Here is a 57,671-nt window from a genome sequence, read left to right on the forward strand (position 1 = left end):
TAAAAAGTAGTTCTCAAACATTTGTTACAAGTGCTTTGGAAACTTCTTGGCGAAAACCAAAATTTATTTTGGTCCTTGTTGTACTTCAACAAGACGCGTTGTTTCGACGACACTTCTTGGGGTTGTATGGTTAAGTGACTAAGCGTACATGGTGGATGCCTTGGCAGTCAGAGGCGATGAAGGACGTACTAACCTGCGATAAGCTGTGAGAAGTCGGTAAGAGACGCTATTACTCACAGATTTCCGAATGGGGAAACCCACCCAGCATAAGCTGGGTATCTATTACTGAATACATAGGTAATAGAGGCGAACCGGGAGAACTGAAACATCTAAGTACCCCGAGGAAAAGAAATCAACCGAGATTCCCTCAGTAGCGGCGAGCGAACGGGGATTAGCCCTTAAGTTTCTTGGAAGTTAGTGGAATGGTCCTGGAAAGGCCAGCGATACAGGGTGATAGCCCCGTACATGAAAACGACCTTGAAGTGAAATCGAGTAGGGCGGGACACGTGACATCCTGTCTGAATATGGGGGGACCATCCTCCAAGGCTAAATACTCCTGACTGACCGATAGTGAACCAGTACCGTGAGGGAAAGGCGAAAAGAACCCCTGTGAGGGGAGTGAAATAGAACCTGAAACCGTGTACGTACAAGCAGTGGGAGCCCTTCGGGGTGACTGCGTACCTTTTGTATAATGGGTCAGCGACTTACATTTTGTAGCGAGGTTAACCGTATAGGGGAGCCGTAGGGAAACCGAGTCTTAACTGGGCGTCTAGTTGCAAGGTGTAGACCCGAAACCGGGTGATCTAGCCATGGGCAGGTTGAAGGTTGAGTAACATCAACTGGAGGACCGAACCCACTAACGTTGCAAAGTTAGGGGATGACCTGTGGCTGGGGGTGAAAGGCCAATCAAACTCGGAGATAGCTGGTTCTCCCCGAAAGCTATTTAGGTAGCGCCTCGGACGAATACTACTGGGGGTAGAGCACTGTTTGGACTAGGGGGTCATCCCGACTTACCAACTCCATGCAAACTCCGAATACCAGTAAGTAATATCCGGGAGACACACGGCGGGTGCTAACGTCCGTCGTGAAGAGGGAAACAACCCAGACCGCCGGCTAAGGTCCCAAAGTTCTGGTTAAGTGGGAAACGATGTGGGAAGGCTCAGACAGCTAGGATGTTGGCTTAGAAGCAGCCATCATTTAAAGAAAGCGTAATAGCTCACTAGTCGAGTCGGCCTGCGCGGAAGATGTAACGGGGCTCAAACCAGGCACCGAAGCCGCGGATTCACACTTATGTGTGAGTGGTAGGGGAGCGTTCTGTAAGTCTGCGAAGGTGTATCGAGAGGTATGCTGGAGATATCAGAAGTGCGAATGCTGACGTAAGTAACGATAAAGGGGGTGAAAAGCCTCCTCGCCGGAAGACCAAGGGTTCCTGTCCAACGTTAATCGGGGCAGGGTGAGTCGACCCCTAAGGTGAGGCCGAAAGGCGTAATCGATGGGAAGCAGGTTAATATTCCTGCACGACTTGTAATTGCGATGGGGGGACGGAGAAGGCTAGGTGGGCCAGGCGACGGTTGTCCTGGTGAAAGTGCGTAGGTGGTGTTTCTAGGCAAATCCGGAGACACAACACTGAGACACGAGACGAAGCCACTACGGTGGTGAAGCCATTGATGCCCTGCTTCCAGGAAAAGCCTCTAAGCTTCAGATTACAAGTCATCGTACCCCAAACCGACACAGGTGGTCGGGTAGAGAATACCAAGGCGCTTGAGAGAACTCGGGTGAAGGAACTAGGCAAAATAGAACCGTAACTTCGGGAGAAGGTTCGCTCCTGACAGTGAAGTCCCTTGCGGATGGAGCAGTTGGGAGTCGCAGTGACCAGATGGCTGGGACTGTTTATCAAAAACACAGCACTCTGCAAACACGAAAGTGGACGTATAGGGTGTGACACCTGCCCGGTGCCGGAAGGTTAATTGATGGGGTTAGCGCAAGCGAAGCTCTTGATCGAAGCCCCGGTAAACGGCGGCCGTAACTATAACGGTCCTAAGGTAGCGAAATTCCTTGTCGGGTAAGTTCCGACCTGCACGAATGGTGTAACCATGGCCATGCTGTCTCCACCCGAGACTCAGTGAAATCGAATTCGCCGTGAAGATGCGGTGTACCCGCGGCTAGACGGAAAGACCCCGTGAACCTTTACTACAGCTTGGCACTGAACATTGAACCTACATGTGTAGGATAGGTGGGAGGCTTTGAAGGCGTGACGCCAGTTGCGCTGGAGCCGTCCTTGAAATACCACCCTTGTATGTTTGATGTTCTAACGCAGGGCCCTGAATCGGGCTCGCGGACAGTGCCTGGTGGGTAGTTTGACTGGGGCGGTCTCCTCCCAAAGAGTAACGGAGGAGCACGAAGGTTGGCTAATCCTGGTCGGACATCAGGAGGTTAGTGCAATGGCATAAGCCAGCTTAACTGCGAGACGGACAGGTCGAGCAGGTACGAAAGTAGGTCATAGTGATCCGGTGGTTCTGAATGGAAGGGCCATCGCTCAACGGATAAAAGGTACTCCGGGGATAACAGGCTGATACCGCCCAAGAGTTCATATCGACGGCGGTGTTTGGCACCTCGATGTCGGCTCATCACATCCTGGGGCTGAAGTCGGTCCCAAGGGTATGGCTGTTCGCCATTTAAAGTGGTACGCGAGCTGGGTTCAGAACGTCGTGAGACAGTTCGGTCCCTATCTGCCGTGGGCGTTGGATGATTGAAGGGAGTTGCTCCTAGTACGAGAGGACCGGAGTGAACGAACCTCTGGTGTTCGGGTTGTCACGCCAGTGGCACTGCCCGGTAGCTAAGTTCGGAATCGATAACCGCTGAAAGCATCTAAGCGGGAAGCGAGCCCTGAGATGAGTCATCCCTGACCCCTTGAGGGTCCTAAAGGGCCGTTGGAGACCACAACGTTGATAGGTGGGGTGTGTAAGCGCAGTGATGTGTTGAGCTAACCCATACTAATTACCCGTGAGGCTTAACCATACAACACCCAAGAAGTGTTTCTGGCCTTGTAGCGAATGAACGAACTACTTACCTAATTCAGTGATAGTGATAAGCCAGGGGCAACATCATTACTCACGTCAGCTTTCTGGATTAAGAATTTGCCTGGCGGCCATAGCGCCGTGGAACCACCTGATCCCATGCCGAACTCAGAAGTGAAACGCGGTAGCGCCGATGGTAGTGTGGCATTCGCCATGCGAGAGTAGGACACTGCCAGGCACCCAATTAAACAGTGATGTGAAGAATCACGTCATTGGCCGAGAGGATGACACCTCTGATAATCGGCAGAAGATTTAGCGAAAAGCTAACCAAATAGCGGAGCGGTAGTTCAGTTGGTTAGAATACCGGCCTGTCACGCCGGGGGTCGCGGGTTCGAGTCCCGTCCGCTCCGCCACTATATAAGCCCAAGTGATTGAATCGCTTGGGCTTTTTTCTTGCCTGAAATTTGGGTATGCCACACAGTGTGCCACAGGGCCTTGGCTGCCCTTCTCCACGATAGCATCTCTTTGGACAGGTCATCGTCATTACTCCTTCAGTTTAACCAAAGCCAGAGAGGGCCTGTGGCCCTCTCTGGCTATCTATTTTGTTGGTCAGTGCAAACAGCAGTGCTTGTACTTCTTGCCGCTGCCACAGGGGCACGGCTCGTTGCGGCCAATCTTGATGGGTGCCACCACTGGTTGAGAACGTACCGCTCGCTCGCCACGTTGTGCCAGAAAGTAGGCATGTAGAATACGTGCGGCAAAGCGGGCCTTGGTGGCTTGCTCTTGCAGATGCTCATTGCTGAGAGCTTCCAGCGATGTAGGCATGGTCTCCAGCGGTTCACTTAGAGCTATTGTCAAATCTGGTGTATGGAGTCGGTCAGGCGGCATTCCTGTCTGACTCATCCAGCACCTGTACTCCGTCCTTGAATTTCACGTTGTTTACCACCAACGTCAGCAGCACAAATCCCTTGAGCCGCTTCCACTTCTTCTGTGCCACTTCAAGCAGCTTGTAAACCATCGCCAGCGTGGTCTCCCGAGACCCGCAGTTCCGCGCTCTTTTACTTCGTAGCCTGACTGTAGAAAACGTCGACTCTATCGGGTTCGTCGTCCGGATATGCACCCAGTGCTCCGCCGGAAAATCATAGAACGCCAGTAACTCCTCCCGGTCTTTCGTCAGCTTCTCCATCGCCTTCGGGTACTTCGCTTCAAAGCGTACCAAGATACGGTCAAACGCCGTGTGCGCCTCATCCCTTGTCTCGGCCATCCAGATTTCATGCAGCGCATCCTTTGCCTTGGCATGCACTGATTTAGGCAACGCGGCCAGCACGTTTGCGGTCTTGTGCACCCAGCACCGTTGATGGACCGTGTCCGGGTAGCACTTGGCCAGCGCTCGCCAAAAACCCAGGGCGCCATCACCGACGGCAAGCTTGGGGCCCTTGTCCAGCCCTCTGGCTCGCAGCCCCATCAAGAGCTCTGTCCAACTGGCCTCCGACTCCCTCAGGCCATCCTCGACCGCTTGTGGCCATGCTCTGTCACGCCGATGAGCACCAGCAAGCAGAGCCGGTCTCCCATGCGCACGTTGCTGTATATCCCGTCAGCCCAACAGTACACATACCGCTTCAGGCTCAGGTCCCGCTGGCTCCACTCCCGGTGCTCATCACCCCAGTGTTGTTTCAGGCGGCTGATGGTGTTGGCCGACAACCCCTTGGCCTGCTCACCGAGCAACGCGCCCAGCGCCTCTTGATAGTCCCCAGTGGAAATCCCCCGCAGGTACAACCATGGCAGCAGCTCTTCTATGCTGCTGGAGCGCTTGAGGTAGGGCGGTAGCAGCGAGCTGTTGAAGCAGATCCCTGAGCCACTTCTGTCGCGCACCTTGGGCACCTTGATCTCGACATCGCCGATCCCGGTTTGGATGGTGCGCTCAGGCAAAAAGCCGTTGCGCACCACAGCTTGGCGGCCATCGGGGAGCTTGAGCTGAGCGTGGTGCTCGAGCAGAGCCTGAAGCTCAGCGTCCACAGCTTGGGCAATCAGGTCTCTGGCTCCTGCACGCAGCAGGTCCGTGAGCGGGTCGGTTTACTCGGCCTCTGGTTGAGGCAGGGCTCTGAGGGTAGAATTGGTCATGGCGTATCACCTCTGTTGATTGAGATTCTTCGCGGGAATCAATCAGCAGGATACGCCACCTCTTCTATCCCTCCGTACACCAGAAATGACCATAGCTCGTTCACTTATCATCGCCAGTGCAGCAGCTTCTGGCGCCGGTAGCGTGGGCCATGGAGCCAGCTCAAGACCTCCCAGATAACCACCACACCAGTCATGGATCTGAGGAACCCACTCACCATGTCGGTCGTCGATATCCTGTCAAAAAATACTCGCCGAACACATCAAATCAATAAAAGCAGGACCTTGAATGACATTTTAATTAATGTCTTTGTTTAAGGTACTGTACATGATGTAACGCTAATTAAGATGCGGATTTATATAGTTTAGTAAAAGCTACTCCATTCTTGGAATAAACTTTTTTACCTCACTAATTAATTCATTTCTGTTTTGTATGTTTATATATTTAATTTGGTTGAGTGCCTCTGTTCTGCCTTTGTGAGTTATGTCTGATTTTTCAAGGTGTGTTTTTACTACTGCATTTGATTCATTAACGATTTTGCCTACTGAAGATGCCGCCCAAGCGACCTGGGCTACTATTATTGGTATAGTCGCTACAGGCATTAAAACCTTTGCCGCGGTCAGAACTGCATTACCTGCCAGACCAATAGACACGCCCACTGCCGCGGTGTCTTTGACCTCATCAATAATTATATTTTTAGTGTCCATTAACTCCTTGATCCCTTCTTTATCTACCGTAGTGACAGTGCGAAACCCCTTAACAGCCTGGAAAATACGTGTGGGGATATTGTTTTGTGCATCAGAAATTGATTTTTTTATTATGGGTTTAACGTCCAGTTGCGAGATGTTTCCTGTCTGAGAAAACTCGGCTAATGCAGTAATGTTTTCCTTCTGATTCTTGATGGATTCATGTGCAGGCAATTTACCTTGGCTAAGGTCACTAAGAACGCCCCCCCTGCCAGAGAGATTTTTACTAATCTTTTCCATCAGGGAAAACTTGTTTTGTTTTTCCGTGTGTTTGACATTTAGAGCATGAATTCGATCATTTCCAAAAGAGGAAGATGATGTCTGTTCAACTGATTTTGGCGGTGCCGAATGTTTATAGACCTCATAACCCATAGTTGCAGCTGCCACAGCACCTGAAGCAACTGCTTTCCACATCAACCCCTGAACATCGAATCCTGATGACGGATTATTTTTAACCATTCTGAACAGGTTTAGCCCGTCCACTGTGCCCGCCGGGTCCGCGCTCAGCCACCGTCCCACCCACGGCTGGTAGTAGCGGTAGCCGTAATAGTACAGCCCCGTCGCATCGCGTTCCTTGCCTGAGTACCGCACTGTCTTGTAGTTCGCTTCCACCGCGCTGCGGGCGGTCCACACTGCCGTACCACCGTACGGATAGTACTCCTCCATGCTGATGACGTTGCCAGTGCCATCCAGCTCAAGCTGACTGCTGCCGATGAGGTTGTCGTAGCTGTAACGCATCTGGTCATTGTGTGTTTCTGCCGGCTTTCCACTCTCCCAGTGGAGTACCCGCACCTGCGCTCGGCCGGCTTCGCCCACGGTAATGACCTGCAGACTTTCGGTTTCTGTTTTACCGCTTTTCGTGCTGCGCAGCTCTAGCCCCGGCAGGTACATTGCCTGCTGCGTCTGCATGCTGGCATTCGTTTTCTGCACGCTAACCTTCAGGAGTCGCTGGTTGCCCGAGTCATAGCGGTAGCTTTCACGGTCATCCTCACTGCCATTACGTACAACTGGCGTTACCTTCAGCAGCTCGCTACGTGGTGTCCAGACCAGACTCAGCCCCGGCAATAGCTGCATCTGCTGGCCGCCTGGTGTGAATAGCGCGTCCACGTCTGAAGGATTTTCCGTCAGCGTGCTCAGCACACCCCTGTTGCTGCGGTTGCTGACCGTGATGTCCATGGTGTAACTGTTGTTGGTGGCCGGGGCGCTGTGGCGTATTTGCGTCAGGTTGCCAGCTTCGTCGTAGGTGTACGTTCGGGTGTAGTTTGTGTATGTGGAGCTGTCAGTGGACAGGGGAACGGTAACAGGTGGTAAACCGCTGCCCTGCTGGCCGGCATTCGCCATCTCACGCCCGGTGGCGCTGACCAACTGGTATAGACTGTCGTAGGTATAAGTGTTCTTCGGCACCACTTTCTGGTTACGCCAGAAGCGCGCCTCTTCAGCATCGTTGCTGATTTTCAGTACGTTGCCCACCGGATCATACGTATAGCGCAGGTCCTGCAGCACCTTAGCTCCAGAGATATGCTCGGCAGGGCGCTCTGTTTTAATCCCAGTGTGGCGCTGCGTCTCAGCTTCATACGTGTATGTGGTGACCACGCCGTTACCGTGTACCTCACGCAACTTCTGCCCAGCGGCTGAATACGTCAGAGACTCCACGATAACTTTCTCTACACCATCTTTTTTCACCGTCAGCCAACTGCCCGACAGCAGGCCCGCCACGTCGTACGCCACCCGCTGCCTATTACCTTTTGCATCCGTGGTGGTCAGCACCGACCCGGTGGCGTCCGCAGTGGTCAGGGTGGTATATACCTCACCATTCAGCAGGCCATTCCAGGCGGACACATCTGCGCCCTGCCAATCGGCCACGACGTCGGGGCTATCCGCGTTCTTCAGCAGGCGGCGGGTGACAGATAGCGGCTCGCCGGTCAGTGCCACGCTGTCCATCTGGACCAGACCAGCGGTATCATAGTGACTGACGCATTGTCCGGCCAGGTTCATGATCTTCTCTGCATCAGTGTTGCCGGCATACACGAACCGCTCAGCAATCCGCGCGTCTTCATCGGTGACTTGCTCCGTGATGCTCAGCGGACGACCGGGTAGTGACGTTTCCTCATATTGCCAGGTGCGGGTCACGGCCTGACCGCTGTCCTGCGTGCCGTCATCCGCAGTGCGGATATTGCAGACCTCGATGAACGGCCGGCCAGCGGCATCGCTCAGGGCCAGGGTGGTCCCGTCATCGGCGCCCTGAGTACGCAAAGTGGTTCCGTAAAGGTCTGTAAGGTAGCTGAAGTTCACCCGCCCGGTATCGTGTAGGCGTGGGTCAGCGCTCTTCGTTAGGAAGCCTCGGGCATCGAACTGGTGGCGGGTGACACGATCATCCGTGACGCGCGGCGAGCTAGGATGGCGGTGGTACGCAATGTCACGGACGGTCAGGCCACGGTTGTCGAGGACCGTAACCGTCGGGGTGTTGCTGTAAAGCGATGTGTTCATTATTTTTTCCCATAACGTCATGATAAAAACCGGCAGGTGAACTGCCGGTATCCGGTTCACTCTTTGTTGCCGTCCGTCACGAGGGTGTCATTTTCATCCTCACTAACCACGAACCAGGGGGTGAATTGCGCTCGACGTAGCCAGCCTTTAGCGGTAATGACCTGCCATTCTCTCCCCAGCGGATCGTAACAGTGGGTGTCTGCATGCAGGTCCCGACGCGCACTGTCATCACTGACATAACGCCAGTCATTGAGGAAATAGGGTTGATAGGTCCGTATAGGTTGCCCTTTATTGTCGTACTCAGTCCGCCCGGTAACCGCCCAGCGAAAGTTGGTAGCGTCATTCAATAGGCCCCCCATCTCGTCCACATTTAGACTGCCATCTTCATTGCGCTGCCATGCATTTCCGGCCTCATGACGTACCGCCATCTGTAGAACCCGACCAAATCCATCGCTAAACGTCACTTGTTGACGGATTTGTTGTTGTGAGTCGCAGTCGTACCGGTCAGTCACCAACGCCAATCCATGGGGAGGTAAACGTGACGTCTCGGCAAGCAAGCGACGTAGCGGTGTTGACAGGGCGCTTGGTCCATTTCGGATGCCAGCCAGTGCCCGTAGTCGGCCATCCTCGGTCAGAATTCGCTGAGTCAGGGCATCCGTGTGCGTCAACCCGGCGCGCGTTAACTGTATCTGACTGACCACGGGCATCCAGCTGTCTGGCACGTAAACCTGACAGCTGGCCACGGGGAGCGGCGCGGTCAGTTGCAGTGCCTGGTCTATATTTTCCGGCAGCGTAATAGGGAGTTGACTGTAGCCGATGTCTCGTCCTGCTTCAGTGCCCCAAAAGCGGCTTGAGGTCACTCTTCCCAAGGCATCCAATGTCAGAACACTGACGTTATCATTCACATCTGTGAGTTGGTTTGGTATCAGAAAACGGTAGTCATAATGGGCAGAGGTGGTGAGCCCAGCGGCATCCTGATGTCCTGTCACCACACAGTGATGGAGGTCCCAGGTCAGGGTACTTGCCCCTGTCAAGGCCGTTTCACGAAAAGCCACAGGACGCCAGAAGTGCGCAGCCGAGTCATAAACAGTGTGACCTAGGCGAGCGGTCCATAGCAGAGACTCCCCGGGACGGGCAAACAGATAGTCAGACTGCTGATAGCCGGCCGCTGTCAGTTGGTCGGTGGTAATGCTGTCAGACAGGCTCAGCACGATATCTTCATCGAAGATGGCGATATCGGTAAAGGCGACCAGAGCCTGAGGCGTGGGACTTTCGGTGGTTGGGATCCCCTGAATGTCCTGATACCAGATCTGCTGTTGCCCAATAAACGCGTAAGGCTGCGAGCCTGCAATCAGGCCGCCGCTGTCCTGCAGGCTTTCCAGCGTCACACCGGCAACAGGGAGGAGTGCGTCAGCGTATGTAAAGGCATCCCCGCGTGACCTGTCCGGTAAACCCAGTACCCGGATGCCGTTGTCTGTATCAATCTGGTGATGCCAGCTGTATTGCTGCAGCGTCAGCCGCAGCATCGCCTGCTGCTCATCGTAACTGCTGTCAAACAGGGTCGGCGGTATACTGTCCGGGTAAGGGCTGGTTGCTGGTTTGGCCCGCCGTGGGTAATTTACCGTCACCTGACGTAATGGCTGCCCATACGCATCACTGGCCAGTACGATAAGTTGTTGGCATTGTGGGTCATTGATGATGCGCTCATAAGTATATGTCCGGCTTTCGGCACTGGATGGCCAAGCCACCACAGATGGGCCATCCGTTTCAATCAGACGAACCTGCAGCCGATTTTCGGTAACCGTATAGGGCACGCTGGCTTGCGCACTCTCGTCCATCCCATACACTTCACTGCGCAGTAGCATCCCCTTCATTGCTCGGTTCAGCCAGAAAACCTCGTTATCTTCTGGCGTATAGACCGATTCCTCTTCCCCTTCCCCTATCGTTAGACGGGGAAAAAACGGTCCGAAAGCCTGCTTGTCGGCCTGCCAGTATTCATATGGCAGCTGCTTGTCGACAATAGAAAAGCCGGTCGAAAACCACTGACGAGTCAATGTCGGCAGTGCCCGTCCTGCCCCAGTCCCCTGACTGGTCATCAATTCAGAGTCTTGTACCTCAACATATCCGAAGCCACGAAACTCCCGCTCCCGACTGTCCCAGACACCATGTCGGTAACGCGCTTCGCTGACCACTTTGTTACCCGTCACCTCATCCTGCCACTCACTGCGCCACAACAAGTGCAACGGCAACGGCTGGTAACTGGCCGGGGCCACATCTCCCTGAGATTGACGCAACGCCTTTTCATCCAACCAGAATTGGGCTGCACTGCGGTAATGCAGGTTGTGCTGAGCCCCCATGTTGTTGTTCATCACGTTTAGCAGCCAAGGCTTGGTGAGGGTCAGATGGCAGACCCAGTGCTGCGGTGTCGGGTGCGGACGGCTCAGCAGCAGACTCGCCACCCCCAACCCTTGGATATCTGCAACCTGTAACTGGCAGGTTCGGTCATAGGCCGCTCCGTCAGGGAACGTTACGCTAAACGGAGCCGCAAAGCGGTTACCGCTTTGATTCAAATAAATTTCCAGCCGGTCGGCATGCGCATAAATCAGGTCCGTTGTTCCAGAACCATCAATATCAGCCAGATAGATCTGCTGCGGATTAAACGTGGTGGCTGGTTGACTGAAGCCGTCAATGTCAATCGGAGCGCCAAACCGTCCTTGTCCCAAGTTAGGCCAGCATGTGACCCCATTTGAGCGAACCTGCACCAAATGGGGTTGTCCAGACCCCAGCGGATCGCTAAAGGCCACCAGCGTTTGCGGGTCTGCATCAGGAATAGGCAGTATCACCCCGGCAGATTGCAACACCGTTTGCGCTGGCTGCCAACCCGACCCCGTCCCGGCGTAAAGTCTAACGCTGCGGGGACCAATCATTACAACATCAACCCGCCCGTTTCCCAGCAGGCCTGCTAACTTGGCACGAGGATGTCCATACTCCACCGGTAATGCCTGCAGGGGAGCAAAATGTTGCCATCCTCCCGACACAGTTTGGTCGTAGACCCCAGCGACACCAGAATGAGTGACCACCCACTGCGGTCGTCCCTCACCTCTAAGGTCGAGCAGCATGGCCCCCTGTTGCTGCGAAGGAATGGATGGTAATGGGGTTGCGGCTGCCCAAGTGATGGCCTCCTTGTCATCACTGCTCGACTGTCGCAGCGGTGCGCGGTACCACCAGGCACCCTGGTCCTGATACAACACGCCAGCCGCCCCCTCTCCGTGCAAGTCAATCAGTTGATAAGGGTGTTGAGCATTCAGGTTTTGCAGGTCATGGCAGACTTGCCAATCGGGCTGTGCGGGGGGGGCGAATGTCTGCCAGCCAAACTCCAGCGGAGGCAGAGTCCGTAATGTGCCGTCTTCATCAGGCTCATAGGCTACCTGACGCGCGGCGGTAAGCAGACTGACGGTGGGCGTTTCTTCATATTCCAGCAGCAAGCGGTTGACCAGCGTGGGTGTTTCATCATCTTGAGCCTGACCAGCCAAGGTCTCCAGTCGATGGAACATCATGACCTGACGACACAGGCGGCGGGTGCGAACCTCAAAGCCGTACTCATAGCGAGAAAAACTGTCCTGTCGACATAACCAGTCCCCCAAAGAGGCAAAGGGGGGGATATCAGACAGAGCCAAACTTCGCTCGCCATAGTCCAGTACCAGGCAGAACAGCCAGTCCTCTGCGGACAGGGCATTTGTCCTCAGCCCAGGAGGCTCGCGCCCTGCAGTCAGGTTACCGTAGTACACTGCGGTGAGGTAGCGCTGCGCAAAAGCCGAAGGGTGGGCGCTGACCTCATTGGGCGTGCTGCCTACTTCGTCTTCAGCCCGGTAACGGTAATAGCATTGCTCTCCGGTCACGGACACCGAAGACTCCAGCAGCCATTGTGCGGTTTGCTCGGGGTTCTCCGGGTTGGATAACCGGGCGTGAGAGTTTTTCCCCAGCAGGGCGATATGACCATCCGGGGCATACTGCACCCAAAAATCCTCGGTATTCCCCTCCCGCGAGGACCAGTATTCAAAACGACCAAAGTCTTGCTCGATTCGTGAGCGGTAGGTGGTGACAGCAAACTCCGCCCCCAGTGCAATGTCCAACAAGGTGTCACGGAAACGGGCACCTGCATCATGACTGACCTGCACCAGCACTTCACCGTCTGGCCCCACAAACTCATCACTGTCTTGGTAGGTGGGCACGCCCTCGCGGGTTCGGCGACTGATGCGCGGCAGGCTCAGGTCCCACCCCATGCCAAAAGCCCCATTGCCTGCATGGCTACTGTAATGCAAGGCCAGCGTAGGGGCTTCTCCTCGGCCAGCAGAAATCGGCAGCGGAAGTGTCAATCCGGCCGCGCCGTCGGGGCCGATAGCACTCAAAGTACCATTCAACCCCGTCAGGCTACCTCCCCCCTTGGGCAGCGTGGGTGCACCCTGACGCAGTTCATCTGAATTTTGCATAGCTAACTCCCGACAGACCGCCCGCAGGCGGTCTGTCTTATTCAAGTGGAAGGGGTTACGCCTTGTCGCGCAGGATGTAATGGATGTGGAAAATAATATCGCTCAAGTTTTCCACCGTGGCGTATTGGGCTGCAGGTGCCCCGTCTTTCTTGACGTTAAACAATGTCAGTGTCAGCGTGCCGGTGGTGGGGTCTGCCCCCTCAAACGGCAGGAACTGACTGCCCACGAAATTGGTGACAAATCGGCCCGAGTCATTCATGCCGTGAGACAAGGTGGCTATCTCATCGCCCAACTGCAGGGTGGCCTCGATGTCCTGGTAAGGGCCCAACAGCGTCGGCAAGGTCACCGCGATATTTTTAACGAACCGCGTTTTGGCTAGGTGGTCCATATTGTAAGACGTGCCCAGCCCCAACTCGGCTAGCGTCAGTTCGGCAATGAACATGCCATCCTTCAGCTTGAGCTCCACCCCGCGAGTGGGTGTATCCGGCTTATCGGCCAGTATTTGGCTGATGGTCATCCGCAGGCTGCCACTGGGCTCCTCGCGCTGGGCTGCAAGAGAGACCGTCCGGGTCGCCTCTAGTCCTTTGGCGCTGTTTTCCAGCCAGATATTGCTCAGTTTCTGCAGCTCCACATTCAGACCTTCGCCCGCCAGCAACCCCTGCCACAGGTCATCCCACACCGGGGTTCTGAACAGTTTGTCAGTCAACCCCTTGCCCAACTCCTGCTCCAGAGCCGCCCGGGCCTGCAAGCAGACGGGGAGCGTCGCGTCATACTGTTGGTAATACAGGGCGGACAATCGACCCGCCAGCCAGTTATACAAGGCCTGCCCGGTAAAACGACTGACCTGCAGCTCGTATTGTTCCTGGGCGTTGGCCGCCTCCAGCTCGTTCAGTGCCATCTGTTTTTGTGCCATGACGATTTGCTGTTGCAAGCTGTCAATCTGTGCCGTCAGTTGTGCTTGCTCTTTCTCGGCACTATTGCGCTGCAACATCCATTCTTCCGCCCGACGCTGATAACCGGCGGTGATGTCGCTGATAGTGGCCGATTGATCCAGGGTATGGGCGAGGGTCTGGGTGACCTGCGTGGCCGCATGCAGTGGCGCACCAAAGTCGCCGCCGCCATTGGCCAAGCCAAAGGTATTTGGCACGGCACTGAGCGCCCCGCCGGCAATGGCGGTGCCTATCGATACAAGGTTGCTGGCCATGCTGGTACTGCGCAGCGTCAGTGCGGCGATTTCACCCGCCGAGAGCCCGCCATTGAGCAGGTTGTCGTAATGGGTCTTATGCAGCGTGGCCGTCTCGTGACTGACCCTCAGGGCTTTAAGACTTGCAGTGAGGCTGTCAAGATTTTTCTGGGCCACCTCCTGCTGCTGGCCCAGCACCGATACCTGCTGTGTCTGCAGCAACAGGGTCATTCGCTCATTGTCCTGCCGCTCCAGGGCGTTTTGCAGCGAACTGCCAAACTGCATCAATTGAGAGACCGCCGAGCGGGCAAACTCGGACAGCAAGGGGTAGCGCCAACCGGTGGCTACATGATTGCCTGGTGCAACCTCACCCTGAGGGCCATCTCCGCCGCTTTGCTGGCGATGCAATTCTGCCGGATCCATCGGTGTGGCATACAGCCGCAGGCTCAGGGGTTGGCCGTTCAGGCTCAGGTTGTGGCGCAGGTTATACAACCGCAATTCAAGCTTGTCCCAGTAGGCCAGCAGGGCGTCGTTATAGGGTGGCAGGAAGTGGCCGTCGCCCATGTCGTGAGCATCACCAGCCCGCAGCCACTGAACGAACGTCACGGTCTCGCCAGCGGTCAGCGGGGTGGTAATATTGCCAGCTTCCTCACTGAGTGTCGGATCAGGCCATCTGTTGGTCTGACGGATATCCGGACGGGGGCCCAATAACTGCTGGGCCTGCATATAGTACATTTTGGCTTCCGCCAGCGTATCGCGCTCTAACTGGCGATATAGCGTATCGCCACGGGTAATCAGCAGGTCAAGGGTGTGCAGGAAAATGGCCAGCTTGTAGTGCATCGGGTCAGCCATGGCAATCGCATCCGGGTCACTGCTGGGCAACAGTTCACTGTCCCAGCCGGTGTCGTGCTGCAGCGGGTAACAGTTCCAGTAGCGCGGAGAACCGGCATCATCGAGCAACAACTTCCCATCGGCATCGCGATAACCTGCACTGTTGAAAATGTATTTATACCAGATGTATGCCTCTTCAAAGCGTTGTTCGGTCTGCAAGCGGGTGGCGAACAGGAACGGGAGATGGAAGAAAATTTCCCACAGGCACAGTCCATACGGTCCGGTAAATGCATCACCACCTTTAATTGGATTTAGATAACTAAATTCAGATTTGTAAAGCCATGTGCCTTCCTCTGCAATCATTTTTTGATTGTTGTAACTCAGAAAGCTTTCAATACCATTCTTCAGTAAACTGTTCAGTGAGACTGAGGGAGACGCGACAGTGAAAGCGGTAGAGCTTGAATTGAAATTGAGCCAGACATTTAGATTGTCATCCACTTTGAAATTGCCGTACTGCCAAGTAGTTGGCTGTGCGTTTTCAAGAGACATGATTAACGGGGCGGAGTATTCCAAATAGTCATCCGCCCTCCAGCCGCCCAATGCATATATTTCGTCGCTCTCGAATGAAATCGCTATTGACTTGGTTTCATGTTTACCTATGGTTAGGAGTCGCTTTTTTATTGTATAGTACGAACCATGATTATGGAGGGTGCATACTGCCAGGCCTGACATATATGTAGGGTTATTAATTTCCGTCACGCTGACTGTCAGTGCCTTTCTCCTGTCGTCCCACTTAACAGTGCCGTTAACATCGTGATGCAAAGAACCGCTCTTGCGTTCAATATTATAACTGTTGAATTCTACAGGAATAATACGACCCCACCCATCTTTCGGGGCGGAAAGCGTAAGCTGAATCGCGTCTTCATACTGCTCCCATTGCCCTTCATGCCTCATGAGCCAACAGTAAGAGACTTCAACATCTTTAGCTGTGCTCTCTGAGGATTGGATTCTCTCCATTGCACTCCATAAGCAGAGCACGCCTTGAGGGCTATTCGTCATAACAACATTATCATTAATAGGGGATTTTATTGCTGCTGGCAGAGACTGCCAGCAACTCCAGTGGATGGGCTTGCTAAATTTATGGATAGACTTATCCAGCCAGACTTCACGCCAGTAGTATTGGCCATTATTCTGTCGGCCAGTAATGTATAGATGGGTTAGCTCCGAGTTCGCAATGCTGGCGCAAAGGTGTTTTATACTAGCTATCCTGTCAAAGTTACTGACGTGATTTAATAAAGCGTTCTCCACCAAGTTGGCAGTCAGCTTTCCTCTGTTTACGCTATTCTCCGCCTCTTTGAATTGTGAGCTTTTATTGGTTCTTAATATCGGGTTAATATAGTTGCCGGCATAAAAGCGCAGTTTTTCCTTGCCTGCCCAGGTGCTGTAACGTTTGTTGTAGCGGTCCCAGTTAGCCAAAAATGCATCCTCGGCGAACCAAGACTGTGCGGTTGTGGCCAAATTGCCGTCATAACCTTCCATTGCCCGGTGAATTGCCAACTGCAGACTGTTAATGCCTTCAGACAATGGCGTAGTAATGACATGGTCGCTGATTTTGGTATCCAGCAGCAGGTATTCGTACAGGTCATTGGCGTTATTGATGCTGCCGTTACAGCCACTGAAATCATGGTTGGCGATATAATGGCTGACCAGTGCATCCCGGCGGGCTTCTTTCAACTGCTGAGTAAACAATGCGGAAGACATGGGGTTATCCTTCTAATATCAGTTTCAAGGTTAACGCTGGCTGATGCCGGCACTCAGGTTGCGGCTGACGGACTTAATCAGGTCGCATTCTTCGGCCTCTGGGGTGGGGTGCATCATGGTCTGCAGGTCACCAAGTGTCGCAGCTCCCACATTCAAGGCAACGCCGGTGCGTAACCAAGTCAGCAATTGCCAAAGCGAGGCGAAATCCTGCGGCCAGCCTGCGTCAAATAGGTGGGCCATCACCTGCTGTGTCGTGGTTTCATCCTGCTGGTGCATGGCGGCAATCAGACCATGTGCAGCCTCGGCGCACATGCTCTTTTCGTTGAGCTGCTCCAGCAGACGCAGAGCTTCATCACGGGATACCGTGACCTGGGTTTGCCAGGTTTTGAAGCGTGACAACAGCAGCAACACCGCAAGTGATGGTGAGGGGGGCTGGCTCCAGTCGCCATGCAACTGAGTGGGAGTCTTTGTCAGCAATTGTAAATCCAGTTCCGTCAGCGATAGCCAGTGTGCAATCACCACCAGTTGACTGAGTTGCTGGGTCCAGGTGACCAGGGTTGTCTTTTGCTGCAATTGATCGATGGAGGCGTCGCCATTGAATAGCGCCTGAATGGACTGCCAGTAGGCATCGACGGTAAACACATCTTCATCATCACCGCTGCGCAAGGCGGTTTGCCAGTCCAACAACCTGGCCATGACATTGGCCTTCAGGTTGAAACCACTGGCCAGTGTGCGGTGCAATTGTTGCGCCAGGGCGGCATCCTCAGACGGTGGTTGATTTGAGCGCGGATGAACGCTGTTCATGATGGTCTGCAGGAAGGTGAACATTTCTGCTGTTGCCGTGGCGCTGTGTTGTTCACTGACCATCCCTTGTAACTGCACTAGATTAAGGCCGGTATCGTGCATCCAGGCCAGCACTTGCTCGGTACGGGCGATCAGAGTTGGGGCGTTGAGTGTGTCTGCTGCTCCCAGTTGGCGCAGCAAGCTATCCTGCCCTCCCGCCATTAATCGCCACAGTTGCTCTGCTTGGGCAAACGTCAGCCCCAGCATGCGAGGAATGGCACCAAAGCGGTAAAGCCTGCCAGCATTCCCCGGGGTGAGGGTGATAGAGTCTTGGGGGCCGCCAAAGCAATAGGCCGTAATTCGAGTAAATTCGTCACTGGTCACCCCGAGTGCCTGATAGCAGATGGCTGTGAGCTCTCCTGTTGTGGTGCTGACATGCTGGTTTAACGAAATAGAGCGATTGCCGTCCAGCGACGTGAAGCAGGTTTCGAAGAAGCTTTTTTCCTGACTCGGGGCATATGGGTTGATATCGCCGATAAAAGAGACAAAGGTATTGACGTCAATTCCGTAGCGCTGCTGCAAGCTGACGTAGGTCGCCAGCATATCGAGCACCGGTCTGTCCAACAGCGCCTTCTGCCCTCGAACGGGGTCGGCCGTACTGGCGCTGCGACTGGCATTGACTATCAGCCAATCCAGCATCTCGAACGAAAGTCCGGTCTGGTTCTTCAGGCGAACCAGTTTCCCAGCCCGCCCGGCCAGCTCTACGACCGTACTGGCCTGAAAGTTCAACGTCTCCCCATCGGACTGCACCCACAGGAAGTGGGGGGTATCTTTATTATTGATAGCCCCATTCAGATAGACGGCCCCATAACTTTGGACTGATGCATGGCTCGATGCGCCGAATTGCTTATAGCGGCTGGCGGGGGCATCGGCATTGCAAGTAAATGAGCGCTGAGCGGTCAGGCCAAGCAATTGATTAAACGTCAGCCCGGTTCTCTGACAATAGGTGCCAATATTGTTCAGCGTTGTTGCAAGGGCGGCTTCATTCTGCAACTTATTCAGACCATAGTGGGTGGTGACATTCTCCAAGGTCAAGTCTGCTTGCACCAGCAACTGAAAGCTGTTTGGAGTCAATTTGAGCGTGTTGCGAGTGGGCGGTGAGGGTTGCGTGTCTGCCCTTAGCGGAAATACCTCGGTGGTATCTTCCATCGGGGTACCATTGGCATCTTTGCAAAGAATAAAAGCCAGTGCCTCGCCTTCTGGCGCGTCCAAGATCAGGGGATCTGCACCGTCCGTGGCTGGGGCTTCTGGCTCCCACCCAATGTAGCCTTGGGGGGTTTTGAGTTTGATGGCACCTGCGTCATGATGCGGCTCAATAGTCACCAGCAGATGGTGGCCAACGGACAGCCCAGACCCGTTGAGATTATCCATCAAGGCATATCGTCCGGTCTGCCCGCTATTTTGACCGCTATCTCCCTTCAGGAAATTCGCCGTCAATGTGGTGCCTTCAACGGCAGTCTCGCCGCTTACCCCCAAATACAGCGTATTGCGGTTATGTTCTGGGACCCAGGTAAACCTTAGTGGGACCGCCACCGACAAAGGCTGACCCAGCGTTAGATGCGCACTGTTCGCCGTGCCTGCTGTCGAAGGGCTGGAAAGGCATACAGCGGCATTCTGACCACTTTTCTTTGCCTTCAGATAAAATGTCTGGCCTTCATGCTGGCCTGCAATGACGCGAGGGGCTACAAAAAGGCGGGGTGATGCCATGGTGGCGAATGCCGCCCCCATGGCATCAGACAGTGTATCCCCCAAGCCATTCAAGGTGCGTCCCTGTGCGCTCAACGCGGCGTTGATTTGCATCAGGTTATCGTCATAAGGCAGGGTCATCGGATAGTAGGTATCCGCCAACGTCACCAGTCCGGCTTCCCCTCTCTGTAAAACCTCCAGCAGGATATCCAGTGCTGTCACCTGCTGGTTCATCGCGGCCTCGCTCAGAATAAGGCCTTTCAGGTCGGGGCGGCGTTGGTCGATGTGCAGCGCAGAATTTTCCTGATGCAGGGTCTTGGCAACCCTGTACAAAGCAGCCGCATAACGCCCCGGGGAAAAGAGGGATTGAATGGATGCGGCATCCGCATAGTCACTGCTGCGTGACAGCAGGTCAGAAAAGTCTCCATCCCCGGCAATATTGCGTGTCAGTGTTTCATGTAACGGTTGGGATGAGGTGGTCGAGAGCTTTTTCAAGCCGCCAATGACCGGCTCCTGACGCAGTTGCCAGGCACGATACAAAGACCTGAGGTTTTCTGCCCGTTGCCGGGCTTCATGGTAGATGTGTTGTGACTCAATTTCCTGAACGTCGGGCAAGGACTGCACAAAAACCGCGCGCTCCTGACGAATAATATCAAAGACAGACTGATAGCCAGCGCGGTTTAACAACACAGCTGAAGCACCTGAAAACAAGGTTTTTTCCGACATGATTGTTATCCTTGGTTAGTTGGTTAGGGAAGGTGTGAACAAGTGGATTTCGCCTTCATCATGAGTAACATTCCCACATTTTAAGAATCCATTTATGTACAGGGAATTAAGAAGAACTTCATTTAAGGCTCATTTCAAGGCTTTGTTATTAATAGGTTTTTGTTTTTAGATGGACATTGTTAGCCAAATTAACTAAGGCCTGTACCAGCCTCTCCATTATTCCGGTTCAGACAAGCAATTCAGTGAATCGCGCCAATTCCCTAGACACCTTACAGCCTTAAAATGAGGTAATTATTGGAGGTGTTATGACCCGTCAGCGTTATCCAGAAACATTCAAAATCGAAGCGGTTAAACAAATCACCGAGCGCGGGCGGCCGGTGACTGACGTTGCACGAACCCTCGGGGGCATTAATGGGATGGTCGCCCCTCCCCAAAACGGCATATGAGTGCCAAAGTGGCGAATGTAAGTTCCCACTGATGAGAGAGGCGACCACCATGAAGGCTATGACTATCGGCTTCACAGGTGAAACCGCCGTGCTGGATAGTGATGCAGTGCTGGCGTCGGGCATCTAGCTCGCCGCTCAGCAGCTTGGCTTCCAGTGCCTTGATGATGGCCGGGAAGATTGCCTCCAGCTGGTCTATTGCCTCCTCTGCCCATTCGCCTACCAGTGAGGCGCGGTCTGACAGAAAGTGCAGCCGGTGGTGCTCCTGGATAAGACGGGCACCAAAGCGCGGTGTAACGGTATGAGGCAAGCCCCACTGCGCACAAATCCGGGTGGGCTGGTCTGGCGCTACAGGGTGTTGGTCGTTGGTGTGGGTGGTTGTCATGGTCATGATTAGCGATACCTCAGTTGAATGTCGATGATTGTGCCGGGCACGTTGTGGCGCTGTCGCAATCTGGTCAGGTGTTCTGGGAGATCGGTCAGTCTGGCCAGCCGTCCCCGATAGAGCCGGGAGATATTGACGTAGTCGGGATGGCTCACGGTGATGGTCACCTGATGCCCCGGCTGCCAACAGCCAAACAGGCGTGCTTTTGCTTGCTTGATGGTGGTGATGCCGGGAGCGGGTAACGTCTGCCGGTTACGCAGATGCAGTTTGTTGAGCTCAGGGGCATAGCGATGCACCTCGAGCCCGGTGATAAGGCGAGTCATGAGAAATTAGTCCGACGATGCAAAGGGCTAGCCTGTGAGGGCTGGCCCTTTATGCTGTATGTGGATGAGCGGGGCTGTCTTGCTGTGGCTGTTGACCGCTACCAGGTCGCGGTGGCTAGCCGTTGTAAAACAGGATGTAGTTCACGCCAGCCTGCTGGGCGGAAGTGAGCAAGGGTTGCAGCGCTGGCGGGATGGCATCGAGCTCCATGGCCAGGTTCAAGGTGTACTCATAGGAGGAGCCATCCTTCATGCCGACATGTTCATGGGAGGCCATTTGCTTGACCCATTGCCATTCTGGCACTTGGTCTGCGTCATCGTAATCGCCAACGATGGCGCTCATGGCAACATCCAGCATCTGCATCACGGGATGTCCTGCCAGTGGGTTCGTTGTTGCAGGTAGGGGGTTGGTCATTGCATCGTTCCTTGTTGTCTTGGCTGTCGAGCCCTCTGAGCATTGATGAGCGTGAGCACTTGAGCTGTGCGTTGTTACAGCTTATTGATAACCGGTTTGCCATTGAGCCGGTCCAGCAGATGCAGCGAGCCGTATTGAGCCACCAGTCGGTCTATGGCCATCTGGGCACAGGCCGTTCTGCTGGGCTTATTCTCAGGGACTGCGTAACGAGCGGTGAGCCAGCCACCGAGCAGCGCGATGCGATAGCCACTCGGGATGTGGGTGAGCGACGTTCCTATCCCCCTCCCGTGAATGAGAAAGGGCACTGCTTGCCCGCCGATGTCGATATCGATGCGTTGCCCCTTGAGCTCGAAGGTAGTGAGTTCCCCGGTTTGTGGATGTTTGCCGGGCACCTTGATGGTGATGTTTTTGGCCATCTCACACCTCCGGCTTGGTTTCAAAATGGTGGGTCACAACGCCCGCCTCTGGGTCGATACTGATAAACGCCGGGGCTTGCGGGTGGTACTGATAGAGCCGCGCCAGCTCGGCACGAAACGCCTCGACGTTCGGCGCAATCACATGGTGGGTATCCCCCTCGGCGTAGGTAAAGGTCTCGCGCTTCTCTGTGTTAATCCAGATACCGAAGTACCAGGCGTCCTCCTCGGTGTCGTATTGTTGCCAGCCTTGGGCCAGCAGCGTTCGGTCGTAGTAGTAGCGGTCTGCCTGATGGCTACTTCGGTCGATGCGGCAACCCGTCACGGTGAGCTCGAGCGGGATACGCCCCGCCGTGTGTGCTTTCTTGACGCGGCGCAGCAGCTTGAGCGCCCTGGCTCTGCTGCGTTGATTACCGAGCGGATGCTGCTGTGTGGCCCGCAAGGCCAGATGGGTCATTATCTTCGGCGCAGTGTTGTGGTTGAGCTGACCGATGGCAGTGGTGAGCTGCCGAGCGGTCAGGGTCTTGTAATCACGCAGGTCGTGCATGGGTGGGTTCCTTAAAATGCAAACAGCCCCTCGGTGTGAGGGGCTGTGTGGGGTGGTGGTGTGCTGTTTTGGGGGATGATTGTCTACAGCGATTGCTTGAGGCGGTTGATGTCTCGCTGATAGCGACGGCGGTGGCTATGCCAAATCACCCGCTCGGCAGCAGCCTCCAGCAGCGCCGTGGTCACGGTACGAGGCAGGACCAGATTTGCCCCGTCCCAGCTATCCAGGTCCAGCACGCCGGAGCGCGCCAGACTGGCTAGTTGTGCATTGAGCTTGCCGGTCAGCTCCAGTGCAATGAACTCCTCGATATGGGCTCGGAGACGGGCGATAGCGGCCTCTGTCCCCATGGGTGATGCAGTGGGCGTTGTCATGGTCACGTGTGGCTACTCCAATCCGGCGCGTCGTTGCTGCCATGGTTGACGTAGGCTCCGACTATCACCCGTTGCCACTCGCCGACCGGCTGACCCGCAGCATTACAGGCACAGCGAAAGCGGGCGAAGTTAATCTCTCGTGGCAGGTGCTCACGCATATCCCGTGGACTGACAAAGAGCGTGGTTTTGTGCAGTACAGGGTTGGGGGCGACCAGTGGGCCGCCAATACGTCTCCCCTCCACATCGTGGGCATAGGCAAAGCCCTGCAGCATCAACTGCTGATTGATGAGTTTGGCAAGTGCTGGATGGGCACACATGGCCTCCGCCACGGCGGCCTGGCTAAAGCTGTCATTGAACGTAATCATTGTTGTTTCTCCATTTCCTCCGGTGAACGGTAAGCCGTTGCCAGCAGCGCAAACTGTTCGACCAGATAACTGATACTGATGCCCAGTTCATCGCTGACCCCATCTCCTAGACGGTGATGCAGGTGTGCCATGTCATTGGCGATACGTTGGGCTATATGGGCTATATGGGCTATATGGGCGGTTGAGCTCGGTGGTGAACCCGTCACCGTCAGGGTGATGGATAGACCCATCACATCTCCCCCCAAGGTGCTTGCTCCCACAGTGACAGCCGGGTCAGCACGTCTTGTGCGAGAGCCTGTTGCAACTGCTGCATCACCTTAACCAGCCGTGGTGCCTGCACTGGGCTCCCGGTCCATTCGCTCGACTGGTACAGGGCGCAGCAGGTGAATTTGTAGAGGGCTAGCAGTTCGGCATCGGTGAGTGGTGCCTGGTGGTAACGGTGGGTCGGTTTAAGAGGGCTCAGTTTGTTCGAGCGGTGCTGACGTGGTTCCTTGTGGTCCTGCTGACGCCCCCGCTGATAGCGATGCCAGACTGCACGGCGGTTGGCGAGCATCATCAACCGTGCTAACCGGTCAACCCGCCACGTCCAGGTACTGGTCGTGTCTGCTGGAGGTATCCACCAGAGGGTGCGCAGTAACTCAAGGGTGTAGTGCGGTGGCATCGGGGCATTACAAAAACGGTGCAACTGCACGGCAAAGGCCAAATAGTCCTGGCGGTCGATCATGAAAGCAGACATGGGCATGGTTCCTTAAAATGCAAAAGGCCACCTTCGGTGAGGTGGCCTTGGGGTGATGTCGGAATATCCGGATCATGATGTTGGCAGTGATGATCCGGGTTTGGGGATGCTGGTGCTATTCGTGCGTCTGAGCGGCTTCTGGGTGAGCGGCATTGAACAGGATGGCGTAGAGTGCGGAATCAATGCCGTTGACGGCATCGTGGTATGGGTAATAGGGCGGTGCGTCTCGGGAGCACTCGAAGTAGTCACCAAAGCAGTTGAGACACTCGCGTATCTCGATGGTGGAGCCTTGCAGCAAAGCTTCTTCAAACTGCTTGGTGTAGGCCCTGTCGTCACTAGCCTTGGTGATGGCCTTTTCCAGCAACGTCAGCGCATCCTCGTTGCAGGTAGCTGCCAGGCTATGGCGCAGCTTGCCCAGCGTTTCCTCAAGGGAATAGGGGTTGGGTAATCGCATCGTGCTTGTCCCTTCTTGGGTTGGCTAATGGCGTAGCTGATGCAGCAGCGCATCAATGGCTTCGACACAGTCGGCCTGGGTGAGTTGGTAACCGTTGGGCAGGTGAGCCACGATAGCGGGCGCTGCCTGCATCTGGACGTTGTCTGCAAGCCAGCAACGCAACTCGATGAGGATATCGAGGACGGTGAGGTGTGATTTGCCAGGGGGAATGCTCATAGCAGGCCTCGCTCGGCCAGCGAGACTACACCCTCAGCGCCAACTACCAGATGGTCGAGCAGCCGAACATCGACCAGTGCCAAGGCCTCCTTGAGGGCCTTAGTAAAGACCCGGTCTGAGTGGCTGGGTTCTGGGTCACCGCTGGGGTGATTGTGCACCGCGATGATGGCCCCACAGTTGAGTAGTAGGGCCCGCTTGACCACTTCCCGTGGGTAGATGCTGGCGCTGTCGAGGGTGCCGCGAAACAGCTCCTCAAAGGCCAGTACACGATGTTGGGAGTCAAGGAACAGTGCCCCAAACACTTCATGTTCCCGTTCTTGCAGCAAGGTTTGCAGTCGCTCGGCGGCCTCCGTGGTACTGGTGATGGCGGAGCCTTTGGCCAGACGCTTGCGAGCAATCTGATTGGCGATGCGCAGCAGGTCTTGCTCGGTCACCGGCTCGGTGACGACATAAGTGCCGGGGCATTCCCCGGCTTTGAGTTTGTGGTAACGCATAGTGGTCTCCAGAAAAAGAAAGACCCCGGCAGCGCGAGGCATACCGGGGCTAAATGCAGAGAGGTTGTTGGTTCATCTTGAGGGGTGTTCAGCTGTCCGTCGTGATGGGGCCTGTCGTGTCGACGGATTCACTCTGTATCGGCATCAGGTTTTCCGGTACCAATACGTTCAGCGGGATAGCTAGCGCAATACTCAGCCGTTCCGCCAGTTCATAGGCAGGGCCGATTGTGGCGTAGTCTGCCACCCAGGTAGCCAGGGCCAACCCACTAGACTCTACCGCTCGCAGGTAGACGCTGTAGCCCTGCACGGTCAGGCCACTGTCACGCACCACCTGCGTCTCGCCCTCTCGGTTAATAGCTTCGAGCTCAACGGCTATCGGTTGTTTGGACATCAGTAGTCCTCAGTCACCACTGACAGTGACGGTAAAAAAGCCCAGCTGGGCGTAGGCAAGAAAACTGTTCTGCCACATGTTGAATAACTCTTGGGCTTCTGCCGTGGGCAGCGGTCCCCAGCCTTGCAGATAGTGCTCACCATCGAGGAAGTTGAAATCGAGCTCCTTGTCGAGCTCGGCATCCTGGCCCAGCCCCTGGTAGCTGAAGTCGGTGACGTAATCGAACAGCCAGCCATCCAGACCGCGTATCAGGCGTATCTCGACCGGGTGAACACCTCCTTGCTCAGGGCTATAGGTGGGACTGCGGAAGTTGAGGGTAAGCTGGGTCAGACGTTCCTGGTCAAGTGTCGTATTGGTGAGCGCCTGATGAAGTTGTGTCAGGAGCGCTGGGATGACGGGCAGGGCAAAGCCGTCCCGGAAGAAGGGAATGGTCATATGTGTCTCCAGAGGTAAGTGGAAATCAGACGTCGCCGAATAGCTCGGTCAGCTTGTGGGCAACGAGCTGGCGTACCTGTTCGTCGATAAAGGTGCTGACCGTGGCCAATGTGGCGCTTAGCACCGCAAAGTCATCGGTGAGTCCAAGTGGCAGCAGGTCCGGTATGGCATCGATGGGGGAGACAAAGTAGAGCAAGGCACTGTAGATGAGTAGCTTGGTCCAGAGCGGCAAGTCTTCCTTTTTACTGGTGTAGTAGAGTAACAAACAGACCTCGATAAGCGGTCGTCCGACGCGTTTGGCAAACGCCCTGAGCTTGCGCCAAAAACCATCGTGGTCAAATGGTTTATCAGGGGAGATAGAAGGTGGCATAAAACACCTCTCGGCTGGGCAGATGTATAGATGGTTGGGTGGATTCATGGAAAGCCGTGTGGATGGCTTTGGTGTTGGGGGTATGAAAAAGGAGGCAAATGCCTCCTCGCGAGTTGCGGTGGTTGCTGGGTGGGGCCTGCGGTGTTTATTTACCCCATTTCCGAAATCACCGTTCGGATTGCCGAAATGGCTGTGCGATTTCCCGAAATACGCGGCCCGTACCTCTCCTGTGGTCCGTACGGCGGAACCCGGATACCCCTTCAGTGATTATTTTTTGTAAAGCACGCTGAGGGTGTTATCGACTAAATGCTTGGCAATTTCATAGTCCGGATTGTAGGTGGCGAGATTGTGAACCGCGATGCCAGCAGCGGAGACAACACCCGCGACCCCGGCAGGGCCACCAAGAAGGCTTGCGCCTGCGGCGGCAATGCGCCCCCTAGTGTAAATCCTGCATTTCAATCCGGCAGGTTCAATTGCATTTTCAATTTTGCTGACAGCGCTACTCATCCGCCCAGACAAACCGGTCACTTCAAAAGAGCATCGGTTGCTGATGAGCGTGGTTAACTTGTCAGTATCCAGGTCATCGTAATGAATTTTTTCCATGGGATATTGTTACTCCTCTTTTGTGATAAACGCCCCTGCCCAAACACATCGGCCAGGGGCTGGGTTGTGGCTATGACTGCTTGATGAAGGTCAGCGGATAGCGCTGGCGTGGCTCATCACGGTAGATGTTGGCCCCTTCGGCATAGTCCAGCAGCTCTGCTTGGAAGGCCGTGCCGTTAAAGGGGGTAGTGATGCGCAGCAGATACTGCTCCATGACCCAATCACCGCTTGTTTCGTGACAGGTTACGTTCAGCACCATATCTCCGCCAATCGGTGCAAACAGCAGGTTTTGCTGGACGCTGGTGTCGCTGCGACCCAACTCACACTGCCGAAGTGCGCTGGTATCCCGGTCGGCGGTAAAGCCAAACGGCGCCTGGCCAAAGAGCAACTCGACCAGGGTTGTCACATCTGGCTCGGTGGTGGAGGGTGTGACAGTCCAGCGCAGGGGGGAATTAAAGAGCCCCTGGGCAAAGGTGGGCGTGCTGATTGGCTGGCCATCATCTACGCGGGTGACTTGCATAGCGTTCGGCAGACCGCTTGCTGGTTGCAGTTGGATGGATGCCTCCAGCTCCATCGGATTGCCCTCAATGACGAACCGGGGCCAAGGCAGCACAAACACAATTTCCCCGGTCACCGGTTGGTAGTGATGTTTCACTTTCAGCGTTTGGGTTGCGTTATCAAACTGCCAATCCTGGGTCGTGAACGGGGTGACATTGCCCGCGAACTTTAGGTTCAGGGGTTGCGCGACACCTTCCGGTTGACGCTCGTCCAGCTGGAAGAAGCGGTTTTGGAGGGTAAAGCCGCCAGCTTGTTGCTGGTAGCTCTGCTCGATGTAGGCATCGCTATAACGTCCCCAGCGGGTTGGGTTGTAGTTTTGTAATTCCACCCGCTCGAAGCCGGTCATGCTGTTACCGAGCTTGCTGCCATAACGCCACAGGGGTTGGCTCAGCTTGATGGTCTTATCACCGTTGTGCTGTTGCAGCTCATCATGGCTGACGTTAAACGGCGATTGGTCCAGACCAGGGGCGTTGAGGGTGAGGGCGTGCCAGTCATATTGGGTGAGACGCTGCATATCGCCCTGCGCCGTGACACGCTGGCTACGGGGTTCGTAGTAGCTGGGAGGCAACTTGTCATTCACCAGCCAGCTGTTGACGTTACCGGGTTTGTGCCATTCGGTCATGGTGTCGTTGTTGACCCAGGCCCCTTGGGCATCCACGCTCTCCACGATATCCCGCTTTTCCACGAAGGCCACGCAGTGGTCAACGGCGATGTTGTCTGGGTCGGCGCTCCAGCGGGTCATTTCCGCCTGAATGTCGAACCCATCACAATAGGCCAGCTCAGGCCGTGAGCCCGCGCCTTCAGATGCCGGGTCTCCCTCGTTGTAGAACTCCATGGTGTGGTAGCTGTATAGGCCGTTGGCATCCTGACTGAAGGTACCTAGGCTTGCCTTCTCCCCCTTGAAACTGGCGTTCCCGTCCTGGTTGTAATCCAATGCCCAGCTAGCCCACTCGCGGTAATGTTTTTGCTCCCAATCTTTAGTGACCTCGTTGGTATAACGTTGCAGCGCTAGCGAGGGGGTGTAGTCGCCCTCTTTATCAAGCAGCCACTGTGTCCCTTCGGTCTTCGTGGTTTCGATGGCGCCGACGCGCTTACTGTAAATAACGTCTTGTTGGCGAAGGTGCAGCATGGTGTGCAGATGGAAACTGTGTGACCACAGGTTACGCACGTTGACCTGTACCGATGTCCAGCCTTGCGGATTGTTGCTGGCTAACGAGTCGGCCAGCTGGGCTTGCAGTGTGCTCGCTTCAAGGAGTTGTTGCGCTTTGGTAGCCGCGACTTCAGCCAGGGCTGTGCTGTGTGCATCACCCGCCGCCAGGTAGTCGCCAAACAGTTTTTGCGCATTGGCCGCCAGGGTTGTTAGTCCCAGTTCAGTGGCAATCTGTTGTTTCTCCTTGGCCGCAATGCTGGATTGATACTGGTGTTGGCGCTCTGCCTGATTGGTGCTAATGACCAACTGGTGGGTATAGGGGCTGATAGCAAACTGGGTCCCGTCAAAGTAGCCCAGCATCATGGGCGTCGTCATTGCGTTGCTGATTGAGCGAGCTGCGCTATGCAATGCGCCCGCTGGCTCTGCAGGTGGAGCCACGATGACCCATGCCTGCCTGGCGGTAGCCTGTTGGGCCTCGGGCAGGGTGAAGGTAAAGCGCCCCTGGCTGTCGGTGGTTGTTCGTGGGGCACTGTTGTCGCATTGCTGGTCGGCATTGAAGTCCAGACAAACTGTTTGCCCAGCCAGATAGTCACTTGAAAGGGCGCGACCGGTTAAGGTGACTGTGGCGGGGCTGCTATCGCCGTTGTCACTGCCGCCACCCCCACAGGCACTGAGCACCAGCGCCGCGATGAGGGTAAGTGGGTAATGTTTTTTCATATAGGTTGTTCCTTGGTGATAAATCCAGTTAGCCGGGGACTCCCCGGCGCTATTTGTCTGTTGCCCGGAGAATGCGTTGCACGCTGGAGATACTGATGCCGGTTTGTCTGGCGATTTCCGCCCTGGGCAACCCGCGTTTGACCAGCGCCAGCACCTCACCCCCTTTTGCCATCGCGGTCGGTTTACGGCCTTTGTAGACCCCGCGCTGTTTGGCCAGCTCAATCCCCTCCGCTTGCCGCTCCAACATCAGCTCTCGCTCGAAGGTGGCAATGGCGCCAATCATCGTCAGCATCAACTTGCCAGTGGGGGTTGCCGTGTCGATGCCGAGATTCAAAATGCGCAGGGCCACCTGCTTTCGCTGCAGGGATTCCGAAATGTCCAACAGGTGACGGGTATTGCGAGCCAAGCGGTCCAGCTTGGTCACGACCACCACATCCCCTGCCTTCACATGGTCCAGCAGCCGGGCAAGCTGGGGCCTGTCATCACTGGCCCCGCTGACCTTCTCCTGAAAAACGTGATTGCACTCGGCAAGCGCTCGAAGCTGGGTATCCAGGCTTTGACCTACCGTGCTGACGCGTGCGTAACCTACCAGTGCCATGGTCTCCTCCCGGTCAATAGGGCAAGGTACACTGACCCCCTTGGTCAAAAGCCTCAAAGAGACCTTATTGACCTGAAAAGGGAGGGTTATTGTTTAAAAAGGTGCCGATTTCGTGAGTGTCACTAGGGCTTGCTCTATTGACTCCAAACCAGTGTTTTGGCCAACCAGCGAGCTATTTTGTGACTGACATATCACGCCGTGACGGCGTCATTGACCGTATTTGGCTTTTGCTTTCATGACGATGCCTTGTTGACGGCATAAATGGCTACGCCCGGATTGGCTTGCGCCAGTCCGGGTGAGGTCGTTATGCGGTTTGAATAGGGAAGTGGAATTACTGCAGCAGGGTAAGTGCTTGGTTCAGGGCTTGGGATTTGAGTTGTGCGCCCTGACCAAACCAGGCGGAATCGAGCCGATGGTCCTGACTGCGAGCGCGGCGGTGATGGTCCGCGTATTCTGTTACCGCATTGACCAGCCCCCAGGCGGTATTTTTGGCACTGGCGAGGTCTGACCCCATCCCTGCCCCTTGGTAGAGTTCTTGTAATTTTTTGGTAGGGCGACTGAGGACAATATTGCCATCATCATCTGATGGGTCATTAATCAAGTCACTGAAAAACATCATTGCTTCAGCAGGAGACACTGAGCGCTGACTCAGCGCATTTATATTACGTTGGAACAGGTCCCAGTTTGCCAAACCAAGACCAAGCGCTTCTTTGACTTGTTCCGGGTTAAATTGGGTTGAGTGAGGTGCTTTAATTGCATCGGCGTTATCATTGAGTGCCATCTGTAATGTATTATTACAAACCACCCTGAGTGAAGTGAATTGAGCGGTAGTGCAAAGTGTGCCGTCACAACTGGTCGCAAGTAATAAATAATATTTCACGGTATCGCCGCCATTCAGCTTCATGTTCTGTCCCGCCCTGGCCAATGCCCACAATTTCTTCCCGCCTTTTAATACGCCAGCGGTTTCTAATTCAAACCCTCCGGCTTGTACCAAATCCTGATAGAAATGTAATACCTCATGAGGTTGTACCACATGATAACGTTTGGAGACGACCGAGAGTGGTGCCAGCGTATCAGAACGGTAAAGCACCTTGCTACCTGAATAAGGGCGAATATGCAGGGCATCGGATGCGACGTTAAACATTACATCGCTCTGCTCAATGGTCCAATCCATCCCTGCTGCGTTAAGCCAGATATCTAAGGATTGTTGTGGGGGCAATATATTGCCGAGGCCATGCCAGGGAGTTTGGCCGGTATAGGCCAAGGTATCAATTAAGTGTGACATATTGACATCCTATATTTGGAGTTGATTCAACAAGGCAATATAGGTGTGAAATTTATTAGAAATGGTTTACTTGTAGTTGCGGATGGCTACCACGTCACAACCACACAATCAAGCGTCTTGCGTGGTATACTTCCCGCTACAATTGCTACTAGTAGCAGCTGTAGCGGAAATTGCGACCAATTTTGGTATTGACCTTATATTGCCAAGTCATCATCTGATAGTTTATTTATGTATGAAATTTTGTCTTTCACAAATTCTGAAACCACTGAAAGACGGTCTCTTATCCTCTTTTTGTACTTTCCCTCTTGTATTGATACATTGGGTAATTTGTTAAGGGAACGATATATTTCATCAATGGCACTGGCCTGTGATTTCTTATCAAAATGAATTTTTTGCCATGCTAGTAATGCATGGAAAGTACCTTCAATGCTATTCAGTTGCTTAATGTACCCGTTCTCCCTTACATATTTGTAGGCGAAAGGTTCCAGTCGCATTAGTCTGGTTTCATCAGTAAAACCAGCCTTGTGGTGATAATAGGCTTTGAATCGTTCAAATTGAAAGCTGACATCAATTAATGCATCTTGCATGTCATTTTTTGAAGTGCGGTGATTAAAAGAAAGGGCGAGATTTTCATAATCGTCATTCCCATTATATTGCGGGAAACGATATTGCAGACCTGGATATAGTCGCTCGGGATAAAATCTGACAAGTTTGGTCAGGTCGTCTATCGCAGCATCGATGACATTTCTTTGCTGATTGGCATTGATACGGTTGAGTCTGAGGTAGGACTTGACAGCATTTTCAATGAGAGGGATTACTATTTCTAATGATGGGGCGTTTATTATATCAACAATTCTTATAAGGTGTAAGCATGGGTACATCATCTTCAATTGTGGCATGAAGTCTTTGGCGCTGAGTTGTTCAGCAATTATTTCTTCTTGAATGCAAGGCCTTCCATTCACCATTTCAACGCGTTTTCCAGAATTCCTTTCATACACAATAATTGCGATTTTTTGATAGGCCATTTTCAATGCATTGTCTGCCATTATTTCTTTTGTAGTAAGAACTCGGCAATATGAATAGTTTACTTGCATGATATCTAGCGTATCGTCAACGGCATTCAACTTCGTCAAGATCTCCTTATCTAATTGCTTTTTCAAGAAATTGCTTTCAATGTCATTTTTTATTTCAGTAAGATGAGTGACGATGTTGCCATTCATGCATTTGGCTGAGTATAAGATAATATAGAAATCCAATAACCGCTCTAATACATTAGTCAGAATGCGCTGATACTTTTCCGTGTGGATAAACTCTTCTGTGTTCATAGCGAAAGCCTTAATTAAACAAGCTGATTTATGATTTGATTTAAATATACCAAACTCACTCAATTTTGAACACAAAAAACCATCTCAGCTCAGTTATAAACAGAGCCTGACACTCTAAATAATAGTTTTATTATCGAGTTATTTTGGGATGGAGCGTTGGCAAGTTAGCCAGCACTGCCTATCTGCCGTCACTCTGCTCAAAATGGACTTATGTAATTGTTTTGGCTCACGAAAATGAATGGCTCTTTGTCAACGACGATCTGGTGGGGGGGCAGACCGTCGTGTTCACGTCGTTGTCAAAACACTATCCTGCGCCACCAACAACCATGACCGCATGACAGGAGATCCAACGATGTTGATGAGTACAAGTAATCAGAGCAGTGCCCCGGAACCAGAGTGTTGTACCAGAGTTATCCGGCTTAAAGAGCTGACCCGGCTGATAGGGCTTAGCCGGTCCACTATCTATGACCGCATGAACCCCAAATCCAAGCGCTTTGACCCGAGCTTCCCCAGGCCAATCAAGCTCGGGCTGGCGTCAGTGGGTTGGAATCTCAGTGAGGTTATGGCCTGGATTGCCAGTCGCCCGCAAGCCCACCCTATTACAGTGACCAAGGAGTGATTGCCATGAATCATTTTTCCCCCCTGTCGAATTTTTTTGGGCAAGTTCAAGCGCAACCCTGTTTGTCCATACCGCAAGAGCTGCCGGTGAATGTATTGCCCGACGAGTTGCAGAAGGTTATTCACTACATCCAGCAAGAAACACAAGCACCTTCAGGTTTAATCGCCTCCTCCGTGCTCGGGGTGATGGCGTTGGCTTGCCAGGATCTTTTTGATATCGCCCCCAAGGACAACTTGCGTTTCCCTATCTCTCTCTATCAGGTGGTGCTGGCAGAGTCCGGGGAGCGCAAGTCCACAGTTGATAAACTACTCATGACGCCTGTTCGTGACCTTGAAGGAAAGTTGGAGGCGCAGTATCAAGAGGATAAGAAACTGTACGATGTAGCGATGTGTCGCTGGCAAGTAGAGCGGAAGGCCTTGGAGAAAGCTTTCGAACGGGCGGTGACTAAAGGGGAGCCTTCGCAAGAGAGTGCACAGCGACTTGAGGAGTGCTTCGCTCGTAAACCTTCAGCGCCACTGCGTAAGCGTATGTTGGTGAGCGATGTGACCAGAGCTGCGGTCAAGCAGGCACTGGGCAAAGGTTGGCCTTCTCTGGTTCTGCTCTCGGATGAAGCAGGAAGCATCCTGAGTGGTGAGCTGCTCCATGATACACCTTTGTTGAACTCACTGTGGGGGGCTCAGCCTCTTGAAATTGACCGAGCAACCCAAGACGCCTTGCGTGTCGAAGATGCACGTTTTGGCATGATGTTGATGGTGCAGCCTGCCTTGTTCAAAGAATATGTCAACCGCCAGGGGCGACATGCTCGGGCCTCTGGTTTCTTTGCCAGGATGTTGCTGTGTCAGCCGACATCAACCATTGGCGGACGGCTCCATGGACAGCAACAGTTCTTCCCGCGCCCCCCTGTGTCCAGCAACCATTTGGAATGGATTCATGCGCGAGTGCAGGAACGCTTGAACCAATCTTTTGAACGCCGGGAAGAAAACGCAGCACGTACTTGTTTGACGCTGTCACCTGAGGCAGCGGCCATGTGGTATGCCGAGTACGACCGGATTGAACTGATGTGTGGTCAGAATGGTGCACTACGTGAATATCGTGACTATGCCTCCAAGCAAGTCGAACATGTCGCGAGAATTGCAGGTGTTTTGGAGGCATTTGTTACGGGTCACTCTGTTGTGTCGGAGCACACCATGTACGCTGCTATTCGGTTGGCTGATTACTACCTGCATTCCTTCATCCAGCTGATGGTGGATGATAGCCTGCCCGAAGATATGGAAGATGCGTTACTGCTGGAAAACTGGCTGCATGATAAGTATGGACATCATTTTATCCACGACATACCTAAAAACCATCTACTCAAATATGGGCCTAACCGCTTGAGGGATCGGGCGCGGCTCACTCGTGCTTTGGATAATTTACTATTCAAGGGTCAGGTGAGTTGCTATAAGAAAGGCAGAACAACGTATGTTAGGCTTATCAATTTTTCTTCTGGTCGGTCAGGGCTTTAAAAATAACTTCAGAGTGATTTTGTAAAAACGGCAGATAAGATTATTCGGTTACGTCTTGTATTTCTGATGCTACTTTACCGAGTATGCCGATGATGTGAGAATGACCAAGTGTTCGGTATAAAGTAATATAGGCATAGGAACAATACAAGGTAATGCTGAGGCGGCATAAAGCAGTAAGTAAATAATTGTGCTAGTGATGATTACATCTAGCCTTATAAAGTATCTGTAACTGTCATCTATAAATATCAATTGCTAAAGCACATTGATAAATGTAAGCACAATTTACATGTAACCTGCACGTATCAACAAAAAGTTATTGAAATGCCCTTAACAGGGCATAAGCCTCCTTATGCCCTATTTATGGAATAGTAAATATGCCGATGAATGCCAATGGCGTCTATGAAATGAACGCTACTGAGGTAGCAGAGCTACTTCGACAGGTAAGGGACATGTATGGCGATATCCATTCTCCGTATCTGATACGTAGCCTGGCAGTGGTTGATTCAACGTTGAAAGAATGGTCGCGGGTGTTTGCGATACGCGTTGATGTTCGTTTTGCTAAGGTGAATTCTGGGTGTGATATCTTTCACCCCACTCGTTTCCAGCGCACGGACTCACAGGTCATCACTCGCTTTATTGAGTCCCTGAAGAGTCAGCTCAGAGAGGTGAGTAAACGCAAGAGGCGTCGTTACATCTATTCAGAGGTGAAATATATCTGGGTGAGAGAGCAAGATACCGGGGACCACCCTCATTATCACATTGTGCTTTTATTCAATAAAGACCGCTATACAACCTTGGGCGACTATACCAAGCCGGATGGCATCAATATGGCAACGAGGGTCCAAAAGGCATGGTGCAGCGCGTTGGGGCTGCCTTTCCCTAAATATGCAGGGCTGGTTCACTTCCCCAAAAATTGTGAGTATATATTCGATAGGAAAGAGGTGCTATTGCGTTCGTCTGGATACATGAAGTTTCTGAATCGCATAGCTTATTTTAGCAAGGTAAGAACCAAATTGGTTGGGGGTGGGCAGCGTAACTTTGGTTGTAGCCAATTACGATAAGATACTTGAGCACATCAGTGCTCATTAGTATGCTATAGAACAATCCCTGCGTATTTAATTAAAGGATATCTATGAGTGAATTTTTGAAAGTGTTGTTGAACGTCCGTAGTCTGCGAGCAGCACTGCGCGAGTTGTCTCTGGAGCAGCTCAACGAAGCCCACGAGAAAATCGAACTGATTTATCTGGAGCGTCTGGAGCAGGCCGAAAAAGAACAGGCAGCCCAAGCTGAGCACCAGCAAAAGCTGGCCGAGTTCCAAGCGATGTTGGCTCAAGCTGGTATCGACCCGACTGAGTTGGTCGGTAGTGCTCCAGCAGCAGCGACTACGGCCAAAGCTAAACGAGCCCCTCGTCCACCGAAATACCGCTATGTTGATAATGGGCAAGAGCATACTTGGACCGGTCAGGGTCGCACGCCCAAGTTCTTGGCTGAGCAGCTCGAGCAAGGCCGCCAATTGGACGAGTTCCTCATCTGAACGTATAGGCCGCATCAATACTCGATGCGGCCTGCTATCTATCATTAGCGGGTGATAGATTGCGCCATCTGATTGATTGTTGGTACTATTTAGTACATTTTATCGCTTATAAGCTGAATGCTTGACCACTACCCCGTTTCATTTTCTCAATACTGCCGACGCACTGACGCTCATCACCCAGTTCGATACGGCCACTGACGAGCACACCATAGTCGCGCTGTTGCTTACCCTCAGCCAGCAGATGGGCTTTGACTACTTTCGGCTGGGGTTCATCTCGCCAAGCTCTATCCAGCGTCCCGAGGTGCGCATTTTCAATGGCTGTCCTGCCCAGTGGGTGCAGGCCTATGACGCGCAGCGCTTCTTTGCGGTAGACCCAGTGGTGCGCAAGGGGATGACGCAGAGCACGCCCATCCTGTGGGCTAATCTCATCACCGAGTGCTGCGAGCAACAGGATACAGCTGGTGTGGAGGTGATGCTGCAGGCTCATGAAGCGGGATTGCGCGATGGCATCACCTTCCCCTGGCATGGGGCCAACGGCCATGTGGGGTTGCTGTCATTCATTACCCGAACACCCCGTACTGAACACCAATGGCTGACGGCCACGCCCTTTTTGAGCTGGCTATCGGTGCACATCTTTGAGGCGGTCGTTCGGGTCTGCTTGTCCGATATACCCCCTCGGGATGCGCTGAGTCTGCGGGAACTGGAGGTCTGCCAATGGGCGGCAGAGGGGAAGCAGGTGAGCGATATTGCCCAGATATTGGGCATCACCCCTAGAACGGTGACCTTTCACCTGGAGCGTATTGCCGAGAAGCTGGGAGCCAGCAATAAAAGCCAGGCGATATCCTGGGCGCTCAAGCAGGGGCTGGTGCGGCTCAATATCGATGCTGCGTTAGTGGGGAACGTTGATGAGGACGGTCAATAATTCTGACTGGCACAATTTATTGCCCGCATATTGGGCTAAATCACTGTTTGAGCAATATTTGCTGAGATATCTGCGCAGTTTGAGCAAAAACTTGCTCAGGGCTGTGCGGTTGAGACTATGGAGTGGCGGTAAGTCATTGATAAATAATGAGGTGAAAAGTTGGCACGGTCACTGCTAAGGGTTTGGTCGAGTGCTAGTTCATTTAACCCACCTATTTAGGAGCATACCCATGCCAACTCCATGTTATATCAGCATTGAAGGTAAAACTCAGGGCAACATCACTGCCGGTGCCTTCACCTCCGACTCCGTCGGTAACATCTTCGTACAAGGTCACGAAGACGAGATGCTGGTGCAAGAGTTCAATCACCAGGTAACTGTACCGACTGACCCGCAATCCGGTCAGCCTGCTGGTCAGCGTGTCCACAAGCCGTTCAAGTTCACCGTTGCACTGAACAAAGCCGTGCCGCTGATGTACAACGCGCTGGCGTCCGGCGAAATGCTGCCGAAGGTGGCCCTGAAGTGGTACCGCACCTCTGTAGAGGGCAAGCAGGAGCACTTCTTCTCTACCGTGCTGACCGATGCCGTCATTGTGGATATCGATTGCCAGATGCCGCACTGCCAGGATCCGGCCATGTCAGATTTTACCCAGTTGATCCAGGTCTCCTTGGCCTATCGCAAGATTGACTGGGAACACACTGTTGCCGGTACCTCTGGTGCTGATGACTGGCGTGCGCCGATCGAGGCTTAATATTGCGATAACCTGCAAGGGGGCAGATGCCCCCTTGTCTTACAGGAGAATATTATGCCGAGAGATAGTTTTTATCCGGATCACAGAGAGCCCCACCTGCACCTGCATCGAGGGGGCGCCACCTTCACTGATGTGGGGCATAACCATCGGACTTTGCAGAGAGGCTCCATGATTTATCGTGGTGTTGTGCGAGAGGTGCTTGCTGAGCTGCAGGCTCGGGGTGATGAACGTAGCAAGGCAATTGCGACTTACATCCAGCGTAACCTGTCCTGAGTCCACCGGGCCACTTTAGGCCCGTTTATCCTTTTTACTTTTCTCCCGTTAGGTTATCTGTCACTGGCGACCTTCATCCAACACGAGATTTTTGCCGCTCTTGGCGGCTTTGTTTTTACTGCGCCATAGGCGCATCGCTCAATGAGGCGCGATATGGCCAATAACACCGGATTACAATTCACCGTCAAGGTTGGCGCACTGGCTGACAGTACCTTTGCGGTCGCAAGCTTCAAACTGGATGAGGGCTTGAACAGCCCGTTTAGCCTCAAACTGGACGTCGCCAGTCACCAACCGGACATCGACTTTGGCGCTGTGCTGGACCAGCCCTGCGAGCTGCTGGTGTGGTACCACGGCGAGCTGCAGCGCAGAGTGTGCGGGGTGGTGAGCGAGTTTGCGCAAGGGGATAGCGGCTTTCGCCGCACCCGTTACAGCTTGGAAGTCAAACCGGCGCTGTGGCGATTGGGCCTTCGCCAGAACTCCCGCATATTTCAGGCGCAAAAGCCTGACGAAATCCTCTCCATTTTGCTGCAAGAACATGGCATCACCGACTACGCCTTTGCCCTGAAAAACGAGCATGCCCAAAGGGAATACTGCGTTCAGTATCGCGAGACCGACCTCGACTTCTTGAACCGTTTGGCCGCCGAAGAGGGGCTGTTCTACTTCCATGAGTTTGAAGCAGGCAAACATCGCATTGTATTTGCCGACGATGCGGCTGCATTGACTGCTGGCCCCGAGCTCTTTTTCAACCTCGGCAACCGCTCGCTGGAACAGGGTGCCTATGTTCGCCAGTTCCACTACCGCGAGTCAGTGCGCCCTTCAGATGTGGAGCTCAAGGACTACAGCTTCAAGACCCCGGCTTATGGCCTATCTCACAAAAAGCAGGGCGCAGAGCTGGAGCACCAACGGGATACCTACCAGCATTTTGACTATCCGGGCCGCTACAAGCAGGACGGCAGTGGCAAGGCGTTTGCCCAGCACCGGCTCGATGCGCTGCGTAATGACGCGGTCAGCGGCAGTGGCAAGTCCAACAGCGCAGCCCTGCTGCCGGGCCAGACATTTTCACTCACCGAACACCCCAACGGCAGCCTCAATACCGACTGGCAAATCGTCCATATCCGCCACACCGGTGAACAGCCGCAGGCGCTGGAAGAGGAAGGGGGCAGCGGCCCGACCGTCTACCACAACGAATTTGGCGTAGTGAAAGCGAGCACCACCTGGCGTGCCCGTATCGGCAGCCCCGAGGCCCCCCACAAGCCGATGGTGGATGGCCCACAAATCGCCATCGTGGTGGGCCCTGAAGGGGAAGAGATTTACTGCGACGAGCATGGCCGGGTGAAGCTGCAATTCCCGTGGGACCGTTACGGCTCGAGCAACGACCAGAGCTCCTGCTGGGTACGGGTGAGTCAGGGTTGGGCAGGCGGCCAGTACGGCATGATGGCCATCCCGCGCATCGGCCACGAGGTCATCGTGAGCTTCCTGGAAGGGGACCCCGACCAGCCCATCGTCACCGGTCGCACCTTCCACGCCACCAACCGACCGCCTTACGAGCTGCCAGCCAACAAGACCCGCACCGTGCTGCGCACCGAAACCCACCAGGGCGAGGGCTTCAACGAGCTGCGTTTTGAAGACCAGGCGGGGCAGGAAGAGATTTACATTCACGGTCAGAAAGACCTGAACGTAGCGATAGAGAACGATGCCGCTTGGCATATCAAGCACGACCAGCACACCGATATCGACAACGAGCGGGTGACCCGCATCAAGGCCAACGACCATCTGACGGTCGAGGGGGAGAAACGCGACCACATTAAGGCGGACTACTCCCTCACGGTCGATGCTTCCCTGCACCAGAAGCTGGCCCAATCGCTGCTGGTTGAGGTTGGCCAAGAAGTCCACATCAAGGCCGGTAACAAGATTGTGCTGGAAGCAGGCTCCGAGCTGACCCTCAAGGTCGGCGGCAGCTTTGTGAAGGTTGACCCCAGTGGCGTCACCCTGGTTGGCCCTTCCATCAAGATGAATTCTGGCGGCAGCCCTGGTAATGGTTCTGGCTGGGCGGGTCAGATGCCCGGCCTACCTGGCGCAGTCAGCGTGCCGCCAGCCCCCCCTGCCACTATCCCCGCGAGTGCCATTCAAAAAAGCATGGAGTCCATAGCCCCACTGGTGAAGCCCTGCCCCTTTGCACAAGGGGGTAAGGCATGACCTTGCAAGAGTGGCGTAACCAATACCCCGGCCAGTTGTTTGCCATCGTCGATGCTGCTCTCGATACCTCCGCCGTGGCGGACTACTGCAACCAGGGCGGTACCAATGCCATCCCCTTGTTTGCCGGTACTGCATTTGCAGACCAAGCCGAACAAGGCCCCTGGCTATTGCCCAACCCCACCCCCGAGTTTATCGCGGCTCACCCACAACTGGGCGGCGTATACGTCACAAGCGATGCTGCTATCGATGCAATCCAGCAGCACTGGCAAAGCCTGATAGAGGTAGCCTTCGAAGGGGAAGTGATGTGGCTGCGTTATGCCGATAATCGGGTCTTTCCCAAGATGCTGGCCACAATGAGTCAGCAGGAGATTGATGATGTACTGGGGCCCTGCTCAAGCCTGTGGGCCACCGACAGTGTGTGGCAACGCACGCCTGATGCAGAATTTATCCCTCGCCAAGCCCCCTGGTTTCGCATTCAGCCTCACCACATGACGCCGCTGTATGACGAAAGCCGTCACGCCTACATCCTCTCTCGCCACTTTTGGCAACGGATGGAGGATATGATGGCGCGTCATCCCAATCCGGAAGCCGCCATTACCACCATCCTCAAGCAGGCCAATCAAACTGGGCTGGCAGGTGACGTCCTTGATGGCGTTGTGGCTGGTGCTCTCTCGCTGCAGGCAAGCATGGCGCTTGATGCCATTAGAGCGCCATTGATGCTGACTAACGACGAAATGGCTCAGGTGAATAACTGGTTGAACAAACACCCTGAATTGATAGGAGCTTGCTAATGGCTATTTCTCCCTACTGTATCCCCTGTGAGCAAAGTAACTGCTGGATTGAGATAGACGTTTGTGATGAACAGAGCCGTTCGTTCAAGGGGCAAAAGGCCACCTTGACCGACGCTGCAGGCAAAACCCAAACCGTGACCCTGAAAGACGGTCCGACCCTGGTGCAAGGCTTTGCGGTGGGTCCGGTGACGGTCAAGCTGGAAACCCAGCCCTGGCTCAAAGCCGCGCAGTCCCGTGAAGCCCTCAAGGAGGGCGAAACCAGCAAAGTTCCCGCCTACACCGAGAAGTTTTGGGGACACTGCGACGTGAAACGCGAGCACGTTAAGGTGACCAGCGGCGACCTCTGCCTCACCGAGCCAGAGCAGCCGCTACCGGAAGGGCACAAAGCCGGGCAGGCCCAGCCGCCACGCTTTATCACCAAGCGCTCCTACGTAATTGAGGTGAAAGGCTATCAGTTCACCACCCTGCGCATCGGGATATTCTTTGACGGCACCGCCAATAACACCTTCAAGCACCAGGAGGGTCAGCCTGCCCTGGAGACTGCGTTGGCCAAGTGCAGCCTGGAAGAGCAAGTGGATCTGCTGGAGCAGTGCTTTAATGATGTGCTACCCAGCGAGCTCAATAACAGCGAGAAGAACGATATCACCAATATCGGCAAGGCGCATGACCTGTATCTTCCCCCTAGTAAACAATCGGCGATCGTGAAGGTGTATGTCGAGGGTATCGGGACGTCAAAAGGGACTAATGATACGAAAGCCGGCCTTGCTGCTGACAAAGGAGACACCTCAAGTGCCGCTCGGGTTGAGCAAGCCTGCCAAACTCAGATCGTTGCCGAGATAAAGGAACAATTGGATGAATTTATCTCTAGCATTGGGTGTATTCATAGGATCGAGTTCGATGTATTTGGCTTTAGCCGAGGAGCTTCAGCTGCCCGCCAGTTTGTGAATCGTATCGATAAGAAGGGCGATCACCCTCTGGTTGAGGCCATCGCCAATACCCCTGAAATTTGTCTGAAAGCAGGCTTTGACTGGGCGAGTCGTGACGATGTACGCATTCAGTTTGTCGGCTTGTTTGATACCGTGGTCAGTTCCTATCTGTGGGGCAAGCGCAGTGTGATTCTGGATCCTGACTGTGCCGATCGAGTGGTGCATATCGTGGCGGCTGATGAGTGGCGCTATCACTTCGATTTGACTCGTATCACAGAGGATGTTATCGGGACTGATATCGCTGATAACTTTACCGAGGTGATCATTCCCGGTGCTCACTCTGATATCGGTGGGGGCTATTACAGTCGCTGGAGCTTGCGTGACCCTAACTACGCCTCACCCGTGATCACCGAAAATACGGTGATCGCCACCTTCCGCTCCGATGAATATCACCGCAAGATCAGCGATTCGAAGGCATATCGTGATGCCACTGCTTATGCCAAAATGCGGGCTGGACAAGGCTGGGCTAAAGGCGTTGTGTCTCTGGCTAGCCATAGTGATACCACTCAGCTTGGGTGTCTGAATGTACGTCCTCGCCGTGTTCCGAGGGGCGGTAAGGATGCACAGTCGTGGGTAATGAGGGTGGATGTGGTGCTGCATCGGGTGGTGGAAGGCGAGTATTCACGTATACCGCTGCATATGATGGTGGAGGCGGCGCGGGATGTCGGAGTACCGTTCAAACCATGGGATCCTGGTCGGCGCGATTTGATGCTCGATAGTGCTATCTCCAATCCCACGATAGATTTAACGGCACTCGACAAGCGGTGGCTGGATGCAGCAAAACGCCGTAAGGATGTCGTCAACTTGGCCCGATCCTTACCTTCCGAGGTGTATCAAAAGCTACGGTTGGGTTACTTGCACTACAGCGCAGATACCGGACTGGTCAATAAGCCCAATACTGTGGGTGATAAAGAGGTTCGCAAGATGACGGGTAACAAAAAGGGAGGTTATTAATGCATCGGGTTTTATTACTACTGATGCTGTTACCACTTGCGACGGCTTGTCAATCCACACAGGCATCACCCAGAGACTTGGACTGGCGCCATATGGTGGGTTCCAATGCTGATGAGATATGGGTAACTCAAGTGCTTTTTTATCGTCAGGGCAAGTTAGTTGACGCGTCACGCAATGGTGCATCTAGTCGTGTTGATATTAAATCGTTGCGGGAGAAGGACTACCGGTGGCTAATAACGGCTGGCCGCCGCGATATTCATCCCGCGCCCGATCGGGTCGAAGTGGAGTGGGTGTCAGCTCATGACAAGAAACGCTACCGCATCAGCCTTACGTTGCCAGCAGAGCTGGAGAACATGATCGTGCAACGTTACCGAGTAAAGGTTGGTAAAGAATGGCGCGACGAGCGGCGGGATAACATTGGTTTGGGTATGGCGACTGGTGGCTATGTAGAAGCATTTCTAAGAGACCCTCGTGTAACTCCCGATATCCTACTGGCTAGGGGGATTGCCAAAGAGGTCACAGATGATCCCTTTGACCAGCGCTTCCCGCTCTCCAGCCAGTATAAAAATGCTTGGGCAGAGTTTGACGCGAAATACAGCAACGTCTACAAACAATATCCCGTTCCCAGCGGCATGGCCTGGGCTCCGATCATGGACGCTTACCGTGCGGCGCAGCCTAAGACGGATACCAATCCGGTCAACTGATTTGGATAGCGGTTTAAGGGGTATCAATGAAGCAGTACCAAAACTGGCTAGCCCAGTATCTGAACTGTCGTCGTGATAACGATCATGCCATGGCCGCAGAATTGGCTTAGAGCCTTTGTGCTTTCTGGCAGGCCAGAGGCGATAAGGCTGAGTATGCCAAGTGGCAGAAGGTCTATCAGGATCACCGATAAAAAACCACCTGATAGGCAAGGCTAATGGCCAGGGAAGGCGCCGCATCAACTTTGTGCCCATCAGGTGGCTGCGTAGCATAACGGATTAGCCCGCAAGACAGCAGTGCCTCATCCGTCACTTTTCACTCTGCGAAGATTTTCCCCATGACACACCGAGCCTTATGGCTGGCGCTGGCAGCCAGTATGCTTGCAGCCTGTACTTCCACTGCGTCACTCACTGACGCCGAGTTATCCCAAGCAGCAAAGCAAGGGGATGGCCGAGCCCAATACGAGCTGGCTAAACGTCTGGCTAGCGAACCAGATTACCCCAACGCCATGCACTGGATGCAGCAAGCGGCAGAGCAGTCTGGCCCTTTGGCCGCCGATCAGCAGATCCGCGCTAATGCCGCGTGGCAAGTGGGTGACTGGTATCAGGCTGGGCTCGGTGAGCCCAAAAATCCGGCGCTCGCTACCCAGTGGTGGCAACGTTCTGCGCGTCTTGGTAACACCCATGCCAGCTATAGGTTGGGAGTGATGTGCCAGGAGCAGCATCAAGGCAAGCTGGCGAGTGAATGCCTCGACTGGTTCGAGCAGGCCGCCAAGCGGGATCATGCCGAAGCGCAGTTAGTCCTGGCACTGTGGTACAGCAAACAACCGGGTGCTGATGCCGTCAAATGGTTAGAAAAAGCGGCAGAACTGGGCAACCGTGATGCCCAGTACCTGCTGGGTCAGCGCTATGAAATGGGCAAAGGGGTTGCCAAACGGCCGGATATTGCCCAGCGCTGGAATGATAAAGCCGCTGCCCAACAGCAACCGGACGCCTTGTTGCTGCAAGCTAAACAGGCGCTTCCTTCTAATGCTTTCGCTGCCTATCAGCGCGCAGCCAATGCGGGCTCTGCCGAGGCTGAACTCTGGCTAGGGATGGCATATCTGGCAGGGGAGCAAGTCCCCGCAGATCCTGCTTTGGGGCGCTATTGGCTGGAGCTGGCAGCCGGACACGGTTCCCACGAAGCCGAGTACCAACTGAGCTTGCTGCAGGTAGACCGGGAGCAGCAGGCCCACTGGTTAACGCTGGCCGCTGACGGTGGCGTAACCAAGGCGTGGTTTGAGCTGGCGGAGCTACAGCAGGACCAAGGGGCTTTGGAGCAAGCCAGAGCCAGTTATGCCAAGGCCGCTCAACAGGGACACACTGTAGCGCAATACGCCTACGGTGAAATGCTGCGTTTGGGCCAAGGTGGCAAAGAGGATTACACGCTGGCTCTCAAGCAGTATCGCCTGGCCGCTCAGCAAGGTGACCGCATGGCCCAATACCGGATGGGGACACTGCGTGAAAAAGGCTTGGGGGCTCCGCGCAACCGGATACATGCCTATGCCTGGCTCTCATTGGCCGCCACCGAAGGGATGCCTGAAGCCATGCAGGCCCGTGATGAGCTGGAGGCCATGATGACCAAACCGGAAGTCAAACAGGCTCAGAAGTTGTCGGAACACTGGTTTGGCAAGATGTTATTAACCGTCAGGAAACGCTAAAAAAAGAACATAGCAGGAAGCGGCCATCTGGCCGCTTCCTGCTTATTCAGTTGGTAAATCACCAGACACAAACTGAGTACTGATGCTATATCCGATGTTAATACCTTAATTGTCAATAATATCGCCGCATATTAACCCTTTTGTCAGATTTATCTGAATTTATCTCGTTTGTGACCCTTGCATATTTTCCAGGTTGTTTTTTGTGCTCAGTGTGTATTTAATCGGAGCCAAATAAATGTTCAGGCTAGCTAGGTTGCGGCTTCATGACTGTGGGATACAGGCGTGAGGGTAACCTGCAAAGCATCAAAAATAATAAGTGCGGTGGGTTGTTAATATAAATGTGTCTCCTCTCTTCTTTGCGCCCAGCGTTGGTTTGGCGCACCGTTTTGTTATTTGCGCTATGCACACTGCATGGGTCATTCGCGTTCGCTGCCTCCCCTGCCGAACGGCAGGAGATTGAGCAGCGCCAGCGGGCCTTGCTGGAAGGGGCTGCCCGTCAGCGTGATGAAGTTGCCCGTCCACTGTCACTGCCCGCAGAGCCAGTCGAGCAGGTGCCGCAAGCGCAAGGCCCCTGTTTTGAGGTGAGCCAAATCAATTTTGAGGGGAGTACCCAGCTTTCCGCTAACCAGCAGGTTCAGCTCTCCTCACCCTACCTCAATAGCTGTATGGGGCTCTCCCATATCAATGCCCTTATCCGAGATATCAGTCAGTGGTATTTGTCAGCTGGTTTCGTCACCAGCAGAGCCTTTTTACCTGAGCAGGATTTGGCGACGGGGACGCTTACTATTGCGGTGCTTGAGGGACGTATCGAAGCCATTGTGGTCAATGGCGAATCTCATTCCATCACGCGGACGCTCTTTCCTGGACTGGTCGGGCAGGTGCTCAATCTGCGTGACCTGGAGCAGGGGGTGGACCATCTTTCTCGCCTGCGTTCGCTCTCCTATCAGCTTGATATCCAGCCGGGTAGTGCGCCCGGCCAGTCCGTGGTCAATCTGAAAGGGGCCAAAGGTGTGCCCCTGCAAGGGGCGCTGGAGTTCGACAACAGTGGTCAGCAGAGTACCGGTGAGGAGCAGGGGCGACTCTCGCTGACTGCCGATAGCCTGCTGTCACTGGCCGAGCAGTGGACCCTGCTGGCAGGCAGCAGCACGGATGGGCGTGCGAGCCACAATGCCACCAACTGGCAGGCCGGTTTAAGTCTGCCCTATGGCTTCTGGTTGTTTGATGCGGGCTACCAATACAGTGATTACCGCAACGATATCGTCTCTCGTGGCTATGTCTATGAAAGCCGGGGTGAGACGCGCACCACGACAGGTACGGCTACGCGAACCCTCTATCGCGATGGGCAGAGCAAAGTATCCGGTGTGCTGGGTGTTACCCATCGCCAGAGTCGCAACTTCATCATGAGCCAGTTGCTGGAAACCAGCAGCTATCAGCTCTCCTCTTTGCGGCTAGGCCTCAATCTGGCGACGCGTGCAGACCGTCACTTCTTCACGTTAAACCCGGCGCTGACCCTCGGCACCGATTGGTTCGGTGCTGACCAAGACAGTGGTCGCTCAGCCCTGTTGCCACAGGCCCAGTTTGAGAAGTGGGGGCTGTTTGGCAGCTACAGCACCGCGGGCGAGCGGTGGGGATGGCTCTCGACATTCAGCGCCCAGTGGACGCCGGACCGGCTCTATGGCGTGGAGCGTTTGTCACTGGGTGGTGAGGCATCGGTGCGAGGATTCAAGGAGCAGAGTATCAGCGGTGATGTGGGTGGATACCTTCGCAACGAAGCGAGCTGGCAAGGGGCGACACCGGCCTGGCTGGGCCAATGGCGTACTTGGCTGGCGCTGGATATGGGGCGGGTGGACATGGGTAATCAGGGTGATGAGTGGCGTGGCATGGTAGGCACAGCCATTGGCTGGGAGCAGCGTTACCGCCACTTCATCGGCAATGTCAGCGTGGGCTTTCCACTCAGCGCGCCAGCTTGGCTCAATGCTGACCCCTGGGTGTTCTATTACCGGGCCAGTGTGGCGTTTTAGCAAAAGCGGTTGGTAGCAAGGCGGCGAAAGCCGTGACGTGGCAATAAGACGTAAGCGAATTTGATGAGGGTGGTTGAGATGGATGCAAAAGCAACGAAGCAAGGTGAGCCCCGGTTTTCTCTGGTATGTCGCGCCGTGGTTTACCAGCTTTGTCTGATGATGGCTCTGCAGCCAGCACATCCTGCATTTGCAGGAGGGATTGCGGTTGCAACCGGTAACACCACCCTCAATCAGGCCGGTAACGGTGTCCCCATCGTCGATATTGCTACGCCCAATGGCGCCGGGTTATCCCACAATATTTATCACGATTTCAATGTCGGTCAGGTGGGCGTCATCCTCAACAACGCCACCGGCCAGCTGACTCAGACCCAGCTGGGGGGGCTGATCCAAAACAACCCCCACCTCAATGGCCAGGCGGCCAACCTCATCATCAATGAAGTGGTGGGCGCCAACCCATCGCAGTTGCAGGGCTATCTGGAAGTGGCGGGGCAGCAGGCCGGGGTGGTGGTGGCCAACCCCAATGGCCTCACCTGCGATGGCTGCGGTTTTATCAATACCCCCAATGTGACGTTGTCGACCGGCAAGCCGGTGCTGGATGCCCATGGTCAGCTGCAGATGCTGGATGTCAAACAAGGGGCATTGACAGTGGGGGGTAAGGGGCTGGATGGCAGCCGCCAGGCATCGGTCGACTTGGTCGCGCGCGCCGTTCAGCTCAATGGTGCCTTGCATGGCCAGACGGTCAATGTGGTGGCGGGGGCCAACAAGGTTAATCGCCAGACAGGGGAAGTCGTCGCCCAGGCAGGCAATGGTCCTGTACCCGAGGTCGCTATCGATACCGCCGCCTTGGGCGGCATGTACGCGGGCAAAATCCGTCTGGTCTCTACTGAACAAGGTGTGGGGGTCAATTTAGCCAACCTGGTGGCCAAACAAGGGGATTTGACCCTGGATGCCAATGGCCGCGTTCGGCTGCGTGACAGTGCTGCGCAGGGGCAATTAACCGTTAATGCACAGGGCAATGCCGAGCTCGGTGGCAAGTTGGCAGCACAGGGTGCACTGACGGCCAATGCCACGGGCGATATCACGCTCTCGCAGAGCCAGCTGGCTGCCGACAGTGCCAAGCTGGCGGGCAAGCAGGTCACCCTCTCAGGCAGTCGGGTGGATGCCCGCACCGTCAATCTGGCTGCCAAAGAGACCCTGACGCAGGGTGGTGAGGTGAGCGCTGCTGAGCGACTGGAGTTGTCTGGTAAAAACGGTCGCCCTTACCGGTCGCCAGCAAAGTGGTGGCGGGGTAACGGTCACCGCCAGCGAGGGGGCGAACCTGCAAGGCACACTGGCGGCGGCAGGCCCCGTGACTATCAAGGGAGGTAGTCGCTGGGTGCAAGGTAAGGATGCCACTCTTGAAAGTCAGGGTCATGTCGATGTTGCCGCGGATGAGGTCACCCTGTCTGGCCGGATGCAGGGCCAGCAGATAGCGATTAACACCAAGACCCTCACCAGCGATGCCAGTGTCACGGCGGGACAAGCATTAGCAGTGAATGCGGAGCGCGCTACGCAACAAGGTGTCATGCACAGCCAGGGGCAACTGAGCTGGCGTGGCGGACAACTTGATAACCAGGGAACCCTCTCGGCCGATGGCAATGGTGAGCTCACGCTCGCTGAACTCAGCAATGGGCAAGCTGGCCAGTTGCTGACCAAAGGGCCGTTGACTGTCACCACCGATACGCTGACCAACCAGGGCAAGGTGGTCAGTGAAGGTGCCTTGGCGCTTACCAATAAGGGCGCTTTACTCAATACCGGTACCCTGGGTGGCGCCCGACTGACCCTCGACACGGACCGGCTGGACAGCCGTGGCATGCTGCTTGGGCGCGATGGCATTGCGCTCACCGGCCGCGAACTTTCTTCATCAGGACAACTGGTGAGCGATGACGCTCTCACCATCGGCGGCCAGTTACTGCTACTGAGCGGCATTACCAAAGGGCAGGATATTGCCATCAAGGCCCATCAGCTGGTGCTTGATGGTACGTTGCAAGGTGAGCGTGTCACGCTTGAGGCGGACCAGATAGCCAGTGGCCAGCAGGGGCAATTGCTTTCTCAAACCACCCTCAACGTGACTGCTCGCGAGGCAGTGCAAGAGGGAACCTGGGCCGCCAAAGGGGGGATGGGTGTTAACATCGGCACCCTGCTTAACCGTGGCACCTTGGCCAGTGATGCAACGCTTCGCTATCAGGGTAACACCCTGGTCAATAGCGGCACCCTCTCAACCCAGACGCTGGATATACACGCGCAACAACTGCGCAGCAGCGGGTTGCTGCTGGCAGCGCAAGCCGGGCAGATAACGAGCCAGACCCTGGACAACCAGGGACGCCTGCAGGCAGGCGGTGACCTTACCCTTAACACCACCGAGCTGCTCAATAGCAACCAGCTTATCAGCGGCTTGGCGCTGGCTATCACTACCGGCACCTTTACCAACAGCGGCACCACGGCTGCGGGTACCACCCTCGCCCTGCAGGGCGCGACGCTGACCAATCATGGCAAGTGGGCGGCTGGGGATGCCTTGCGTGTCAAGGCTGACACCGTCATTCAGGGGCAAACCGGCATCACCGCCAGCAACAGCGCCCTCGCCATCGATGCCACCACCCTGACGGGGCAAGGTGTCTTCTCGGCCAAAGGCCCCCTGGCCCTCAAGGCGACAACCCTCACCGTCGATGGGCAACTGCACAGCGACGATGCCTTGACCCTCGACGCCGACCAATTGACCTTGGCGGGCAGTGGCTACAGCAAGGGCGCGCTCAATCTTCGCGCCACCAATGCCACGCTCAATGGCACCCTCACTACCTTGCAAGATGCCAACCTGCAACTGGGAAGCAGTCTGCACCACAATGGCCGCATTAACGCCAATCATATTACGGTCAGTGCGGCGCGCGTGGATGGTAACGGTGACCTCTACGCCGAGAAAGCACTCAGTGTGAACGCCAACCAGCTTGCACAAGACGGCACCTGGCTCGCCAAAGAGAGCGCGAGCCTGCGCGGCGACACCCTGCAACTGGGTGGCACCCTGGCGGCACTCTCCGGGCTTACCCTCAACGCCAGCTCCGCCCTGGGCAGTAGCGACAGTGCCAAGGTCATCGCAGGCACTCAGCTCGCGGTGACCGCGCCGACCCTGCGGTTAGCTGGACGCTGGCAGGCAGGCACGGATGCCACCGTCACCACCCATCAACTCACCCAACCCGGTGACCTGGTGGCGGGCGGTAAGCTGCATTTGCAGGCAGATAGCTGGCAAGCGGAGGGTTCAACCCAAGCGGCTGGCACAATCGATGCGACCCTCACTGGCCATGGCGAGCTGGGGGGGCGTGTCAGCAGCAACAGCGATATTCGCATCACCGCCAACACCCTGACCCAGCGCGGCGAGCTGCTGGGGCAAGGTAATGTCAGCCTTACCGTACAAGGCATGTTGAAACAGATGGGCAAGCTGATGGGGCAACAAAGCCTCACCATCAGTGCAGACCAACTTGACCAGCAAGGTGAGGTCGTTGCAGGCAACAGCCTGGTCAATGCCCGCACCGTTAACCAACAAGGCAAGTGGCTGAGCGGCGGGCAATTTAGCTATCAGGGCAAGCAGCTCGATAACAGTGGGCAACTTCAGGCCACCGATATCCACTTGCAAGCCAGCCAAACCAACAACCGTGGCAGCGTACTGGCGCAAAACCAGCTGACCCTCACTGGCGAGCGACTGGGCAACCTGGGACAGTGGCAGGCCGGGGCGCAAACCCTGACCCTCACCACCTTAACTAATGGCCAAGGGGCACAGCTGCGCAGCCAAACCAATGGCATTATCAATGCGCAGCAGCTCGATAATGCCGGTCAACTGGTTGCCCAAGGTGCCCTGCAAATCAGCGGCAATACCCTCAGCAACCAAGCCAGCGGCCTAATCAGTGCCGATACCCTGACCCTGCGCGCCGACACCAGCCTCAGCAGTGCGGGCATCCTGTTTGGCTTGCGCCAACTGCTGGTCACCAGCACCACGCTCGATGGCAGCGGTCAACTGCTGGCAGGCAGCAAGTTAGGCATCGATACCGGGCGCATTACCCAGATTGGCCAATGGCTCTCGGGGGGCGATTTGGCGCTGAAGGTCGGCAGCAGCCTGACAAGTCAGGGGAGCATCAGCGCCAAGAACCAGCTTGAGTTGGACGTGCAGGGGGACTGGCTACACCAAGGCCAGTGGGTGGCGGGCAATGGCCTGCGCGCCACGACCACTGGCGCACTTGATAACCGGGGGCAACTTATCAGCACCGGCGCCCTGCAAGTGGGCGCCAGTAGCCTTGATAACAGCGGCAGTTTGCAGGCGGGCAGCACGCTACGTCTTGATACCAGCGGGGCGCTGCACAATACGGGCATGATAGCCAGTCTGGGTGACCAAGGTTGGGCGGGCGAGACGCTCTATAACGAAGGCACTTTTTACAGCGGTGGCCATTTGTCGCTGACCGCCAACAGCAACCTGACCAACCAGTACGGTACTCTGCTTGCCGAACAGGGCGCTGCGCTCAAGGTCAATCAGGGTCAGCTTATCAACGCATCAGGCACCATTGATGCGGGTAATGGTGAGCTGTGGTTGTCAGCTCGGGATGTTATCAATAAGCGCGCTGTTTTTGATATCTCGACCACCCGAGAGTCATCAAATCAGCAATTGCCGTTGAACTTGTACTTGTCCGCGGGTGACTCATTGCTACCGGAACATCAGGTTGTGTGGTCATTCAGCCATTTTCAGCCTAGTGCTAGTTTTTATTGGCGTCGCTCGGTGACGTTTTCGGGCGAGCAAGATGTCAAGCTCCAGTTATCCAAACAAACGCAGGAAGTACGCAGTAGTAGCTCTGCGAGCCTTATATTGTCGAGTGATGATCTCATCATTGATGCTGGAGCATTAACGAATGATGCCAGTGTGATAAGTGCTGGGAGAAACCTGACCATTCATGCTGGCGGCATTCTCAATAAGTCCTATGCACTCGGCGGCAGTATTGAGTATGCGGATTATGAGTTTCAGGGGTTAAAAGATGCCGGAGCCTCGTATCAGGGAGGGCCTTCTAGTCCACCAGAATATGGTTTTCCTGATGCTGAACTTTATTACAAGTTAACAGGGACACATCAAGAACAGACCGATACAGGTAGTGTCAACGCCCTTATATCCGCAGGCGGCAATCTGAACGGCACCGTGGCCGGCATGATTGACAACGTCACCATCAAAGCCAATGCGGGTCCCGTTTCCAGTACCACGACTCGCCCTGAGCTTGCCAATGTTGCGGTTGACGGCCCGAATGGCCCGAGCTGGCAGGCAGGCCCGAATGCCCAGCAAGTCACCTTCACCCCGGTGGGCGAACCCAACGGCGTGCCGCTGCCGGATTATCCGGTGCCGGGCGGTGGCAGTGGCCTGTTTGTGGTCACCGACAAGCCCGATAGCCAATATCTGATAGAGGTTAACCCGCTCATTAGCGAGCTGGGCTCGGCGGGCAATGCCGCGCTCTCCAATATCGACCAGGCGCTGGCCGCCGCCGCGCAGGCCAGTGGCCAATGGGATAGCTGGCAGACCATTAACACCGCGCAGCCAGACGCGCTACCCGATGGCGCGGCACTGACTCAGGCACCCGCTGTCGAGCAAAACCCGACCTGGACGGACCTTGGCACTTTCTTGGGCTCTAACTACTTCTTTGCGCAGCTTGGGTACAACCCGGAGCGCGATATCAAGCTCTTGGGTGATGCAGCCTTCGATACCCGCGTTATCCGCGATGCGGTGCTGGCCCAAACTGGCCGTCGCTTTATCAATGGTGAGATGGGCTCTGATTTAGCACAGATGCGCGCTCTGATTGATAACGCTGCGCAAAACCAGCGTGAACTGGGCTTGATGCCGGGCGTCGCCTTGACGGCCGCCCAAGTGGCACAGCTCGGCCGTAGCATGGTGTGGTGGGAGCCGGTGTGGTTCAACGGCCAAATCGTACTGGCGCCCAAGCTCTACCTGACCGAGGCCGATAAACGCCACCTCTCGGGGAGTGTCATCACCGCGGGCAATATCGACCTCAAAGCCGGTGGCATCAACAACAGCGGTACCCTCTTGGCCGATGGTACCCTGTCGCTTAAAAGTGGCAGTACCCTGACCAACCAGGGCGCGCTGCAAGCCGGTGGCGACCTCACCTTGCTGGCGATGGATGACCTCTTCAACCAGGGGCAGATATCCGGCCAGGATGTGACGCTTGCCAGCGCCAACGGCAGCATCATCAACCAGACCCAGACTGCGCAGCGCCATGTGGATGTCAATGGCATCCTCTCTGATGTATTGAGCGACCAGACCCGCTTTAGCCGCACCGACATTGGTGATGCCGCCAGTATCACGTCGGCTGGCAATCTGTTGTTGCAGGCGGGTAAGGATATCAACCTCTCTGCCGCCGAGCTGCTGGCGGGCGGCAATATGGCCCTGCTGGCGGGTAACGATATCACCATCGGCAGCACCGAGAGCCGCCATACCTGGGAAGAGGGACAAAACCGCTTCTCGCGCATCGACCAGTTGATGAGCGAGCTCAATGCCGGTGGCAATCTCTCCCTCACTGCGGGCAATGACTTAAACCTGGTGGCCTCAACGGCTGAGGCCAAAGGCGATGTGAGCCTCAGTGCGGGCAATAACCTGGTACTGGCCAGTGAAGCGAACCAGACCAGCGACGATGTGCGCCAGGGCAGCAAGCACACCATCGACCGCACCACCACCCAGGTCGGCGCCACCATCTCTGGCGATAACGTGAGTCTGAGCGCAGGCAACAACCTGCTGGCCCAGGCCAGCACCCTCGAGGCGCAAGGCAATGCCAGCCTGCAAGCCGGTGGTGAACTGCAACTGCTCACGGCTGACAACGAGGTTTATCACTTCGAGAAGAGCAAGAGTGGTGGCACCTTCAAATCCAAAACCACCGAGATAGAGCAGCGGGATGTGACGGCGCAGGGCACCACCATCACAGCAGGTGGCAATGTAAGCCTCGCTAGCCAAGGGGACATGACCCTCAAAGGCAGCGATATCAAGGCCACAGATAGCCTTGCTATTGACACCGATGGTCAGCTCAACCTGTTAACCGCCACTGACGAGCACTTCTACCGCAAGGATGAGCAGAAGAAGGGCTTCACTGTCACCGCTCAGGGCAATGGCACCAGCTCGACTACCGAGCGGCAAAACCAGCTCGAGGGAGGCGACATCACCATCAACGCAGGCCAGGGCGTGCTGCTGCAAGTCGGTCAGCGGGAGGGGGAGACCCTGCAAGCGAACCTCACAGCACTGGCAAACGAACCGGGCATGGCCTGGGTCAATCAGGTCAGCCAGATGCCGGGCGTGAAGATGGAGGCGGTGCAAGAGGCCTATGAGCAGTGGGATTACAAGCAGCAGAGCCTCAACCCCATCGTTGCGTCGGTGATTGCGATTGCGGTGGCGGCCGCCTCGGGCGGTACTGGTGCGGCCTTACTGGGTACACAGACAGCTGCGACCACCGCCATGGCCAACACCGCCTTTGCCACGTTGGCGACCCAGGCAGCCCAGTCCATGGTGCTGCACGGTGGCGACCTCTCTGCAGTGCTCAAAGAGCTGGGCAGCAGCGCCAATATCAAGCAGTTGGCCATCTCGGTCGCGACAGCGGGAGCGCTAAGCGGCTTTGACCAGTGGGCAGGGCTCGACAGTGCGGCCAAGCAAGCCAACAACCCGTTTGCCCAACCGGGGGCGGCGGACTTGATGAGCTGGGACACCTTCAATCGGGTAACCGGCCACGCCACCCTCAGTGCAGGTATCAATAGCACCATCAACGGTGGCAGCTTTGGCGATGCGTTTAAAGACAGCCTGCTGGCCAATATTCAGGGGGAAGTGGGTAAAGCCACTGCCAATTGGATAGGGGATCAAGGCATTAAATTTGATGCTGCCAACAGCCCGTTGGCAGAGGCTGGAAAAATCGCCGCCCACGGAGTGACCAGCGGCGCCATTGCTGAAATCACCGGTGGCAAATTTGCTGCAGGGGCTGCTGGCGGTGCCATGTCTGAGATTGCCAGCAACTGGAGCCTGGGTGCCTTTGGCGGCAACGAGGAGTATCAAGTTGCCCTCAACAAGGTGCTGGGTGGCCTTGCTGCCGCGGCCGTCACTGGCGATGAAAACCAGTTTGATACCGGGGCTGACCGAGCGGAGACGGTGCATCGGTATAACTACTTAAGCCACCAACAGAAAGCGACCCGAGAACAGGATTTTGCCTCGTGTCAGGGGGAACTGCTGTGTATCGCCCAACATGGAGCAAAGTGGGAGGCCATCAGTCTCTTGCAAGAAACCAGCTTTGGTGCGGGCATGTTGGCTGGTGTTCCCGCTGGGGTAGTGGATAGCGTACAAGGGTTGGTGCAACTGGGGCTGAACCCCGCTCAGACGCTGGGGGCGTTGAAGGAATTAATCAACAAAGGCGAAATTCTTGGTAATGCCAAAGAGGCAATAAAGCAGAGTTATTTGGCTCGGATTGAGGCAGCTGAGGCCCAATACCAGAAGGCAGGATCCAGCGGCTCGTTCAATGCTGGTGTGGAGTATGGCAAACTGCTGGCTGAGGGGGCTTCGCTGGCCGCTGGGGGCGTAGGCGTAGTCAAAGGCGGGGCGCTGCTGACCGAGAAAATCACTGCCAAGTTGGTGAAAGAGGGGGTTAGTGATGCGTTAATTTTGGGTAGTAGAACCCAGTTGTCAATAGACTCTCAACAGCTCATTAAAAATGCAGAAGTTATCTCTACGGCTAAGCCAGGCGTGCAATTTACTGCTCCACGTAACTTGAATGAGCAGGTGCTCTGGAATTTAGTTATTGATACCCCTTCATTGGGCCAGCCACTAAGAGGTATGAATAAAGATCCTCGCTTCCCTACTGATGCTGGATTTCAGAAAATGCAGGCTACACACCAGTTACCTGATGGGACTAACATAACGATCCATTACCAATATAACTTGAATACAGGTAAGGCTTACGATATGAAGATAACAACACCAGAGCGAAAAAATCTTCAGCCAGGTAACTCTATTGTGGGTGGAAACTAATGAAAATAAAGAAATCAGAAACGGAGATAATGGTATTTGCTATTTATTGGCTTCATGGAAAAACATATTTTTATGGCCTTTCAAAAGGATATGAAGGTTTGCTTGCATACGACGCAAGTGAAGTCGAGGTGTTAGAACCTGAATTAGGAAGTGACTATATGTATATGGATGATGGGGTGTTTTATAAACCCTTGATTGAAGAGAATATTCTTGATGAATTAGTGGAGGCAGACCCAAGCGCCTACCAACGTTTTCTTGAGATATTGAGAGCTGCTGGTTCGATTAACGAAGTGTAATTGGACGCCGCGAACACACCACCATCAACGGTGGCAGCTTTGGCGATGCGTTTAAAGACAGTTTGCTGGCCAATATTCAGGGGCAAGTGGGCAAATCGGTTGCTGGCGTTATCGGCGATAACGGCAATGCATTGGGCGAGGCTGGCAAAGTGGTGGCCCACGGAGTAACCAGCGGCGCCATCGCTGAAATCACCGGTGGCAAGTTTGCGGCAGGCGCAGCAGGCGGTGCCATGTCTGAGCTGGCCAGCAACTGGAGCCTCGGGGCCTTTGGTGGCAACGAGGAGTATCAAGTTGCCCTGAACAAGGTGTTGGGTGGGCTAGCAGCAGCGGCCATCACTGGCGATGAGCACGACTTTGATACCGGGGCAGATCGGGCAGAGACGGTGCATCGGTATAACTATCTGGAACATAAGGAGAGATCGGAACGGGACAGCCTGCTGCGAGAGGCTCAAAAAGGCAATCTGACAGAGGCGCAGCAAGAGCGACTGGCCGCGCTGAACTTTAAAGATGCGCTCAGTGACGAAACGTTGTTGAAGGCTTGTATAAGTGGCAGTGCCAGCGAATGCCAGGCGGCATCGTCAGGATGCGATTACGAAGGCAGATACCTACCCTAATCTGGGTTACCAATACCCAAAAGAGTCGTTAGCGGGTTATCAGCAGATCGAACGTCTGCTGGCAGGCACCACCGGGAGTGGGGAGCTCGCGTTGAGGTCCTTAGAAGGTGGTTAGTTGCTGCAATGAGATCGAGTGATGGTATTAAAAATAGCTTGTAATGAGTAATGGTCGATATAAATGCTAATCATGAATAAGGTATACTAGATGCGTTTATTACTTTTGCTGGTTTTTTTTCCTCTTGTTGTATTGGCGGCAAACTC

The 57,671-nt window shown here is 54.8% G+C and carries 41 protein-coding genes, 1 tRNA gene, 2 rRNA genes and 2 pseudogenes; 20 read left to right on the plus strand and 26 right to left on the minus strand.

Features of this window, described 5'->3' with window-relative positions; translation table 11 throughout:
- Nucleotides 1-128: 128 nt before the first annotated feature.
- The 3 genes from WJM78_RS01120 to WJM78_RS01130 all read left to right on the plus strand — a co-directional run bounded on the left by WJM78_RS01120 (nucleotide 129) and on the right by WJM78_RS01130 (nucleotide 3,430).
- Nucleotides 129-3,018 (plus strand): 23S ribosomal RNA (locus WJM78_RS01120).
- A gap of 122 nt (nucleotides 3,019-3,140) precedes the next feature.
- Nucleotides 3,141-3,255, plus strand: a 5S ribosomal RNA gene (rrf, locus tag WJM78_RS01125).
- Between the two features lie 98 nt (nucleotides 3,256-3,353).
- Nucleotides 3,354-3,430: transfer RNA gene (locus tag WJM78_RS01130), tRNA-Asp, on the plus strand.
- A 196-nt stretch (nucleotides 3,431-3,626) separates the two neighbouring features.
- On the opposite strand, the gene WJM78_RS01135 is transcribed toward WJM78_RS01130, so the two are convergent.
- The 6 genes and pseudogenes from WJM78_RS01135 to WJM78_RS01160 form a co-directional block, all read right to left on the minus strand.
- Complete coding sequence (locus WJM78_RS01135) at nucleotides 3,627-3,842, minus strand: SEC-C metal-binding domain-containing protein (protein ID WP_339012762.1); 216 nt, start codon at nucleotides 3,840-3,842, stop codon at nucleotides 3,627-3,629.
- A gap of 52 nt (nucleotides 3,843-3,894) precedes the next feature.
- A pseudogene (locus WJM78_RS01140) lies at nucleotides 3,895-5,072 on the minus strand (IS256 family transposase).
- 438 nt (nucleotides 5,073-5,510) lie between these two features.
- A complete protein-coding gene (locus WJM78_RS01145; protein WP_339012765.1) occupies nucleotides 5,511-8,369 on the minus strand; it encodes an RHS repeat domain-containing protein in 2,859 nt (952 codons plus the stop codon).
- 56 nt (nucleotides 8,370-8,425) lie between these two features.
- The gene (locus tag WJM78_RS01150; RefSeq protein WP_339012768.1) at nucleotides 8,426-12,859 is read right to left on the minus strand and encodes a SpvB/TcaC N-terminal domain-containing protein; all 4,434 of its coding nucleotides are present in this window, start codon (nucleotides 12,857-12,859) and stop codon (nucleotides 8,426-8,428) included.
- 55 nt (nucleotides 12,860-12,914) lie between these two features.
- Nucleotides 12,915-16,634 (minus strand): neuraminidase-like domain-containing protein, encoded by a 3,720-nt coding sequence (locus tag WJM78_RS01155; protein WP_339012771.1) that lies wholly within the window; start codon nucleotides 16,632-16,634, stop codon nucleotides 12,915-12,917.
- 30 nt (nucleotides 16,635-16,664) lie between these two features.
- Nucleotides 16,665-19,889 (minus strand): Tc toxin subunit A, encoded by a 3,225-nt coding sequence (locus WJM78_RS01160; protein WP_339012774.1) that lies wholly within the window; start codon nucleotides 19,887-19,889, stop codon nucleotides 16,665-16,667.
- Between the two features lie 305 nt (nucleotides 19,890-20,194).
- On the opposite strand from WJM78_RS01160, the pseudogene WJM78_RS01165 reads away from it, so the two are divergent.
- A pseudogene (locus WJM78_RS01165) lies at nucleotides 20,195-20,293 on the plus strand (transposase); the annotation flags it as partial.
- A 4-nt stretch (nucleotides 20,294-20,297) separates the two neighbouring features.
- Here WJM78_RS01165 and WJM78_RS01170 read toward each other — a convergent pair.
- The 20 genes from WJM78_RS01170 to WJM78_RS01265 all read right to left on the minus strand — a co-directional run bounded on the left by WJM78_RS01170 (nucleotide 20,298) and on the right by WJM78_RS01265 (nucleotide 32,480).
- Complete coding sequence (locus tag WJM78_RS01170) at nucleotides 20,298-20,723, minus strand: type IV toxin-antitoxin system YeeU family antitoxin (protein ID WP_339012777.1); 426 nt, start codon at nucleotides 20,721-20,723, stop codon at nucleotides 20,298-20,300.
- A gap of 2 nt (nucleotides 20,724-20,725) precedes the next feature.
- Entirely contained in the window at nucleotides 20,726-21,040 is a 315-nt protein-coding gene (locus tag WJM78_RS01175; RefSeq protein ID WP_339012780.1) for a hypothetical protein, read from the minus strand.
- A 115-nt stretch (nucleotides 21,041-21,155) separates the two neighbouring features.
- The gene (locus WJM78_RS01180; protein WP_339012783.1) at nucleotides 21,156-21,452 is read right to left on the minus strand and encodes a hypothetical protein; all 297 of its coding nucleotides are present in this window, start codon (nucleotides 21,450-21,452) and stop codon (nucleotides 21,156-21,158) included.
- A 74-nt stretch (nucleotides 21,453-21,526) separates the two neighbouring features.
- Nucleotides 21,527-21,868: a hypothetical protein gene (locus WJM78_RS01185; protein WP_339012786.1), complete on the minus strand. Its 342-nt coding sequence runs from the start codon at nucleotides 21,866-21,868 to the stop codon at nucleotides 21,527-21,529.
- A 1-nt stretch (nucleotide 21,869) separates the two neighbouring features.
- Nucleotides 21,870-22,412 (minus strand): hypothetical protein, encoded by a 543-nt coding sequence (locus WJM78_RS01190; protein ID WP_339012789.1) that lies wholly within the window; start codon nucleotides 22,410-22,412, stop codon nucleotides 21,870-21,872.
- Between the two features lie 83 nt (nucleotides 22,413-22,495).
- Nucleotides 22,496-22,783, minus strand: coding sequence for a hypothetical protein (locus WJM78_RS01195; RefSeq protein WP_339015712.1), 288 nt, complete (start codon nucleotides 22,781-22,783; stop codon nucleotides 22,496-22,498).
- A 2-nt stretch (nucleotides 22,784-22,785) separates the two neighbouring features.
- Nucleotides 22,786-23,148: a hypothetical protein gene (locus WJM78_RS01200; RefSeq protein WP_339012790.1), complete on the minus strand. Its 363-nt coding sequence runs from the start codon at nucleotides 23,146-23,148 to the stop codon at nucleotides 22,786-22,788.
- Entirely contained in the window at nucleotides 23,145-23,378 is a 234-nt protein-coding gene (locus WJM78_RS01205; protein WP_339012793.1) for a hypothetical protein, read from the minus strand. The genes WJM78_RS01200 and WJM78_RS01205 overlap by 4 nt, the downstream gene beginning before the upstream one ends.
- Nucleotides 23,378-23,884 carry a hypothetical protein gene (locus tag WJM78_RS01210; RefSeq protein ID WP_339012796.1) on the minus strand — a complete coding sequence of 169 codons (507 nt, stop codon included), beginning with the start codon at nucleotides 23,882-23,884 and terminating at the stop codon, nucleotides 23,378-23,380. Before WJM78_RS01210 ends, WJM78_RS01205 begins: the two co-directional genes overlap by 1 nt.
- Before the next feature lie 115 nt (nucleotides 23,885-23,999).
- Nucleotides 24,000-24,338: a hypothetical protein gene (locus WJM78_RS01215; RefSeq protein WP_339012798.1), complete on the minus strand. Its 339-nt coding sequence runs from the start codon at nucleotides 24,336-24,338 to the stop codon at nucleotides 24,000-24,002.
- Nucleotides 24,339-24,362: 24 nt separating this feature from the next.
- The gene (locus tag WJM78_RS01220) at nucleotides 24,363-24,554 is read right to left on the minus strand and encodes a hypothetical protein (protein ID WP_339012801.1); all 192 of its coding nucleotides are present in this window, start codon (nucleotides 24,552-24,554) and stop codon (nucleotides 24,363-24,365) included.
- Nucleotides 24,551-25,048, minus strand: coding sequence for a RadC family protein (radC, locus tag WJM78_RS01225; protein WP_339012803.1), 498 nt, complete (start codon nucleotides 25,046-25,048; stop codon nucleotides 24,551-24,553). The genes WJM78_RS01220 and radC overlap by 4 nt, the downstream gene beginning before the upstream one ends.
- A gap of 88 nt (nucleotides 25,049-25,136) precedes the next feature.
- Nucleotides 25,137-25,439, minus strand: coding sequence for a hypothetical protein (locus WJM78_RS01230; RefSeq protein WP_339012805.1), 303 nt, complete (start codon nucleotides 25,437-25,439; stop codon nucleotides 25,137-25,139).
- A gap of 9 nt (nucleotides 25,440-25,448) precedes the next feature.
- Nucleotides 25,449-25,874 (minus strand): DUF2787 family protein, encoded by a 426-nt coding sequence (locus WJM78_RS01235; protein ID WP_339012807.1) that lies wholly within the window; start codon nucleotides 25,872-25,874, stop codon nucleotides 25,449-25,451.
- A gap of 25 nt (nucleotides 25,875-25,899) precedes the next feature.
- Complete coding sequence (locus WJM78_RS01240; protein WP_339012809.1) at nucleotides 25,900-26,244, minus strand: YkvA family protein; 345 nt, start codon at nucleotides 26,242-26,244, stop codon at nucleotides 25,900-25,902.
- A 267-nt stretch (nucleotides 26,245-26,511) separates the two neighbouring features.
- A complete protein-coding gene (locus WJM78_RS01245) occupies nucleotides 26,512-26,847 on the minus strand; it encodes a hypothetical protein (RefSeq protein ID WP_212514758.1) in 336 nt (111 codons plus the stop codon).
- A 70-nt stretch (nucleotides 26,848-26,917) separates the two neighbouring features.
- Nucleotides 26,918-29,272, minus strand: coding sequence for a hypothetical protein (locus WJM78_RS01250; RefSeq protein ID WP_339012814.1), 2,355 nt, complete (start codon nucleotides 29,270-29,272; stop codon nucleotides 26,918-26,920).
- Between the two features lie 49 nt (nucleotides 29,273-29,321).
- Nucleotides 29,322-29,870: a recombinase family protein gene (locus WJM78_RS01255; protein WP_339012817.1), complete on the minus strand. Its 549-nt coding sequence runs from the start codon at nucleotides 29,868-29,870 to the stop codon at nucleotides 29,322-29,324.
- Nucleotides 29,871-30,201: 331 nt separating this feature from the next.
- The gene (locus WJM78_RS01260) at nucleotides 30,202-31,155 is read right to left on the minus strand and encodes a DUF932 domain-containing protein (protein WP_339012820.1); all 954 of its coding nucleotides are present in this window, start codon (nucleotides 31,153-31,155) and stop codon (nucleotides 30,202-30,204) included.
- Between the two features lie 194 nt (nucleotides 31,156-31,349).
- Entirely contained in the window at nucleotides 31,350-32,480 is a 1,131-nt protein-coding gene (locus WJM78_RS01265) for a hypothetical protein (protein WP_339012823.1), read from the minus strand.
- A gap of 358 nt (nucleotides 32,481-32,838) precedes the next feature.
- Between WJM78_RS01265 and WJM78_RS01270 the strand changes: the two genes are divergently transcribed.
- The 16 genes from WJM78_RS01270 to WJM78_RS01345 all read left to right on the plus strand — a co-directional run bounded on the left by WJM78_RS01270 (nucleotide 32,839) and on the right by WJM78_RS01345 (nucleotide 57,410).
- A complete protein-coding gene (locus WJM78_RS01270; protein ID WP_339012826.1) occupies nucleotides 32,839-33,099 on the plus strand; it encodes a helix-turn-helix transcriptional regulator in 261 nt (86 codons plus the stop codon).
- 5 nt (nucleotides 33,100-33,104) lie between these two features.
- A complete protein-coding gene (locus WJM78_RS01275) occupies nucleotides 33,105-34,604 on the plus strand; it encodes a YfjI family protein (protein ID WP_339012829.1) in 1,500 nt (499 codons plus the stop codon).
- A 374-nt stretch (nucleotides 34,605-34,978) separates the two neighbouring features.
- Nucleotides 34,979-35,665 carry an inovirus Gp2 family protein gene (locus tag WJM78_RS01280; RefSeq protein ID WP_339012833.1) on the plus strand — a complete coding sequence of 229 codons (687 nt, stop codon included), beginning with the start codon at nucleotides 34,979-34,981 and terminating at the stop codon, nucleotides 35,663-35,665.
- A gap of 71 nt (nucleotides 35,666-35,736) precedes the next feature.
- Nucleotides 35,737-36,138: an H-NS family nucleoid-associated regulatory protein gene (locus tag WJM78_RS01285; RefSeq protein WP_339012835.1), complete on the plus strand. Its 402-nt coding sequence runs from the start codon at nucleotides 35,737-35,739 to the stop codon at nucleotides 36,136-36,138.
- Nucleotides 36,139-36,259: 121 nt separating this feature from the next.
- On the plus strand, nucleotides 36,260-37,060 hold the full coding sequence (locus WJM78_RS01290) for a LuxR family transcriptional regulator (protein WP_339012838.1): 801 nt from the start codon (nucleotides 36,260-36,262) through the stop codon (nucleotides 37,058-37,060).
- A 229-nt stretch (nucleotides 37,061-37,289) separates the two neighbouring features.
- A complete protein-coding gene (hcp1, locus tag WJM78_RS01295) occupies nucleotides 37,290-37,808 on the plus strand; it encodes a type VI secretion system effector Hcp1 (protein ID WP_339012841.1) in 519 nt (172 codons plus the stop codon).
- A 426-nt stretch (nucleotides 37,809-38,234) separates the two neighbouring features.
- Complete coding sequence (locus tag WJM78_RS01300; protein ID WP_339012844.1) at nucleotides 38,235-40,277, plus strand: type VI secretion system tip protein VgrG; 2,043 nt, start codon at nucleotides 38,235-38,237, stop codon at nucleotides 40,275-40,277.
- Entirely contained in the window at nucleotides 40,274-41,068 is a 795-nt protein-coding gene (locus tag WJM78_RS01305; protein WP_339012847.1) for a DUF4123 domain-containing protein, read from the plus strand. The genes WJM78_RS01300 and WJM78_RS01305 overlap by 4 nt, the downstream gene beginning before the upstream one ends.
- Nucleotides 41,068-43,008 (plus strand): DUF2235 domain-containing protein, encoded by a 1,941-nt coding sequence (locus WJM78_RS01310; protein ID WP_339012850.1) that lies wholly within the window; start codon nucleotides 41,068-41,070, stop codon nucleotides 43,006-43,008. Before WJM78_RS01305 ends, WJM78_RS01310 begins: the two co-directional genes overlap by 1 nt.
- Entirely contained in the window at nucleotides 43,008-43,712 is a 705-nt protein-coding gene (locus tag WJM78_RS01315) for a DUF2931 family protein (protein ID WP_339012853.1), read from the plus strand. The genes WJM78_RS01310 and WJM78_RS01315 overlap by 1 nt, the downstream gene beginning before the upstream one ends.
- A 335-nt stretch (nucleotides 43,713-44,047) precedes the next feature.
- The gene (locus WJM78_RS01320; protein WP_339012856.1) at nucleotides 44,048-45,409 is read left to right on the plus strand and encodes a hypothetical protein; all 1,362 of its coding nucleotides are present in this window, start codon (nucleotides 44,048-44,050) and stop codon (nucleotides 45,407-45,409) included.
- Nucleotides 45,410-45,795: 386 nt separating this feature from the next.
- On the plus strand, nucleotides 45,796-47,430 hold the full coding sequence (locus WJM78_RS01325) for a ShlB/FhaC/HecB family hemolysin secretion/activation protein (protein ID WP_339011970.1): 1,635 nt from the start codon (nucleotides 45,796-45,798) through the stop codon (nucleotides 47,428-47,430).
- A gap of 156 nt (nucleotides 47,431-47,586) precedes the next feature.
- Complete coding sequence (locus WJM78_RS01330) at nucleotides 47,587-48,798, plus strand: filamentous hemagglutinin N-terminal domain-containing protein (protein ID WP_339012859.1); 1,212 nt, start codon at nucleotides 47,587-47,589, stop codon at nucleotides 48,796-48,798.
- Nucleotides 48,779-56,500, plus strand: a complete 7,722-nt coding sequence (locus WJM78_RS01335) for a DUF637 domain-containing protein (protein ID WP_339012862.1) — start codon at nucleotides 48,779-48,781, stop codon at nucleotides 56,498-56,500. Before WJM78_RS01330 ends, WJM78_RS01335 begins: the two co-directional genes overlap by 20 nt.
- On the plus strand, nucleotides 56,500-56,796 hold the full coding sequence (locus tag WJM78_RS01340) for a hypothetical protein (protein WP_339012865.1): 297 nt from the start codon (nucleotides 56,500-56,502) through the stop codon (nucleotides 56,794-56,796). The genes WJM78_RS01335 and WJM78_RS01340 overlap by 1 nt, the downstream gene beginning before the upstream one ends.
- A gap of 23 nt (nucleotides 56,797-56,819) precedes the next feature.
- A complete protein-coding gene (locus tag WJM78_RS01345; protein ID WP_339015714.1) occupies nucleotides 56,820-57,410 on the plus strand; it encodes a DUF637 domain-containing protein in 591 nt (196 codons plus the stop codon).
- Nucleotides 57,411-57,671 lie beyond the last annotated feature (261 nt).

Origin of the sequence: Aeromonas popoffii (assembly GCF_037818705.1) — a bacterium.
GTDB classification, from domain to species: Bacteria; Pseudomonadota; Gammaproteobacteria; order Enterobacterales; family Aeromonadaceae; genus Aeromonas; species Aeromonas popoffii.

Coding starts and splice junctions, on each gene's coding strand:
- WJM78_RS01145 (WP_339012765.1), bottom strand. CDS start 8,369: ATGAACACATCGCTTTACAGCAACACCCCGACGGTTACGGTCCTCGAC.
- WJM78_RS01305 (WP_339012847.1), top strand. CDS start 40,274: ATGACCTTGCAAGAGTGGCGTAACCAATACCCCGGCCAGTTGTTTGCC.
- WJM78_RS01220 (WP_339012801.1), bottom strand. CDS start 24,554: ATGAGCATTCCCCCTGGCAAATCACACCTCACCGTCCTCGATATCCTC.
- hcp1 (WP_339012841.1), top strand. CDS start 37,290: ATGCCAACTCCATGTTATATCAGCATTGAAGGTAAAACTCAGGGCAAC.
- WJM78_RS01195 (WP_339015712.1), bottom strand. CDS start 22,783: ATGACAACGCCCACTGCATCACCCATGGGGACAGAGGCCGCTATCGCC.
- WJM78_RS01330 (WP_339012859.1), top strand. CDS start 47,587: ATGATGGCTCTGCAGCCAGCACATCCTGCATTTGCAGGAGGGATTGCG.
- WJM78_RS01315 (WP_339012853.1), top strand. CDS start 43,008: ATGCATCGGGTTTTATTACTACTGATGCTGTTACCACTTGCGACGGCT.
- radC (WP_339012803.1), bottom strand. CDS start 25,048: ATGCGTTACCACAAACTCAAAGCCGGGGAATGCCCCGGCACTTATGTC.
- WJM78_RS01175 (WP_339012780.1), bottom strand. CDS start 21,040: ATGACTCGCCTTATCACCGGGCTCGAGGTGCATCGCTATGCCCCTGAG.
- WJM78_RS01340 (WP_339012865.1), top strand. CDS start 56,500: ATGAAAATAAAGAAATCAGAAACGGAGATAATGGTATTTGCTATTTAT.
- WJM78_RS01190 (WP_339012789.1), bottom strand. CDS start 22,412: ATGCACGACCTGCGTGATTACAAGACCCTGACCGCTCGGCAGCTCACC.
- WJM78_RS01285 (WP_339012835.1), top strand. CDS start 35,737: ATGAGTGAATTTTTGAAAGTGTTGTTGAACGTCCGTAGTCTGCGAGCA.
- WJM78_RS01210 (WP_339012796.1), bottom strand. CDS start 23,884: ATGTCTGCTTTCATGATCGACCGCCAGGACTATTTGGCCTTTGCCGTG.
- WJM78_RS01170 (WP_339012777.1), bottom strand. CDS start 20,723: ATGACCATGACAACCACCCACACCAACGACCAACACCCTGTAGCGCCA.
- WJM78_RS01215 (WP_339012798.1), bottom strand. CDS start 24,338: ATGCGATTACCCAACCCCTATTCCCTTGAGGAAACGCTGGGCAAGCTG.
- WJM78_RS01135 (WP_339012762.1), bottom strand. CDS start 3,842: ATGCCTACATCGCTGGAAGCTCTCAGCAATGAGCATCTGCAAGAGCAA.
- WJM78_RS01200 (WP_339012790.1), bottom strand. CDS start 23,148: ATGATTACGTTCAATGACAGCTTTAGCCAGGCCGCCGTGGCGGAGGCC.
- WJM78_RS01205 (WP_339012793.1), bottom strand. CDS start 23,378: ATGGGTCTATCCATCACCCTGACGGTGACGGGTTCACCACCGAGCTCA.
- WJM78_RS01155 (WP_339012771.1), bottom strand. CDS start 16,634: ATGTCTTCCGCATTGTTTACTCAGCAGTTGAAAGAAGCCCGCCGGGAT.
- WJM78_RS01310 (WP_339012850.1), top strand. CDS start 41,068: ATGGCTATTTCTCCCTACTGTATCCCCTGTGAGCAAAGTAACTGCTGG.
- WJM78_RS01245 (WP_212514758.1), bottom strand. CDS start 26,847: ATGGAAAAAATTCATTACGATGACCTGGATACTGACAAGTTAACCACG.
- WJM78_RS01250 (WP_339012814.1), bottom strand. CDS start 29,272: ATGAAAAAACATTACCCACTTACCCTCATCGCGGCGCTGGTGCTCAGT.
- WJM78_RS01240 (WP_339012809.1), bottom strand. CDS start 26,244: ATGCCACCTTCTATCTCCCCTGATAAACCATTTGACCACGATGGTTTT.
- WJM78_RS01265 (WP_339012823.1), bottom strand. CDS start 32,480: ATGAACACAGAAGAGTTTATCCACACGGAAAAGTATCAGCGCATTCTG.
- WJM78_RS01280 (WP_339012833.1), top strand. CDS start 34,979: ATGCCGATGAATGCCAATGGCGTCTATGAAATGAACGCTACTGAGGTA.
- WJM78_RS01275 (WP_339012829.1), top strand. CDS start 33,105: ATGAATCATTTTTCCCCCCTGTCGAATTTTTTTGGGCAAGTTCAAGCG.
- WJM78_RS01180 (WP_339012783.1), bottom strand. CDS start 21,452: ATGACCAACCCCCTACCTGCAACAACGAACCCACTGGCAGGACATCCC.
- WJM78_RS01235 (WP_339012807.1), bottom strand. CDS start 25,874: ATGACCATTCCCTTCTTCCGGGACGGCTTTGCCCTGCCCGTCATCCCA.
- WJM78_RS01255 (WP_339012817.1), bottom strand. CDS start 29,870: ATGGCACTGGTAGGTTACGCACGCGTCAGCACGGTAGGTCAAAGCCTG.
- WJM78_RS01270 (WP_339012826.1), top strand. CDS start 32,839: ATGAGTACAAGTAATCAGAGCAGTGCCCCGGAACCAGAGTGTTGTACC.
- WJM78_RS01230 (WP_339012805.1), bottom strand. CDS start 25,439: ATGTCCAAACAACCGATAGCCGTTGAGCTCGAAGCTATTAACCGAGAG.
- WJM78_RS01185 (WP_339012786.1), bottom strand. CDS start 21,868: ATGGCCAAAAACATCACCATCAAGGTGCCCGGCAAACATCCACAAACC.
- WJM78_RS01300 (WP_339012844.1), top strand. CDS start 38,235: ATGGCCAATAACACCGGATTACAATTCACCGTCAAGGTTGGCGCACTG.
- WJM78_RS01320 (WP_339012856.1), top strand. CDS start 44,048: ATGACACACCGAGCCTTATGGCTGGCGCTGGCAGCCAGTATGCTTGCA.
- WJM78_RS01160 (WP_339012774.1), bottom strand. CDS start 19,889: ATGTCGGAAAAAACCTTGTTTTCAGGTGCTTCAGCTGTGTTGTTAAAC.
- WJM78_RS01150 (WP_339012768.1), bottom strand. CDS start 12,859: ATGCAAAATTCAGATGAACTGCGTCAGGGTGCACCCACGCTGCCCAAG.
- WJM78_RS01260 (WP_339012820.1), bottom strand. CDS start 31,155: ATGTCACACTTAATTGATACCTTGGCCTATACCGGCCAAACTCCCTGG.